This is a genomic window from Lactococcus muris (assembly GCF_042849115.1).
GTDB lineage: Bacteria > Bacillota > Bacilli > Lactobacillales > Streptococcaceae > Lactococcus > Lactococcus muris.
In genome coordinates this window covers 1-57,671 of the sequence record NZ_BAAFQO010000002.1, presented here as the reverse complement: position 1 = coordinate 57,671, position 57,671 = coordinate 1, and the positions used below count along the sequence as shown (strand labels likewise).

Sequence of the window (57,671 nt, the reverse complement as noted above, 5' to 3'; positions counted from 1 at the left end):
CAAAACGCGTGGGTTGGTTGTAATTGTTTCTGTCGCTGACATTGCAACATTTGCAGCATTAATCCCTGCAGCAGCCCAAGTTCCGTTTGTTAAAACAGCATTTGGTGTTGCTGTATAACGCATTGGATTTTCTGGAAGATCCAGCTCCAAAGCACTTAACACGGCTTTATAATGACGCGGTTGTTCATCTGGTTGAACAACAACAAAGCGTTGTGGATCAAGCGCTTCATGGCCATCGTCATTACGAGCAATAAGTGTTGAACCATCAATTGAGGCTTTTTTCCCAACTAAAATAGTCGTACATGAACCTTGTTTACGAGTAATCATAGAATCTCCTTAATATATATTAAAATTTTGTTTCTATCATTTTTTAATTGGTTGTTAACGACTTGTTTTTCAATCTGATGCAGCAACTTCCCTAAAATCGGACCTGGCTTGATATTAAATGTTTGAATAATATCATTACCAGTTACTGCAAGCTCTGACTTACTATGAATCTGGAGCTTTTCATCGTAGAAATAAGCCTGGTCACAATCAACTTCTTGGCCTGCAGCAACTTTAAGCTGGTCAACAAGTAGAGCTTTTTCTAAACCATAGCGATAAATGCTCTCTAAACTCCAACTTTCAAGCCTGTAAGCTTCTGTCAAATCATACACATATTTGATAAAGTCGTTAGACACTTTCCATTTTTTCAAGAAATCTTTAACATTTACGTGGTCACTGTGTACTAAAAGCGCAGCCCAAGCTTGTGCTGAATTGGCAAAGGTAAAACCTGTCTCTAAATTTTGAAGTAATGCTTGTATAGCCTTTTCTTGCAAGTCAGGCAAGAAAGTATAAGCTTCCGATGCAAGCAATATTTCTAAGCCTTTTTTCCAATCTTTAGCCAGAAGCAACTTGTCGAGTTCAATAAAAATGCGTTCAATCGAAATTTTGCTTAGAAGATGGGCTCGTGCCTGCATGGCTTTAAAGGTTTCTTCTTCAACATTAAAATTTAAAGTTGCAGCAAAACGCATTGCACGCATAATCCGAAGCGCATCTTCATTGAAGCGTTCCGTTGCAATTCCAACAGCCCGTAAGCGTGACCCAGCTAAATCGGAAAGGCCATCAAATAAATCTATAATCTCTCCTTCAGTATCCATAGCAAAGGCATTAATCGTGAAGTCTCGCCGTTTTAGATCTTCCGAAAGTTCTCGGACAAAATCTACAGAATCTGGACGGCGATAATCTGTATAAGTGCTCTCTGTACGGAAAGTAGTAATTTCATAATGTTCAGCTTCAGATTGACCAGCTAAGACCAACACGGTACCGTGATCAATTCCCACATCGATGGTATGCGGAAATATGGCTTTGGTTTCAGCTGGATAAGCACTGGTTGCAATATCCACATCATGGATTGGCCTTTGCAAAAGCGCATCACGAACGCTTCCTCCTACAAAATAAGCCTCAAAACCATGTGCCTGTATTTTTTCCAAAACCGGCAAAGCTTGTACAAATTCTGACGGCAAATTCTCTAGTTTCATACTTCTATTTTAGCACTTTTCAGATGAAAAAGAGTCGCTGAGTAGTTTTTTTAAAGATAAAAAGATTTAGTGCAGGCTAGCGATGTAAACATGGCTGTTTGAAAATTAAAAGTAATTGTTTATTCAAAGCTCTCCTTGTAAAAAAATGATTCTCTCGTGAATCATTTTTTTCTTATGGAACGCGATTACTTCACTGCACATAAACGATAGATGGCTTCAGCATATATCACCATCGTTTTACGCAAATCCGCAACGGCCCACTGTTCATTAGCTTGGTGCATGTAGTCCGGTGTGTCAGGGAACATAGCTCCGAAAGCCACACAATTTTTCATTGTCCGGGCAAAGGTAGCTCCTCCAGAAACCATCGGCTCCGTCATATCTCCTGTGATTTCACGATATGTCGCAAGGAGGGTTTGGATGAGTTCACTTTCTACTGGCACATAGAGGGGATTTAACCAATCATATTGTTTATATTCAAGTTGATATTCTGCTGCTTGAGTAGCAAGCTTTGCAGCAAGTTCATCTTTATCAATGGTTACTGGGATACGCATATCCACACCAATTTTTGTATGTTCAGGAGTGATTTCAACATCTGTGAAATTCATGGTTAATTCACCGGACTGCTCATCCATGACCTTACCCACGACATTTTCGCCTGTGGCATTCTCTTGAACAAGCTTACCTAAGAAATCAAGGGGTTTGAAGTCAAATACTTCTGACAAGGCAATAGACAAACGTAGGATTGCGTTTACTCCTTCTGGTGCAGCCATCGCGTGTACGCTTTTTCCCTTTACCGAAATCCCTTTTTCTGTTTCTTCATAAGCAAAGCCATGCGCTGTCAAGGCAGCTTTTACTTCTTCGATTTTCTTCGAAGTGTAAGCTGCACGATCAGGTACAACATTTAATGCACCGGGCGCGTGCAATTCGAAATCATTTGTACCAGGTCCAGTAAGATAAGCTTGAAGTAAGCCTTTTTCGGCATAGTTAAGTGGAAAATGAGAATCAGGAGCAAAGCCCATGGTGATTGCTTCTTCTTTCTCATTATATTTATCCAAACAACGCCAAAGTGTTTCTTCATCTGTACCAAAAATGAAGCGAATACGTCCGTCAAATGTAACCCCAGCATCCATTAATGCTTTTACCGCATAAAGAGCAGCCATACTTGGGCCTTTATCGTCCTGTGTTCCCCGACCGATTAAAAGGCCATCACGCTCGACCATTTCAAAAGGATCAGTTTCCCAACCTGCTTGATCTACTGCAGGTACAACGTCCATGTGACAAAGTAAGCCAAAGAGTTTTTCGCCTTCCCCAATCTCAGCGTAACCATAATACCCTTCCGGGTCTTGGAAAGTCTTAAAACCTAATTCTTGGCAAAGTTCTAAGACTTCTTCCAAAGCACCCAAAACTTTTTTACCAAAAGGATGTCCCGCTCCAGAATCACTCTCGTCTAATACAGATGCATGCTTGACTAAACGTCCGAGTGCTTGTACTGCTGCTGTTTGATATTCGTCTGTAATAAAAGTTTTCATTTGACCTCCAACAAAAGCTTTCCATCTGGAAAGTCATTTATTCATTTTTTATAATACTGCGGCAACACCAAGGATAATCATGATTACAACCAACTGAATCACGATCAACTTGGCCATAAACTTCCACCATGTTCCGATGTTAAAGCGGGCAATAGCAAGTGCACCCATAACAACGGCAGATGTTGGGGTAATCAGGTTCAAAATTCCTGATGCAGATTGATAAGCTGTAATGACCAAATCTTTTGAAACATTGGCGAATTCGCCCATTGGACCCATGATTCCCATCGTAGCAGCAGCAAGGCCTGATGTTGATGGAATTAAGAAACTCATTGGCAGGTAGAAGATAAACGTCAAGATAATAAATAGACTTGATGAAAGACCTTGAAGTCCTTGTTCACCCCAATGCAAGATTGTATCTGTAATCATCCCGTTGTTCATCACAACCTGAATCCCACGTGCCACAGCTACAACAATCGCAACACCTATCATGTCTGATGCACCTTCGAGGAAGGCAGAGATAAATTCAGATTCTTTCATACGGTAAACAAAAGCAACCACGACAGCCATGACGATGAAAAGCATTGTAATTTCTGGGAAGTACCATGCCCCAAAAGGCACCATGCTTTTACCAAGAACAACACCTAAACCTGGGATTGATGTTAACCAAGCTGTAAAGTCATTAAAGAAAGTAAAATGCTCATTTAACATGTCCCATGGAACAAGTGACATAATCATGATGACAAAACTTCCGAAGAAGACAACATTTACCCATTTTTGACGTTGCGTAATATTTTCCTGTTTTTCAATAGAAGCAATGTCGAAATGTTGGATATCGGCTTCACGATTTTTGTAAACCAAAGACTTTGTAGGATCTTTTTCAATCTTTGAAGCATAACGATAAACATAGAGAATTGAGATAACTGTAAGTACAACCAGCATGAAGAAACGAAGGCCCATACCTTGTCCCATGGAAATTCCTACTGCCTGAGAAGCTACACCTGTGGCAAATGGATTCACTGTAGAAGCTAAACAGCCGACTTGTGAACCCACTAAAACGATAGCAACAGCCACAACCGTATCGAACCCAACCGCAATCATGACAGGGATAATCAAAGCATAGAAAGCCAATGTTTCTTCCGCCATCCCATAGGTTGATCCACCAAGTGCAAAGAGAATCATTAAGACCGGAATCAACATCTTCTCCTTGCCCTTAAAACGCTTAACGATCGAGGCAATACCTGCTTCAAGGGCACCTGTTTTATTCACTACACCTAAAAAGCCACCCACCATTAAAATAAAGAATGAAATGGGAATCGCCGCTGGCGTAGCAGGTACGTTTCCTTTTGCTTCAATACCTAACATCCCATTAACGGGGGCCATAAGCATGTCCCAAATCCCTTGAGGGTTTGAAGCAACTTGTGTAAACGATCCAGCAATAATATTACCTGCATCATCTACCTTGTAGTGACCTGCTGGAATAAACCAAGTCAAGATCGCAATAAGTACAATGATAATGAAAAGAATCGTGTATGCCGATGGCATTTGCAATTTTTTCTTTTCTGCTTTTGTTTCCATATATACCTCCTTTGTATATTTATGCATATAACAACAACTTTAGTTTAATGCTTTTTCAAACTAAAGTCAAACAAAAGCTGAGAATTTTTGTTTCCTCCTCCAGATTCTTTTTTAATGTTTCCGGTTACATTAGCTGTACAATCCTGTTTCTTTTTTTTACAACAAAATAAAAAAACATGCTATACACTGATAACATCCTTTTTTATTTTTATACAAATCATCCTTTCTTAGGAGAAAAGCCGTAAGCAATAGCTCCCAAGCCAAGATGTGTTGCAATAACTGGACCAAACGTTACGATTTCTACATCGTCATAACCATGCTTTTTGGCAAAATCGTAAAGCTCCTTAGCGCGTTCTTCTGCATCGGCATGTAAAACATAAACTTTATGAGTTTTGGGGTCACTATTCGCAAGCATAAGTTTTTTAAGTTCTGATGTGGCTTTCTTGCTTGTTCTTACCTTGTCATATACTACAACTTTACCATCTTCTGAGAATTGTAGAATGGGTTTGATATTAAGCAATGTGCCGAGGAGTTCGCCTCCACGTGAAAGACGTCCTCCTTTAGCTAGCCAGTGCAAATCATCTACAAGCATAAATGCATTATCATGGTCTCTTTGGTACTCGAACTGTTCAACAATCTCTTCAAAAGACTTTCCAGCGTCAGCTGCATCTAAAGCTGTTTCAATCATGTAGCCAAGAGGACTGGATGTAATAAATGTTTCAGGGAATTTCACGACCATATCTTCAAATTCATCTTGTAAATAAAAGGCGTTTTGGAAAAAACCAGAGATTCCTGAGCTCAAGAAAATTCCTAAAACATGAGTATATCCCTCTTGTTTGAGTTTTTTCAGTATTTCTTCTAACTCAACAACACTCGGCTGGGAGGTTTTAGGAACTTCTGAAGTAGCAGCCATAAGTTTGTACCACTCTTGATGTGTCATTTCACTTGGTCTATACTCTTTTCCCTCAATAGAAATAGGGATTTCCAAAATGATTAAGTCGTCACGATTTTTATATTGTTCAGCAAAATCTGCTGAAGTATCTGTAATAATTGCTAATTTCATAATAAATAATCTTGAAAAAATCCTTAAAATTGAAGGTTAATGCCCGGTTGATCAAGGGCAACCTCTGTTGTTTCGTACACTAAACGTTTCAATAAATCAAAAAGTGGAGCAGCAAGTTGTGCCATTTCCTCCTGAGCTAACTCCGATTGCTCTTTTACTTGACGTCCGCGAACATAGTTAAGCTGACTGAGCATACCTGACAATACAATATTCTCTAATGGAATCATGTATGTTAAAATCGCATAAATTGCTGTATCCTCTGCCGCAACTTTTCCTTGGGGAATCTGCTCATGCGGAAGTAGCTGAAACTGTACATTAATGTTTGTTTCAGGTGTTCCATTTTCTTTTTCCCACTCATAATTACGTGCGTCATAGTGAAATTGATTTACAAATTCCTTGTCGCGTTCTAATGTTAATGTCATCTCCATTCACTCCAATTTTTTATTTTTTTATCGGCAATGTCTCCAAAGTACTCTTTCTCATCCAAGAGCACAGTTGCAATGCCTGCATTTCTTCCTGCTTCAATATCCAGCGGGCGATCTCCAACCATAACAGTTTCTTCTGGCACAAGTTTATATTTGTTGAGTAAATATTCCAAGGCTTCAGGGCTTGGTTTACGTTCAAAGTTTTGCTTGCTCGTAATTACTTCCGTGAAGTATTTTTTTAAATCACCTAGATATTCAAAAGTAGAATTATCACGGTGACTTAGGACAAAATTTTGTCCCCCATCTTCAACAATTTTTGACAAAATTTTAGGAATTTCGGCATAAGCTTGAGGATTCTTTTGACGCTCTGCTTCTATTTTGTGATACAAGTCCAAAAAATCCTGATTGGCAAATTCATGTGCAAATTTCTGAATCGAAAAACGCTTAACATAAGCCTCTAAGTCCCCAGGAAATTCTACGGAAGACTGTTTCATAGCTTCACTCAATGCTTCTAGCATAACAGGATAAGTATCAAAAAGTGTCCCATCAAAATCCCAAATGTAATTTTTCCACATCATAAAGAACTTTCACTTTCCTGTTTGAGCTGATTCAAAATTTGTTGCTCTTCCTCATTAAGCTCATATTTCTCCAATAAGTCCGGACGTCGTGCTAAAGTTTTTTTCAAGCTCTCGGTCAAACGCCATTTACGAATATTTTCATGATGACCAGACATTAACACACTTGGGACTTTTTTGCCTCGAAAATCTTCTGGTCGTGTATACTGTGGATACTCAAGTAATCCTGACGAGAAAGAATCGTCTTCATGACTCGCTGCCTTGCCTAAAGCTCCGGGAAGTAAGCGTACGACGGAATCAACAATAACTGTAGCTGCTACTTCCCCTCCTGTCAAAACAAAATCACCAAGAGAGATTTCATCAGTTACTAAGTCTTTGATACGTTCATCATAGCCTTCGTAATGCCCACATATAAAAATCAAATGCTCCTCTTTCGCCAGTTCTTCTGCCATTTTTTGGTTGTAACGTTTTCCTGCCGGATCCAGCAAAATGACACGCGCATTTTCATGAGGAATTTTATCCATTGTATCATAGATGGGCTGAGGCATAAGAAGCATCCCATGACCACCGCCATAGGGCATATCATCTACATGGCGTTGCTTGTTACTCGCATTTTCACGAAAATCATGCGTATGGAGTTCAAGCAGGCCTTTCTCCTGAGCTTTACCGACTATAGACTGGTTAAGTGAGTCAAACATGTGTGGAAAGATTGTTAAAATATCGACTTTCATCTTAATCGTCTAAACCTTCCATAATTTCTACATCAACTCTTCTAGCTTTTAAATCTACATTCAACACTACTGGTGGGATATAGGGGAGAAGCAAATCACGTTTTCCTTTACGCTTGACCACCCAAACATCATTAGCCCCTGGTTGCAAAATTTCTTTAATCTGACCAATTAATTTGTCCTGCTCATAAACGTCTAGACCAATGATTTCGTGATAGTAAAACTCGCCTTCATCCAGTTCTGTTAGCTTATCTTCGGCTATTTTTAAACTAAAATCTTTAAAGGCTTCAACTTCGTTGATATGATATAATCCTTCAAATTTAATGATATAAAAATTCTTTTGTCTACGCGCCGTTTTAACCTTCAAATCTTGGACATAATTTCCTTTTTTGTCAAAAAGAGCCAAAACTGTATTTTTTGCAAAACGTTCCTCAGCAAAATCAGTAACTGAAATTACACGTACTTCTCCTTGAAGTCCTTGTGTATTCACTATTGTGCCTACATTGTAAAATTTTGTCATACTGATATTTTAACACAATTCATGTATTATTTCCTTATACGCCGCAGATCATGTCTTCAAATTCGGCTATTTTAGACGAAATTCTACTCCCATATCACTTATTACACCCCTTGCATCTCTTATTGCTAGGGGAATACAGTAAAAAACCATTGACATTTGGTGCGCTCCAAAAAAGTTGGACTAACATTCTAACTTTTGCCTGCACTCAATTTTCTAATGGTTTTTATTCTTTATTTTTTAGGTTCCCAGTTCTTCTTAATAAAAGTTATAAAATCCGCCCATTCTCCATTTTCAAGCCAGTCTTTGCTCAAAATCAATATTTGATTCGTAGCCAAATAGATGTAGATTTCCCGATCATTATTATGGGCTACCTTGTAGACCATGTCAGGTGTTATGGTCATAGTCGAAAAAGATGTGTTCTGCTGGATTTCCTGTGCAGTAATATGGATTTGTCGAGGAAGACCATTCAGTTTCTTACCACTCCTATAGGCTTTTCTGCTCTTGATTTTGAGAGTATACCTCATCAAAAAAGAGAGCAAAAAATTAAAAGCCAGTAAAAAGAAAGCAGTGAAAATCCAGAAAAACAAAGAATCATAAGCATTGTCCCGCAAAAATACAGCTAATATCACAAGATTGAAGACAAGTAAAAATACAAGCTTTGCTTTTCGCACATTGAAGCGCTGCATCTCATAAAATGCTTTTTCGCTGATTTTTCCACTTAGTCTGTATTCCATTCGCTGCTTTCTTCCTCTCTCGCCTCAATCAAGCACATATATTTTTTCACAGACCAAGCAAGTCCTTAAGTCCCTCTACTGCTCCACCTGCCTGCTCGCCAAGATCAGGTAACTGCTCAGAAGCAGTGTCTAGTAGACCACTCGCATTTTCACGCGCCCCGTCTACTAGATTTCCTGCTTGGTCAGCTAAGTCTGCTGGCACATTTTCCGCCACATTATTGGTTACTTCTGACAAGTCGCCACCGACTGCATTAGAAAGTGTTTCGACAACATTCCCGCCTAAAAGCTCTTGCGCTTGGTCAGTCAAGCTCCCCAAATCCAAGTTTTTCGCAAAATCAAAAAGTCCCATTTTTGTATCTCCTTTGTTTTTTACTATTTTATCACTTTTCCTCAAGAAGACCACATGATTTACGGCTGAAGCAACTTACCGCTTCACTATCTTATAATAAACACGGCTGGTTGCCTTATAGATAAGATAATAAATTCCGGATAGAACAGCTAAAGTAATCAGACTGATGATGAGTGTTAAGCGACCATCCGTCACCCCAAAAAGCATAATCATCTGACTAATCATACGATAAGCACCTGCAAAATGCAGGACGGTGACCAGCAGTGGCAAGAAGAAAATCATACGAACCTGTGAACGGATAGTTTTCTGAACCTGTTCTTTGGAAAAGCCTGCTTCTTGAAGAATTTTGAAGCTCCTTTTATCTTGTGTACCTTCAGAAAGCTGCTTATAGTAGATAATCAAGGCTGCACCGAGGATAAAGCTGATTCCCAGAACAAAGCCAATAAAGACAAAGCCTCCGATCTGTGCTTTTTGATTTTGCAAGGCTTGACTGCGGAAAGTGAGGACATTATAAGCCCTTTGCGCTTCTTGATTTTCATTAAAAGCTGTTTCAAACCTTGCTTGGTCTGCTTCTGGGAGGTCAAATAGGGTTAAAGTCATAGCTGATTCGTTCATGCCTGGAGTATTCTCAGCATAATTGGACTGATTATAGGCTGATAAAGCCTGGTTGAGCGTAGCTTCATTTGCAAAGACCAGCATGAGTGAGTTTGACATGGTCATCTCTGCGGGGAAGTTTTTCAGTTCTGTCAGATGCCCAGCAACTTGATAGGTCTGTCCGTGCCAGTTGACTGTCTTGATACCGGCGGATGAGGCTTTCCCATCTGATAAGTCAACCAGCAGCACTTGATTTTCAGACAAATGTTGTACATCTTTATTTCCCAAAGATACCAAACTCTCCGCAGTCGTCATGGTCATCAAATAATGGTTTTCATCCAGCATACTGCCCAGCTCTTCTTGTGTGACAAATTGGTCCGCGCTTGAAGTTGCACGACTGGCTTCGACATCTTGCGAGACATAGATGCTGGAAAGATTTTCGATAGGCACACCGCTCTCCGCAGCAATCTGCTCCGTCAGAGCCGTCAGTTCTGCACGGGAATTGTTTTCTTGAGTCGAAATAATCTGTGCCTCTTTTGGAAACTGGTTTTCTACCATATCTGCTGTTCCAAAAAATACTCCTAAACTGACAACAACAGTCACCACCGTCATCGACAGTAAGATTGTGATATTTCCAAGACCGACAGCATTAGCCTTCATCCGATACAGCATCGAACTGATGGTAATAAAATGATGCGGTTGATAGTAAGAATCCTGTTTTTTCTTGCGTTTGAGGTACCAAATGGTAAAACTCACATAGAAAAAATAAGTCCCAAAAATCACCAAAAGAACAGCAATGAAAAATCGTAACAATGCCACGATAGGATTATCCACCGTCAAGGCGATAAAATAACCCGCAGCTAGAAAAAGCAAAGCAAGAAGTGCCGTGAAGACATTGGACTTGGGCTCCTTCTCGCCTTTTGTCTCTTCACGAAGCATATCCAAACTTGAACTTTTAAGGATAAGCACAGCCCCAATAACAAGTAAAAGCAAGAAAAAGAACAAGTAAATCCCTGCCACTAAAACAATCGCTAAGGGACTAATTATTAGATTAAAATAGTCACCACCGATAAGATTGACAAAAATCAAGTAAAGGAATTTGGCAAAAGCAATCCCCACAATCGTACCGATAAGAGTGGCTGTAAGATAGGTAAATAAAAGTTCCCAAAAAGCAACCTTGATAATACTGGCTTTACCAAAGCCTAGGATATCATACAAGCCAAACTCCCGCGAGCGCTGCAACTGGAGAAAGCGATAACTGTACACTAAAATCATCAAGGAAAAGATGATGAGCACAAGTAAGGCAAAGCCCATCAGCTGAGCGACAGAATTACCACCGGGAAGCTTTTCAATAGTTGGTGACAGCCCAATAGAAGCCGTCACAAAAAGCATGACAAACATCGTGACAGAAGCCATCAGAAAGGGCGTAAAAGCTTGAAAACCCTTTTTCATGTTTTTCTGAGCCAATTTAAAACTAAGCATCTTGAACTCCTTTCGTATCATGTACTTCTGTACTGCCAAGGAAAGCTGTCATCGAGAGCGTGATTTCCTTAGCAAAGGCTGTTGACGTTTTTTCTCCACGATAGAGCTGATGATACAGCATACCGTCCTTGATAAAGAGCACGCGCTTGGCATGACTAGCCGCCAAACTCGAGTGGGTAACCATAATGATGGTTTGACCACTCTTGTTAATTTCTTCAAAAAGGTTGAGAAGCGCCTCTGAGTTTTTATAATCCAAAGCAGCTGTTGGTTCATCAGCCAAGATAAGATCAGGTTGTGAGATAAGTGCTCGTGCTACAGCAACTCGCTGTTTCTGTCCGCCAGAGAGCTCAAAAGGCTGTTTTTCAAGCAGGTCGTCAATCTGCAGTTTCGGTGCCAGCAGCGCCAGTCTTGTTTGCATCGTTTTGATATTTTCTTTCGAGAGGACAAGCGGCAGAAAAATATTGTCACGAACATTGAGCGTATCCAGCAGGTTAAAATCTTGAAAGACAAAGCCCAAATGACGCCGACGAAAAGCAGACAAGTCCTTATCCTTGATGGCGGTGATATCTTTTCCGTGGAGTAAGACTTGTCCTGAAGTCGGTTTTTCCAGTGTGGACAGAATATTCAGCAGGGTCGTTTTCCCAGAACCTGACTCTCCCATGATGGCGATGTATTCACCCTGATCAACAGTAAAGTCAACATCACTAAGGGCTGTTGTCTCCTCCTTAGAGAAACGTGTCTTGAAAACTTTTTTAAGGTGTTTTACTTCTAAGAGCATGGTTTAATGTATGAATCTAATCTTTAAGTGACTAGATTTCTTCCTTTCTTGTCTGTTTGTCTTTACTTTTCAAGCTGTTCCAGAGCTTTTTTCGGGACTTGTGCTTTGGTGATTTCTGACCAATTGGTGATGAGCTTTCGTTTTTGATTATAAGTCACTTTCAGATAAGCGCCTTGGCGGAGTTGCTTGCTGGCCATGAGTGGAACCTCCTGAGCTTGCCCTTCTTCATCATACTGCGTTCCTGCATAATCATAAAGAACGCTCAGACCTCCACCCTCTTGCTTCCATGGTTTTTCAACGCCTGCACTGGTAATTTGGGTGTAGGTTACGTCACCACCGTGCCACACATGATTGTAGTAGAGATAAGCGCCTGTCGGTAAAGCTATAGCCAGAGCAAGTATTCCGAGCATTAGTTTTATAGTTTTTTTCATTGTCACTTTCTTTTCCTTCATTATTTACTGTTTTTACGTGTCCGAAGCAGCCCCCCTATTCTCTGAATTATTTCAATGAAATATATTTCCCGCTTCATTCAGGCACATTTTTATTATAAAGCAATATTAAAGAAATGACGCTTACACTTTTGTAATGTTTTACATAAAAACGTAAAACTAAAAAAACAGCTTCATATCAAGGGAGCTGCTCGCTATATTTATTTAAAACTTTTAGGGCACATAATAATAAAGAAAAAGCTGTATCACCGTAATAATAAACAGAAGGCCAATAATTGTTGCCACCCAAATCATATGTTTCTTTTTCTCGGTATTTAACACCGCAATAAACTCACGGATAAATGCCGGAACACGATAATACATTGCAGTTTTTCCGCCTCTGCCACCCTCTGCCTCTAAGCCAAGAGCGGCTGCAAAAAGAGCTGCTCGAAAAACATGATAATCTGATGTAAAGAAAAGAAATCTCGCCTTGATTAATTCTGATGAGAAAACTAGATTTTCATATGTTGTACGTGATTTTTCCTCCAAAAGCGTACGCTCGGATGGAAAACCAAGCTCTTCGTGGGCATATTTTTGCATAGCTGAGGCTTCCGATACTTTCTCATCTGTTCCTTGGCCACCAGAAAAAACCACAATAGTTTGGTCATCACGAACAGCTTGAACTGCTGCTTTAATACGGTTTCCAAGTAATATTCCGACACGTTCACCATCAATCAAGCCCGCACCGAGCACGACATGAAAAGCTGCTTCAAGTTTACGTGTGCGTCTGCCATACACCCAACTTGATAGAAAAAAGACTGTAAACTGCCAAGCCAAATAAAGTGACAAGAGAGGAAAAACCCAACTCAAAACGGAAAGCCATTGCCAGTGCTCTGGTAAATTGCCCATAGCAAGAAAAATACCATCAATAACTAAGAAAAAAAGAACAACTATTGGAAGGAGAAGATTAGCCACAGTCCTCGTTTCACGCCGCCACATCTTTACTGTAAGAATAACGATACCAAGAGGAATAACTAGCCCAAGAAACATTGAAAAAATCATAAAAACTACAACTTCAATACCTAATAAAAACAGCCAAATGCTGCGCCCACCATCGGTCAAAACAAGCATCGATCCAAGTAGACCATTTAATGCCACAAGCAAACAAAATAAATATAAAAAAGTCAAACGTCCTAGTGTCAAGGTTCGTAAATCGCGCAGTCGCTTTCTTTTCCACCAAAAAAAGAGTGACATAAAAGCAAAAATAGCAGTCAAAATCAAACCGACAACAAAAAAACCAAAGTCATTATTGTTCACAATATCATTTCCCATAGTTTTATTTTAGCAAATAAGAGAACTGAAACCTAATGCAATCAGAAAGACGCTTAAAAATCAGCACCCTTACTAGAAACGATAAAAAAAGCGCAACTTATGTGACGCTTTTCTTACTCTTGTGTTCACAAAGTTTTGCAAACCTCTCTGTATGTGAAGTCTCTGAGCCGCTCATGGTTTAACATAAGCAAAACCCAAATGCTGTTTTTGGACGAGTTCCACGATACCAGCTGGGACAACTGTGCAACCTTCTTGCAGCATTTCTGGTGTATAAGCGCGCGCATTTAAAGAATTTTGGCACACAGCAATTTTTACACCTGTTTTTAAAACTTTCGCAAGATTTACGGATGAGTCCTGAAGAACTTTGTCGACTGCTTCTCCATTCACTAAAATTTCAATATTTCCTGCTTCCTTGCGCTCTGCTAGCCAGATTTGAAAGTTTTCTACATTGGACAGAAGGGCTTGCCATTTTTGGTTTTCATTGATATGCAAAACGACTTGTAACATTTTCATTTCTCCTATTAGAGGTATTGGGCAGTAAGTGAAGCTGCACACTCTCGTAATCCTGCCGGTGGTCCTGCATAAATTACCTCGCCACCTGCTGAACCACCTTCTGGACCCACGTCAATAATCCAATCCGCTTGACGAATAATATCCAGCTGATGCTCAATCACAATCAAGGTATTGCCTTGCTCAACAAAATGATTCATAATCTTCATCAAACGGCTGATATCGGACAGATGCAAGCCTGTCGAAGGTTCATCAAGGATGAACAGATTGCCTTTCTGATAAAACTCATTGGCTAACTTCAAGCGTTGGCGTTCACCACCAGATAAAGTGCTGGTAGACTGTCCCAGAGTCAGATAACCAAGTCCGACTTCGTTCATGGCTTTTACTTTTTTCTTGATGGCTGGAATACTCTTGAAAAAGTCTAGGGCTTCTTCTATCGTTAGTTCCAGTACTTCCGTGATAGCTTTCCCTTGATATTTAAAGGCAAGAGCCTCTGCCTTATAACGTTTGCCTTGGCAAAGTTCACAGGTTTGTTTTACTGTTTCCATGAAGGCTAAACTAGACTCGATAGAACCACGGCCTTCACAAGCAGGGCAAGCTCCTTCTGAGTTGTAGCTGAAAAGACTGGGCTTCTCATCATTTTCTTTAGCAAAAGCTTTTCTAATCGCATCCATAATCCCAATAAAAGTCGCTGGGTTGGAACGACTATTAGCAGCCAAACTGGCTTGTGTTACCATGACAGCTTCGGGGTATGCTGCTCTAAGTGAATGCTCCACAAGCGTTGACTTTCCTGAGCCTGCTACACCTGTCAAAACGGTAAGCAGACCTTGCGGAATATCAAGCCCTTGCTTTTTAAGATTGTTGGCGCTGGAAACTTTCCCTTGATAAAAGTGAGTCGCTTGTCGAGGTGTCGCATTAATCGGTATCATCTGAGCAAGATGTTTCCCTGTCAAACAGTCGGACTGAAGCAGTTGCGCATAGCTGCCCTCAAACATAATCTCCCCACCATGAACGCCAGCCGCAGGACCAACTTCCACCACCCAGTCCGCGATCTTAATCACATCCGGATCATGCTCGATAATCAAAACCGTATTCCCTTTGTCTCTTAACTTCGTAAAGATAGCATTAATCCGCGCAACATCTCTCGGATGCAGACCGACAGAAGGTTCATCAAAAATATAGAGCATGTCTGATAAAGCATTATTCAAATGTTTCACTAACTTAACACGCTGTGACTCACCACCCGACAAGGTGGACGTTTCACGGTCAAGACTGAGATAGCCCAGTCCAAGCGCGATAAGATGATCAATCTGTTGTTTGAGGTGTTCAGTTCCTTCAAGTTGAGCCAGAACATCGCTTAAATCCGTAAGTTCCATGCTCATCAAGTCCGCAAAACCATAGCCAGACCAACGTACCGCTAGAGATTCTTGATTTAGTCGTTTGCCTTGACAGGTCGGGCAAAGGGCTTCATGCGTATAAGTTGCCAGTGTCTTTTGCGCAGCTGCGGACAAATCTCCTTCTTTCTGTAAAAAGCCACGGTTAAACTTATCAACTATGCCCTCATAGGTAAGATTGTATTCGCCCATCTTAATCTTACCGACTTCTTTGCCGTGATAAAGGCGATCTAGCTCTTCTTCTGTGAAGTCTTTCAGTAGCTTTTCGCCATCAAAAAGACCATTTTCCACATACATTTTGACAATTTTTTGATAGGGCTTAAAGAGGACTGCTCCATCGTTGAGGGAGCGTTCCATATCGACAAAAAGTTCCATTTTAAGTTCTAGTTTTTTACCAATACCTTGACAGTCTGGACACATCCCTGCAGGCAGATTAAAGGAAAAATGATCCACACCAAGTTGAGGCTGTCCCCCACTTGAAAAAAGATGCCGGATAACAGGTGCGATATCCGTGATGGTCGCGAGAGTCGACCGAGCATTGCCTCCCAGAGTTTTTTGGTCAATCACGATAGAGGCTGGAAGATTTTCAATCCGCTCAACATTGGGACGTTCATATTTAGGTAAGAACTGCCGAACAAAGGCCGGAAAAGTTTCATTTAAAAGACGTTGGGACTCATCGGCCAGCGTATCAAAAACAAGGCTTGATTTTCCTGAGCCAGAGACACCAGTAAAGACGGTAATCTTCTTCTTGGGAATCTCAAGCGATACATTTTTTAAATTATTGACATTATCTGCAATCACACGAATCGTCTCAGACATAGTTTTCTCCCTATTTTTCATTTTTATTCGTTGCTCATCCAGTATAGCAATTCTCATGGTATCTGCAAAATAATATCAGAAAATCAGAATTAGACCTCTGGACTAAAAGTCAGCTCTGCCACAAATAAATCACCTGTAACTTGAACTTTAAACTGTCCTTTCATGAGTTCAACTAGATTTTTCGAAATATAAAGCCCTAACCCGTGTCCCTCCTGTGTACGTGCACGATCTCCACGGATAAACTGCTCGGTCAGCTCTGAACTCTCTAGTTCTATCGGGTTCTTAGAGGTATTCTTGAGCTGAATCTCGACTTGACCTTCTTTTTCTCTTAATTCTAGAAAAACACGTGTTTTTTCCAGACTGTACTTCAAACTATTACTCAAAAGATTTTCAAGCACACGGTAAAAATGCTGGCTGTCAATGTTGAGAAAACAAGGATGCTCTGGTAAACGAAGAACAAGGGTTAATTCTTTCTTGAGAAAGTCGTCCTCAAACTCGCCTGTGATTTGTCCCAGCATTTCGGTCACATCAATGGCTTCAAAATTCAGCTGAACATTACCTGTACCTATCTTTGAGGCTTCAAGTAAATCAACAATCAAGTGTTTGAGACGAAGGGATTTCCGTTCTAAAACTTCGGTATATTCCTTAAATTTAGGCTGGTCAATAGGTAGTTTTTTCAGTAAATCCACGTAGTTAATCAAACTGGTCAAGGGTGTTTTCATATCGTGCGACATATTTGTAATCAACTCTGCTTTAAAGCGTTCGGCACGCAGTTTTTCTTGGTTAGTCTTTTCATAGTTTTGATCTTCTTTCAAGATAAAATCCATTAAAAAAGTCATAGCAGCAAACAAAAGAGCCAAAAAAGAGGAGAGCAGTAAATGATTAAAAATCGTGTGATTGTTAGGCATGCGCACAATCAATCCACTGTTGGTCCGCATCACAGGGATAACAAACCAGGTCAAAACAGAGACTAAAAAATAAAGGAAAATCCCTGCCAAAGGAAGCCCCATCGCGAATAAAAGAGCTTTTTTCTCAGCCATTCTTCTAATAAACGTTGGCCACAGAAAGTGTAGATTTCTCTCTTTTATGCGCAGAAAAACTTCCCAGAAAACTAGACCCGTAAGGAACATGGTAAGCAAGGAGAGAATGAAGGTCAAGCTTCCTGACTCATAGTTCCTTAGCAAGTTATAAGTCATAAAAATGCTAAAGAAGCTAGTGAAGAGCAGTAAGGACAAGTCAAGCTGTCGTAAAGAGGGAGAAATTGGCTTTGTCCGCTTATCTCTGACGATTGAAAGTACAAAAAGAAAGGCAAAAACAAGGCTCAAAAAGGCTGAAAGCTTCGCATTGAATGTAAGAAAATTACCCCAAAAGGAAGCCATATAATAATTATAAGTTGTGCTTAACCCCCGGAAAAAACTTTGAGCAAAAATAAAGGCAAGGAAAAGAAGAAAAATTTTGGTAAAATTGGCTGTCATTATCTTTTTCATTTTATCGTTACCATTTTATAGCCCAGACCATAGATAACTTTGATGTACTGTGGCTCTTTCGGATTAATCTCAATTTTTTCACGCAGATGGCGAATATGCACAGATACTGTTTTACTAGCTTGAAAGGCTGATTCCTTCCAAACCTTCTCATAGATTTGTTCTGAGCTGAATACCTGGTCTAAGTGCGTTATTAGAAGCTGTAAAATCTTGTACTCTATCGCCGTCAGAGTCAACTCTCGCCCGTCAATCCTCGCTTGCTTCTGAACAGTATCCAGCACTAATCCGCCGTTTTGATACTGACTTTCTGATTTTTCCTCAGAAAGCGCTTGCCCTTCTAAACCGCCTAAACGTGCATAGCGCCGCAAGGTTGCATCCACACGCGCCAGTAATTCAATTGGGTTAAAGGGCTTATTGACATAATCATCAGCTCCCATCTTCAGACCTAGAACACGGTCTGTATCCTCTGCTTTAGCTGATAGAAAGATGATAGGAATATTTGAAGTTTCCCGAATCTTCACGGCTGTCGAGATTCCATCTAAAACAGGCATCATCACGTCAAGTAAAATCAAATGGACTTCATGTTGAGCGATAATTTCTATGGCTTCTTTGCCATGACTGGCTTGCAAGACCTGATAATCTTCTTGCTCCAGATATATTTTGAGGGCATTGCGGATATCTTGGTCGTCATCACATACTAAAACTGTATACACCATGTGCCTTCCTTTCGGACTTTTCTTAATTTCTATTTTATCATGTTTCCTTTGATGCTCAGTCTAATTTCTGAACTTCCTATTTCCAACTCGTGATAATGTAACCTCCTGTATTATCGCTTGAAATTTCATATTGCGCATCATTTGGTAACTGTAACTGGTTATCATGTGGGGTTTCGTAACGAACTGTGTAGTTCTTTCCCCCTTTATTCAAACGATAACTTCCTACCTTTTTTAGTCTTTCGATATATTCTTCAAGGACAAGCTCGTGCTCTGTCATGTATTGGGCGTGCACTTCTCCCACATAACGGAAGTGCCAAGGTTCGTTTGCAATGCCTGTTATTGCTGTCTTATCTCCAGGATAACGCAGAATAAAACCGTACTTCCAAGCATTTTTGATAAGGTACTGTGATTGAGGTGAGTTTTCAACATCAGCGACATTTTGAATCGCGATATCCGCAGCAAGACCTGTCTCATGTTCACTATGTCCAGCTTCTTGTACATAGGCTTTATCTGCTGTATTAAAATAAAGTTGCTCTTGTTCTTCAGCCGTTCGGTAGCCGCTATTAAGGATGAGCTGTCCCCCTACCGCATTACGCGTATCATTGAGAAGGCTAGAAACAGCAGTTAGAACATCTGTTCTTAAAAAAAGACCGTTATTACTACTGACCAAATCTGGTACAGATCCATTAGAAGCAAAAGCATATTCACTATTCACAAGTTGTAAATTTTTTGTATCAACTATGTCTGACAGAGATATCGTAATCATAGTCGCCTCTTCTTGTACCTCAGCTTCTTGTTGCTCACCTGCTAGAACAGGTAGAAAAGTAGTTTGTACTTGACTAAAATATGACCGCAGACCAAAGACAACAGCAATAGCTGATACTAGAACTAAAAGAATTACGTGGTCTTTTCTTTTTCGACTTTTATTTTTACGCATCATAAAACTCCTTTATATTTAACGCTAACCTTAATTTATCAAAGAAGCTTTAAGTTTTTTCAAGTGAAATCTTAAGATTTATCAAAGAATAGGAAAGCCTATCAAAATTTTTTAACAAAAAGAGCTTGGGATGATGGTACAAAAATAATGAAAAACGCTCAACCACGGCACATAAAAATTCCATGGTCAAGCATTTTTTCTTTTATGGGTTTGAGTAAAATCAGTCTCTCTCGGCTTTTGTTTCACCCCCCTTCTATGCCAATATTCTTATATCATTTCATAGCTTTCCTTTTTTTAGCAAAATCCTTAATCATCACTTTACGAACTTCTCGAGGCAAAAATTTACGGATATCTTCTTCATGGTAACCCACCTGAAGATGATTATTATCAATGATTAAGGGTTGACGGAGTAACATCGGGTTATCAACAATGGCTTGTATGAGTTCTTTAATGGTCAGTGAGTAAAAGTCCTCCTTTAGACTCTGTATTGCTTTGCCTCTACGCGTAATCACATCATCTGAGCCCTCCTCCGTTAAAGAAAAAATAGCAAGCACTTCTTCTTTTGTCAGTTCATCTTTTGTTAAATCTATTTCCTTATACTCAAGTTGATGCTCTTTAAGCCATCTTCTTACCTTTTGTGATGATGAGTTAGCTGCTGCCGTATATAGCTTAATCATGGATTTCCTCCTCTTTTCATTATTATTAATTATTAGGAGCTTTCTAGTAAAAATTTTAAAGCAGTACTTTTAATTTACTATTTTTTTCTTATTTCTGAGTTAACCATTCCTTAAACTAAATTTAAACCTCTCAACTGTCTTCCTTAAGAATCTACTGTATCCACTCTAGGAAAAATGGCTACACAATCAGACTATCACTGCACTTCAAGGACTCTTTTTCAAAAAATATCTCACTTATGCTTCACTAAACATCACACATCTATTTAAGAGTGCTGGGTAATAACTTTTCATTTTAAGCCAAAATTGGCATGTTTTTAACCATTTATTCAGTGCTTCTTCTAAGACAACAAAACAGCTCCGAATTTCGGGGCTGCTTGTCTACAATAATATAAAATACGTTTACAAGAATATTTTATTGGTCAACCAAAAGACGAACTTTCTTCCCTTCAACGGGTACAAAGTAAACTACTGTACGGATGGCTTGAATGATACGACCTTGACGGCCAATAATACGGCCAATGTCTCCTTCAGCCACTTCTAAGTGGTACTCCATAAATTCTTCGCCCTCGACAACTTCCAGCGAAACCGCATCTGGATCTGTAACCAAAGGTTTCACAATAGTCATCACAAGTTCTTTCACATCTTTTTGCATTTCTTACCTCTACTCTGACTAAAATAGTCCAAATTATTGTGAAATTGACAAAAAACGGCCTCTGCCGCTTTTATAATTATTTGCTGTATTTTTGTTCGTGGAACTTTTTCATAATACCAGCTTTTGAAAGAATATTACGAACTGTATCAGATGGTTGTGCACCATTGTTAAGCCATTCCATAACGCGTTCTTCTTTCAAAGTCACTTGGTTTTCAGCTACAAGTGGGTTGTAAGTTCCAACTGTTTCGATGAAACGACCATCACGTGGTGAACGTGAATCAGCAACGTTGATACGGTAGTAAGGTTTTTTCTTTGAACCCATGCGAGTTAAACGAATTTTTACAGACATGTTATATTTCCTATTTCTATTTTTTATTACCTAACTATTATAGCATAAAATTTTGTCCTGTCAAGAAAAAAACTTGACAGCATTTTTATTTATTATTTTGACGGATTTTCAGCAAAAGTTTTTCGGCTATCGCTTGATTCATTACCTTTTCTTGGCGGAGTTTTTCACTCAAAATAGTGATTTCTTCGTCTTTAGCGCCCACTGTCATTGCTAAGGCACGGACTTGTAAACTCATATGTCCTTGCTGTATTCCTTCAGAAACTAAGGCACGTAGGGCCGCCAAGTTTTGCGCTAAGCCCACTGCAGCAATGACCTGTGCTAAGTCTTTTGCCTCTGTAATTTCTAAGAGTTCTAAAGCTGCTTGAGCTTTGGGTAAAACTTTTACTGCGCCACCAACTGTGGCCACTGGCAAGGGGAGCTCAAGGCTTCCAAATAGTATGCCGTCCTTTGCATGCCACTCCGCCAGACCTTGGTAACTCCCCTCCTTGCTTGCATAAGCATGAATTCCTGAGGCTACGGCGCGTGTGTCATTTCCTGTGGCGAGAACAACTGCATTGATGCCATTCATAATGCCTTTATTATGTGTGGCTGCACGGTAAGGGTCGATTTTAGAAAAACGTGAAGCCGCCTGAATTTTTTCAGCAACTTCTTGTCCATTATTTCCTTTATTCAGTCGCTCAACGGGAATTTCACAACTGACTTTAACCAAGGACTCTGTAGCATAATTGCTCAAGATACTGAACAAGATTTTTTGCTCTGGAAACCATGTGCGAAAAAGATTAGCAACGCCTTCCAATATGGCATTCACAATATTCGCTCCCATCGCATCTTTCACATCCACTTTAAAATCAACGGATACAAACCCTTCTGCTTCGAAAGCCCTGCTGCTCACATGTCGTAAACCACCGCCACGTTTAACAATGGAGGGATAAGCTTCTTTTGCAGCACGAAAAATTCCGGCTTGATTTTCTTCAATAGTCTGCATTAATTGTTCCGCCTGCTCGACATCATAAAAAACAATCTGCCCCCGCATTAACCGCTCTGCAAGTACTGTTTGAAATTCTCCAGCTATCTTTGCCCCATTACTTGCGGCTGCAATCACAGAAGGTTCTTCGGTGACCATTGGGACGAGGTATTTTTTGCCATTAATGACAAAGTTTTGCGCCAAACCCATGGGTAACTCAAATTCACTGACTTGGTTTTCGATAAGATTGTCTGCTAAAGCCGCATCAAGTACTGTTTCTTCTAAAATTTGTCTTGTTTCTGACTTTAAGTCAAGAAAATCCAGACGCTCTGCTGGACTCATTTGGTAAAATTTTTTCTTCATATTCATTGATTAAACTAAATTAGGGTTTTCCAAGAGGACAGCCAAGCCAAGACCACCACCGATACAAAGGCTAGCAATACCATAACGCTTATTTTCACGTTGAAGCGCATAAGCTAAAGTTGTCAAAATACGGGCTCCTGATGAACCGATAGCATGGCCTAAAGCAATAGCACCACCATAAATATTCACTTTTTCTTCTGGAATATTAAGCTCTTGATTTACAGCTACACTGGAAGCAGCAAAAGCTTCATTGATTTCGAACAGGTCAATATCTTCAATATCCAAATCTGTACGTTCAAGCAACTGACGAATGGCCTTAATTGGTGAAACACCCATAATCTCAGGATCGATTCCAACTTCTTCACTGGCTAATAATTTTGCCAAAACCGGAAGCTCTTTAGCTTCGGCATAATCATTGCTTGCCAAAATTAAAGCAGACGCCCCATCGTTTACTGGCGATGAATTACCTGCAGTTATACTGCCGCTCTCGCTGAAAGCAGTACGCAGTGAAGAAAGTTTTTCTAGTGATGAGTTCGCACGAATCGTCTCATCTTCTGCTAAGTCTGAAAATGGCACGATTTCTTTTTCAAATGCGCCTGCTGTGCGTGCAGCTAGGGCTTTTTCTTGTGAACGTTGAGCAAAGCGATCTTGTTCTTCACGACTAACCTCAAATTGCTCGGCGATTGTTTCACCAATCAAGCCCATAGATTCACCGTTAAAGGCATCAACCAACCCTTCAGACATCATCGTAAGAACTTCTTCACCAGATTTACGGTGGCGAATGATTGGAGATTGAGACATTGATTCTGTCCCCCCAGCGATCACGACATCGGCTTCCTCAAGTTGTAAAAGTTGTTTGGCAAGAATCACTGCCTTCATACCAGAACCACAGACTTCATTCACAGTTGAAGCTGGAACATGGTGAGAAAGACCACTGTTAATTGAAATTTGACGAGCAATATTTTGACCTGTACCAGCCTGTAGTACATTGCCAAAAATCACTTGTTTGACGTCATCTTTAATATCTTCATGACGTTCAAGTAAGTTTTTAACGACATGAACACCGAGTTCTGCAGCTGTCTTATCTGACAGCGCACCATCATATTTTCCGACAGGCGTACGAAGCGCATCGATAATTACTATTTCTTTCATAAGCCCAGTATAGCACATTTCCCTCCCAAATAGTCAAAAGTTTTTTCCATTTTTTAATCTTTTATGGTAAAATTGGAGCTTAAGCATACAAATTTATCAAGCTTATAAACTGGAGGATGTATATGAATATTGGTATTGACAAGCTTGCCTTTTTTGTTCCTGAAACTTATGTAGATATGACTGATTTAGCACACGCGCGTGAGGTTGATCCTGCTAAATTTCATATCGGTATCGGGCAAGACCAAATGGCCGTCAATCCGATCAGCCAAGATCTCATCACCTTTGCGACCAACGCAGCTGCTGAAATTCTGACTGAAGAAGACAAACAAGCGATTGACATGGTCATTGTTGGTACCGAGTCTTCAGTTGATGAGTCAAAAGCTTCTGCTGTTGTGGTTCATGGTTTGCTTGACATTCAACCTTTTGCACGTTCCATTGAGCTCAAAGAAGCCTGTTATGCCACAACAGCTGGCTTACAAATGGCTAAAGACCATGTTTATCGTCATCCAGAGCGCAAAGTTCTTGTTATCGCGACAGATATTGCCAAATATGGCCTAAATACAGGTGGCGAACCAACACAAGGCGCCGGTGCTGTAGCCATGTTAATTGCAGCTAACCCTAATATCTTAGCGCTCAATGATGACTCTGTCAGCTTGACGCAAGATATTTATGACTTCTGGCGTCCTTTTGGTGACACTTATCCAACTGTTGATGGACAGTTTTCAAATGCCACTTACATTGAAGCCTTTGCTAAGGTTTGGCAAGAGTATGCACGTCGTACTGGACTAGGTTTCTCTGATTTTGCTGCTTTAGCTTTCCATACGCCTTATACTAAGATGGGGAAAAAAGCGCTGCTTCCACAACTTGAAGGTGAAAGTTCTGAAGTTCAAGAACATCTTCTGGCGCAATATGAAAAAGGAATCACCTACAATCGCCGCGTCGGGAATCTTTATACCGGTTCGCTTTACCTCAGTCTGATTTCTCTACTGGAAAATGCTGAAAACTTAAAAGCAGACGATAAGATTGGTCTCTTTAGCTACGGCTCTGGAACAGTTGCCGAATTTTTCTCTGGTCAATTAGTTGAAGGCTTTGAGCAGCATCTCCGCAAGTCAGAGCATCAAGCCCTTTTAGACAATCGCAGAAAACTTTCAATTCCAGAATATGAGGAAATGTTCTCAGAAAGTCTGGATGCACATGTTGATCAAACATTCTCTGATCCTACGCCTTACAGCCTTGCTGAGTTAAAAAATTCGACACGACGCTATCGTAAATAAAAAAATAAATCATTGGTCTTGATGGCCAATGATTTTTTGTTTATCTAAAAAATTGTCGGAACAAGTCCGCCGTCCATTCGAAGTGCTTCGCCAGAAAAGGCACCTGCAAGAGGACTTGCCACATAAGCGATAAAATTGCCAATTTCTTCGGGATGAATCAAACGTTGGATTGTTGATGTTGGACGATTGTTCACCATGAAGGCGCGACTTCTTTCCTCAACAGAATCCAACTCTGGATAAAGCGATGCCAGTAAACTCTCGACACCCTCTGTTAATGTTGAACCTGGCATCACCGTATTAATCGTTACTGTCGTACCTACTGTTTCACGACTTAAAGATTTCGCCAAAGACAGATTCATCGTTTTGGTCATAGAGTAATGTGGCATTTCTGGACTTGGCATAATCGCTGCTTCTGATGCAATGAAGATGATGCGACCATTTGAATTTTTAGCAAGCATTTTAGGAAGATAAAATTTTGCCAAGGCAATCCCAGAGATAGAGTTGACCTCAAAATAACGGCGCCATTCATCTAAGTCTATTTCTTCAAATTTTGCGTCGTTAAATATCGCCATATTATTGACTAAGATATCAACTTCTGGAAAAGCTTGGAAAAGAGCTTGCCGTTCTTTTTCTACTGATAAATCATAAGCTGCCGGATAAAATGCGCTTTGCGGGTATTTTTTACTTAAATCCTCAATTACTTTTTCAACAACATCCAGTGATCTGCCATTGATAATAACATTAGTGCCTTCAGCTGCTAGACTCTCTGCAATCGCACGACCAATCCCTTTGGTTGAACCAGTCACTAAAGCCAACTTATTTGATAATTTTAAATCCATAAATTCCTCTCCTTCTCATTCAATATAATCTTTATTATAGAACACGGAAATATTTTTGTACAGTACCTACTTTAAAGTTCCCTAAGCACTAAAAGGTATCCAACATTAGAACGAATTGATTGATGCATTCTTTTTAATTGTTAAGGCATCCGTTTCAAAGTTCAAAGTCTCTCTAGCTCACACATCCTTATACAATCATCGCTCTCTATAGATTAGCTTTAGATTCTAAAAACAAAAACAAGCATTTCATGACGAATGCTTGTTTCTTGACTGATTTTAAACGGTTACTTCTTTCTTCATCGCCTTTTTAGCTGTTGCCATCATCAAACGAATCCGATTCAACTGGTTGACCGCAGAAACACCGGGGTCATAGTCAATCGGGCTAATATTTGCTCCCGGATATTGGCGACGTAACTCTTTCAGCATACCTTTACCCACGATATGGTTGGGAAGACAGCCAAATGGTTGGAGACAGACGATATTTTGAACACCATTTTGTAAGAGTTCAATCATTTCTCCTGTCAAGAACCAGCCTTCGCCTGTGTGATTTCCCACTGAAAGGATACCTTCTGTATTGGCCGCAATTTCATAAATAGACTCAATGCCCTCAAAGCGTTCCGACGCTCGCAAAGCCTTGTCCATCGGTTTTTCCAGCATATTAATAATAGAGAGTAGAGCTTTTGCCATCAATTTATTTTTCTTTGCAAAGCCAAGCTCATCGGTTTTCCAGATTTGATTGTATAAAGAATAGTTCATAAAGCCAATCAAATCTAGAACAACTGCTTCGCCGCCTTCTTCTTCGATAATACTCACAATATCGTTGTTGGCTGTTTTGCTGTATTTAACCAGAATTTCACCGACAACGCCCACTCGTGGTTTTTGAATATCAAGGAGTTCGATATTGTCGAAGTCCTTGATTATCTGTTTCATGTTCTTGTTGAACTCAAAAATAGAGGCAGATTTAACATTATGTTGCGCTTTTGCTAACCATTTCGCATGAAGCGCATTAACTGAACCTTTTTCAGCTTCATAAGGTCGCGTCCGATAAACCACGCGCTCAAACAAGTCACCATAAAGCACAGCAATCATAAAACGAGTCAAAAGTGGCACAGTAAACTTGAAGCCTTTCTCTGTCCCTTGATTGCCCATGGATAAGCTCACCACTGGAACTTGAGGAAAACCAGCATCGACAAGCGCCTTACGGAGTAAAGGAATATAGTTTGTTGCGCGACATCCGCCACCTGTTTGGGTCATCATAACAGATGTATTATCCACGTCATATTCGCCAGATTGGAGAGCTTCGATGAGTTGACCAATCGTTATGATTGCAGGGTAGCAAGAATCGTTATTCACAAATTTTAGTCCCTTGTTCACCGAGCTTTGGGTTTCCGGCAACACAACCACATTATATCCTGAAGCTTCAAAAGCATTCTCAAGCAAGCCTTCTTGGTGAATCGGCGACAACATGGGCATGAGGAGCGTGTGTTTTTTAGCCATTTCTTTTGTAAAGACCGGATGTGTTTCAACAATTTCTTTGATCTGGATATTTTCTTCAACAGCGTGTCGACTGCGTTCGGCTACTGCCGCCTTAAGTGAACGTAGACGAATACGCACTGCTCCCATATTTGACCCTTCATCAATCTTAAGGACTGTATAAAGCTTATTATGGTTGCGCATAATTTCTTCCACTTGGTCCGTTGTCACTGCATCCAAACCACAACCAAATGAATTCAATTGCACTAATTCCAAATTTTTATTTTTACACACTACCTGCGCTGCGGCATATAGGCGTGAGTGGTAAACCCATTGATTGACAACGCGCAGCCCAGCAACTTCTTCGAGATGCGCAATGCTGTCCTCTGTTAAAACATGAAAGCCTTCTTGCGTAATAATGTCGGCAATGCCGTGATTAATTTCAGGGTCCAAATGATAAGGACGCCCTGAGAGAACAATAGCTTTTTCCTTGTTAAGGTTAATCTGCATAAGCAACTCTTCTGCCTTGTCCCGAATGTCTTGCTTGAAGTTCTCCATTTCTTCAAAACCGTGGAAAACCGCAGCTTTCACTTCAGGCAAGTCCACAGTAAAACCTTGAGCAAGCAAAGCTTTATAGACATTTTCTGCTACACCTTCTCGGTCAGCTAGATTAATAAATGGCTGAAGGTATTTAACCTTCCCTTCTCGAATTTCATCAATATTGTTACGAATCACTTCGGGATAAGACTGAACAATCGGACAGTTATAATTATTTTCTGCTTGGGCCTGTTCTTTTTGTTCATAAAGCACTGAAGGATAAAAGATAGCCGGAACATCCTTTTGAATCAAGGACATAATATGCCCGTGTGAAAGCTTGGCAGGATAACAAACTGTATCAGAAGGAATTGTTTCAATTCCTTTTTCAAAAAGTTCTTTATCAGACTTAGGGGATAATACTACTCGGAAACCTAGATCCGTTAACATGGTATGCCAGAGCGGATAATTTTCATACATGTTTAGGACACGAGGAATACCTATTTCTCCCCTTGTCTGTTTTTTCTTGGTTAAACTCCGGTATTTGAAAAGCTTCTTGTATTTATAGTCGACAAGATTGACCTTTTTCTCACGTTTATCAACTTTTACTTGTGTTGCTTTTTCTGCGCCTCGCTCACAGCGGTTTCCTGTAACAAACTTACTGCCGTCATTAAAGACCGTCAACGTCATTTTACACTGATTTTCGCAAAGGCCACAAACCATAAATTCTTTTTGTGTGCTGAAAGCTTCCAAATCGTGCAAGTTCAGAATTCTTGATTTTTGCCCAAACTCTTCCTGTTCTAGAGAAATCAAAGCACAGCCATAAGCGCCCATAAGTCCTGCTATAGAAGGACGAACAACTTCACGTTCGGAGATTTTTTCAAAAGCACGAAGTACAGCTTCATTATAGAAAGTCCCACCTTGAACAACAATCTTTGTTCCTAATTCTTCAGGACGTTTGACTTTGATGACTTTATAGAGGGCATTTTTGATGACAGAATAACTTAAACCAGCAGAGATATCACCTACAGTCGCCCCTTCTTTTTGCACTTGTTTCACTTTTGAATTCATAAAGACTGTACAACGTGAACCAAGGTTTACCGGGTGTTTTGCTAATAAAGCAATTTCGGCAAAATCACGCACATCATATTTCAAAGAATGAGCGAAGGTCTCAATGAAAGAACCACATCCGGAAGAACACGCTTCGTTTAAAGATATTGAGCTTAAAGCCCCGTCAGTGATACGCATGGCTTTCATGTCTTGGCCACCAATATCTAAAATAAAGTCGACACCAGGATTAAAATAATCCGCTGCCTTATAGTGCGCCATCGTCTCAACTTCCCCGTAATCGACTCGGAGTGCAGCTTTAATCAGATGTTCACCATAGCCGGTCACTGTAGATTTGGCAATATAAACATCTTCCGGCAGTAAACGATAGACTTCTTTCAAGACAGCAATGACCGACTCCAAAGGTTCGCCATTATTTGAACCATAGTGCTCAAAAAGAATATGTCCTTCGCCATCAATGAGCACAATTTTTGTGGTAGTTGATCCTGCATCAATTCCTAAAAAGGCTGCGCCTTGATGTTCAGAAAGCTTTTTATAGCTTGCTTTTGCCTTAGCATGACGTACTCGAAAATCTGCTAACTCTTGTTCATTTTCAAAAAGACAATCCAAAGTATCCTGCGGAATCAAGCTGTCACTATTGTCATTTTCTAGATTGTCTATTAAAGTGCGAATCGTACTTGTTCTTGTTTCCTCAGCTAACGCAGCTCCCATTGCCACAAAAAGTTGAGGATTTTCGGGAAAAATAACATCCTCTTCTGCGATATCCAAAGTTTCAATAAATCGCTTGCGCAATTCGCTCATGAAATAGAGCGGTCCTCCGAGAAAAGCGATTTTCCCTGTAATCTTACGACCCGATGCTAACCCAGCAATCGTTTGATTCACCACGGCTTGGAATATTGAGGCGGCTATATCTTCTTTGCGTACTCCTTCATTGAGAAGAGGCTGAACATCTGTTTTGGCAAAAACACCACAGCGGCTCGCGATGGGATAAATTTTTTCATAGTCTTTGGCTAATGTATTGACACCCGCAGCATCTACTTTAAGTAAAGCTGCCATCTGGTCAATAAAAGCTCCCGTCCCACCAGCACAAGTGCCATTCATACGAAGCTCTTGGGTCCCTGCATCAAAGAATGTCATCTTGGCATCTTCTCCACCAAGTTCAATCATGACATCTGTTTCAGGGATAAATTTCTCGATAGTAATCGAGCTTGCGATAACTTCTTGAATAAAAGGCACATCAATCACATCTGCAAGCCCCATCCCGCCTGAACCTGTGATTGCTAGGTCAAGTGAACACTCGCCTCGTTCTTCCAATAATTCTTTTAATACTTTTATCGTTGCGGTTTTTACATCTGAAAAATGGCGCTCATATCGGCTAAAAATGAGTTGATAATCCTCATCAAAAACAACGAGTTTTACTGTTGTAGAACCGACATCAATCCCAGCCTTATAATTTTTCATAGTATTTTTTCCTTCTCTATTTGACAGGCTGTTGCTTATCTTATTCATTGTCTATTTTATCATTAATTACTCATTTTTCAATCATCAAGTTACAAGTTAATGTCATTTAAACAACATTATAAAGTAAACCGTTGCTTATGACAAAGATGTTTGACATCCTCCAAAATCCTATACGAGATGGAGTGTTTTCTTTATACAAAGTCTGCTAAAAAAGGAGGGGAGAATTATGGCTGTATGTTATATGAAAAAGTCGAGAAAAATAAATTTCTCGACTACGATTACTTTGATTCTTAAAGCGCTTGAAAAACTTGTGTCTTAAACTCTTTCTTTCCATAATCCTCCGCCACTTTTCAGGTCTTTCAGAAAGATAATCTTCTTTTTAAAGTCCAGGTCCATCATTAATGGAGTATCTAAAGATTCCTGCATGCGTTTGGCCTAAGCGAAGACTATTCCGTGTTTGGAGCTGTACTCCCTTATCTTTAGCAAAGTTGATTTTGTAAAATGTCCCAGAACCTGTCGCCTCAACAAAACTAGGCAGATTATTATCTGTGATCGAAATCACTGGGTGTGCAGTATTTAACTCAAGCGGCTTGCTTCGCTCCCCCTCAAAATCAACCCAACTAAACTTAATGGCATCAGGAAATCTATTTTCTATCATGGTTACCGTAACATGAAAATTCGGTTTTTGTCCACGGTCATCCCCAAGTACAAGATGATTCGTTTCATTTTTTTCTAACCAGTTGCTAAAGCCTCCCCCAAAAGGCAAGCTTGCTAGGTCAATGCTAAAGGTTGAATTCATACTAGATAGGTCCGGGTGCATAAAGGCTCCCAGAGGCTTAAAGAAAGAAATATAGCCTGCGGTCCGTAGAGCGTTCCTCTGCACATCAGTAAACCTATTAGGCTCTAGGTTAACTTGCTGTACACCAGCCCCTGTTGCTACACTGGTCATATTGATAATAGTCCCATGATTTGCCCTTACAAAGGTATCGTTTCCTGTTTGAGCTAGGTTTCTCCTATTGATATCAGCAGTATCAAAACTTCCATCCCACACATTAGCAAAAGGCTCATGATATGTCGATAAGTGTGTCCTCAAACCATTTCCGACACCAACAAGCTCTGACGTAGAGGGATTGTTATCATGATCATAGCTGTCCCCCTCTTTCAAAATACGAATTGGAAAATTTCGAACATTCGCATGAATAACAGGTTGAGCTGTATTGGTATTCCGTGAGTTTATCGTAAATGAACGGACATTATTCAGAACGATTTCTGAGCCTGCGCCTGGTGTTCCAGCTATGGTGGCGTTGTTAGCTGTTTGTGTAGTTGCTGGACTATTGATAATAAATTCACTATCTGGTCCAAAATTCCACCGGACAGCACCATTAAATCCACCCCAGCCACCTGAGCTTCCCGCAGGTAAGCCTCCCGTATTACTCCGACCAATATTCATAACAAGTGAACTGTTGTGTGAGATAAAGCGAGCACCTTCTGCCATATTAAAATCCCAAGTTCTATAGTCGCCATGCTGAAACCATGTATTAAGTCCTGTAATCCCAGTCCGTGCAGTAGACGTGACTAAAAACTCAGAATTTTTTTGAAAATCCCATGTGAAATTATGAATTGAATGACTCTGAGACCGACTCCAGTACATAGCATAAGAAGTATCTAAGTTCATCGTTAGTTTAGCATCTTCATGCAATCTCAAAAGATAACGATCGATCACTTCCATAAAGAAAGGCTGATCATTCCCCCAATTGTAGTCTAGAGCAGTGTGACCATCCAAGACTTCCACATGTGCACCGCCTTCTATAAATTCCCCCTGATTATCACTTCCTGTCAAGTTCCCAGTTCCAGACTGCCAAACTCGGAAATAGTTTGTTCCTGAGAAATTTATATGTGCATAGTGAGCATAGATTGGTGTGGCACTGGTAGTACCTGCACCATTAATGTATCTTACATCTTTATATGTAAAAGTAGGCTTGACATTACGACCCCGGGCTTGAAAAACTCCTCCTGTGATGCTATTGATTACTGTTGCATTAGCGAGTGTCAAGCGTGTTTCAGGTGTAATAGTGACTGTATCATTTGACTGTGCTGGTACTCCAACAGAACCTGATATTGGGTTACTTGTCCGTCCTTGAACACCTGCAAACCAGCCTCGACGCGGACCTCCTCCAGTCCCCTGTGCGTTCGAATCCCCACGACCTCCACTACCATTTGTTGGTGTCGTATCATTGTCAAAATACAATGTATTGCTGTTACCATCAATATATAAGGACCGCCCTTCTCGAATGGTATCTTGGTTGACCGAACCTCCTGCAGCTTGATTTCCCATAATCTGCGACCAAACATTATTTCCAAAAACAGTTCCTGTTACTTCAAAGCGAATTGTTCCATGATTACCTGCAGTAAAGTTAGCCCTTATCGTTGGGGAACTCCCCTCATTTATTGGTGCCAAATTTAACTGTGGACTTAGGTAAGTATCCATCATATCCCGCCAGTTGTCGGTCTGAAAAGTGACTTGCGGACGGCCGAACTCATCTTCTCCCAGTACACCACCAGTTAAAACTGCAGCTGTAGTCGGTTTCGCCATGAATAAGAGCCCGAAAGCCAAAGCAGATAAGACTATGAGTTTTTTTACGGACAATATAGACAATTCCATACACATCCATGAGCTTTTTCTGTGTTTTTTCATTGGTTAAAATCCCCCACACATATTGAATATGTTGACGTGTTCTCAAAGTCCTGAAACGATCGTTGTGGTGATCGTCGCTTCATATTCTTCTTCTGGTACAATCTCGCCCAGACGTTTCCCATCAATAATCATTTCTGCCCGAAGAGTACCTGAAGTTAGAAAGCCGTTGGCATCAGGTAATCCAGTCAAAACCCGGGCCTCGATGGGGCCATATTCTGGTTCAGGTTGTTCAGGATTAAGGAGTCCATACGCAATAGAGTTTGTCGCATTTATCATCGTAGTTGGTCCGCCTGTAACACTGAGTTCAATCGCGCGAACAGGTAAGACATATGGAGCAGAGCCGTTTTCCAAACTTGCAGTAAAATGAGAATATTTTTGATTAACATGAAAACCCGCACCACTTCCTGTGATATTGAGGATTTCAAAGGCGTTAGAAACAGAGGCTTCAAAGAGTAAATCGGCCACTAACTCATCATGGAAAGTCACTCGTCCAAAGTCAATATCTGGTGTTTTAAGTAGGCGCAAACGCTCATTCTCAGGAACAGATGCAGAAACGTCCACACTGGCTCTGCCGTCTAACTGTGTTTCAGGATCAAATTCCGCAGCAATAGCCCGCTCTCCTGGCCCACTTGCCAGCAAAGCAGCTAATCCTACATAATATAATTTTTTTAACATTAGCACCTTTCTATCTCCTATTCTCAAATCCTCTATCGAGAAAAAGATTAAGTATGTTCGTCAAAACTTGGAAGAACAACTCCCTTAAGACAAGGTTTAACTCTTAATCTCTTTCCCAATAGCATCAAAAATCAGTGTTTACTGATTTTTGATTCAATCCATATTACGTTAAGGTTGCGGCGGAACATTTTGCAAGCTCCATGTGATTGTGGATGTGTAAAGTGCTTGTCGCGCTGCACCGCCAGGAACCATTAATCTTATCGAGGTACTCGCGTGTTCTGGATCCTCCTTGTCAGTTCCCAAATCGGTTGTACCAAAACGCAAAAGGCTTGTCCCTGTTCCATGATCTTTTTCGGCCCAGAGAACATTCTGTGATGCACCCGGAGCAAACGAAAGTGTATGCTCCTCAGTATGACCGTTTGCAGGTTTAGGAGAAGATGACATTATTGTTCCATTGTACCAACTTAGTTCAGCCCCTGCCAAAACTGCATTCGCATGTTGAGGAGCATTAGAAGCTACCGTAAACTCTGTCGCCGATACTTGTAGTGTCCACCCTTCAAGCGAGCCTCTGTTGTCCGTTACTTGAACATAATTTGGTCGATTACCGCTACTCGTAGGTTGAAGGCGTGCATACAGAGTTCGGTCAGTGGCTGAAATAGGATTTGTCGTGCCAAAGTGGAAGTTAGAGGCAAAGTCAATCGATAGTGGGCCTGGAGTAGCAGGTCCTGTCGGAGGTCCAGGTTCTTCCGGTTCTTCTGGATCAATTGGTTGCTCTGGGTCTTCCGGATCCACTGGATCAGTTATATCACTTCCCTCAGTAAAACCAACCGCTCCCCAACCCGGATAAGTTGCTACTTCAGCTGCTTCTGCCACTTCTCCAACTGACGGTGCTAATATGCCTACAGCAATAAGCGCCAAAACTGATGATGACATAAGTTTGACTTGTTTCTTCATAGTGTTTCCCTTCTATTTTTAAAGTGAATCATTATTATATATATTTAATTTCCCGGTATCTCTGAGAGTATCCAGGTAAGTGTTGCTTGATAAGTATGGTTTTGGCGATTTGTTCTGATTGGGACAAGGAGTTGAACATCACGATTAAGAAGGGCGGTGTTTACTTCTCCCTTCTTACTGTATAAGTCCATTTCGACAAGATGATTCCCCCAACGAATAGTAGTTGTCCCCGTTCCACTGCCTTGTTCAGCCTGAGCAATGACTACAGAATCTTCCCCTTGACCTAAGAGCGAGGGTGCTCTTGGCTGATTAGAAGGTTGATAACCAACCACTACGGGATTGTACAATAAAATATCTGTAGCTTGAAGTGCCTGCTTGTTTCCATCATAAAATCGTATCGTTTTTTGTAACTTTAAAGTCCAGCCTTCAGCTGTACCACGTTGGTCTGTGACCTGAATAAAATTAGGCGTAATGGTGGACTGACCGTGTTCATCCCTAAGATACTGGGGCTGAGCATAATAAAATACTTTTTCTCCATCCTCCCTGTACATTTTAAACACAAACTCTGAGACATAGTCGATGCTTAGACTACTTCCTGTACCCTGTGAAGATGTTCTGTTTGGCTTCTGTATTTCCTCTGGAAGAGGGCTCATAGGCTGTCTAGCTAAATCACCAGGTCCAGGATGTAAAGGCTGTATAAGACCTGTACCACGCTGAAAACCAACACCTCCTCCTGTCTCATATGGCTCCATTGCCTCTACTGAAGAAGATAGGAAAGGTTGTACTACAACGAGTGAAACAAAGCTCGTTTTCAATGTTTTCTTTAATCTCATTCTCTTTCCTCTCAGTTTTTAATGTTTTCTTTTAAGCCCTGTAAGTCTTAAGGATTTCCAGGGGTAAGGGAAAGCTGCCACTCCAGGTACGTCATATAGGATGCCGAACGCTGTACTGTTGAACCAGGAATCATGAGAGATATAGGACCAAAACGCGGGCGATTCCCAGACTCACCTCCTCCACCAATCCCCATCCGAAAGATATCGTAATACCCTTTTTCAAATAAATCGGGAAGATGATTTTCAAGTTTGTCATCGGGAATATCCGTCACAGTCTCATAGATGGTATTTCCATCGTCATCAAGTATGGGGGCACCGTTTTCATCTAAGGAAGGACGAGCAAACTCTTCTGTATATTCTGCTAAATCACTTACCGTTCCTACAGAGTAATGCCAAGTCATCAAACCTTCGCCTGGATGAGCAACGATGACAGGTTGAAAGCGATTATTAAGTGTGATACTAGGGATTACTTCGCTTGGCTCGACCCATAGGTCTGGTGCATCAGCACTAGTATGGCCACTGGTAAATTTCAACTCTGCACCAATCAGAAAATCACCAGCCTGAGCAGTCGTTTCCTCTGGTGGATTGCCAAGAAGAGCAGTCCACATAAACTGATGAGCTTGCCTCACAGAAAGTGTCCAGCCACCTTGTTCAACCTCTCCTCGCCGATCAGTCACTTGTGCAAAGTTTGGAAAAAGTTCAAAGGCTTCTCCTATATTATTTCCTTCCTCATCAAGACGATGTGCTGGAAAGGGCCGAGCATAGTAAACTCTTTTTTTTGTAGAAACATCACCTTGGCCAAAAACAATACCTGAAACAAAATCAATTGATAATGCTCCAGGAGTACCTGGTTGTGGAGCAGGCATTCCTGGCGGAATAACAGGTTCTATTGGTGAAGTGGGTAAGTCTGGATCAACTGGTCCTACTTGACCACTCCCTGGCGCGAACTGAATGGCTCCCCACGAACGATAATTGGGCAATGCAGAGTTCTCTGCCAAAACTGTCACGGAATGCACTGCCACCATTATTACTGTTAATGCTAGTACAGTATATTTGAGAATCTTTTTATTCATAGTTCTTCCTTCTCTTATCATTTTCACTGCTACTTCTTAGTTTCTAGGTACGTCAGAAAGTGTCCATGTGAATAAACTCTGGTAGCCGGCAGAACGTTGTGCTGTTATACGTGGCACATGGAGAGTAATTGGCCCAAAACGAGGGGCTTGCCCCTTGTCCATCCTATAGTTGTCATAATAGCCTGCTTCAATAAACTTACTGAAGTCGCCTCCCCCTTCCTCTATTTCATCTAACATGTCCTCTGTAATCTCTGGTGGAAGGGGATTTCCCACAGCATAATGCCACGTCCCTTTACCTTGACCCGTATTCGCAGAAAGCACTGGAGCAGAAAGAACTCCCGGAACTAGGATGGTTGACACCCCGCCTGCATAATTCGGAACAGTCTCATCCGGTCTATTGTGTCCAGTTGTTGTACGTCCATGTGAAAAAGTGAGTCTTGCACCAGCTAAGAAGTCTCCTGGTCTTCCCTCTGCTTCACCAGTAACATCAGGTGAAGCCCCTACCCAGCGAAACTGCACATCTTGTCTGACACTCAACATCCATCCTTCCACATCAGGGCGTCTATCTGTTATCTGCACAAAGTTTGGAAAAAACTCTTGTTGCGCCTTTTTCCCATTCTTCTTGGAAATTGTAGCAAGCATAGGACGGGCATAGTAGGTACGATCTATGCGATCAATAGAACCTTGTCCAAAGTAAAGATTTGATACAAAGTCAATCGAAAGTAGCCCACCTGTCGGTTGTCCAGGCTGTTCTGGGATAATCGGTTGATAAGGATTGTCTGGATCAACAGGTCCAACGATTAAATCATCTTTCTCAAAGATAATCTTTGCAGTATTGGTTGTACTTCCTGCTCCTGGCAAAGTCGTAGCAACTGCTGGAGGAACTGTCGTATTTATTGATAAAGTTAGCAATACCAAAATCGTTGATTTCAATAATGTAACTAACATTACAAAAACCTCCTTTTTATTCCGCAGATGTAAAATTATTTTTACATACAATTAACTATATCTTAACATTTCTTAATAGTTTGGCAAAATAATAAGCCTCGAATATTCTCTAGTGACAGATAGAAATCCCCTGCTGTAGAGGATGCGAGACTATTAATTTTTTATTGTATACAATATTATTCTTTTGGAATTTTAGGAAGCTCTTGATTTTCTAGCTGTGCTCTAAGTGCTGCAATTTCAGCCTCTTTCTTAGCTTTTTCCTCTTCTTCTTTCTTCTTACGACGTTTCCAAAGTATGAACCAGATAAGCAATAATATCAAGAGAAGAAGTAAGCCTATAATTAACCATTTCAACCATGAACGATTCTCCGGCTCAATCGTCACATCACGTTCGTTGAAGTCATCGGCTTGTGCTCCAGTAATGGTAAATTCGCGCTCAAACCTCCACTCATGACGATAGGTAACCTCCTCTCCTTCTCTGTTTGTAGCTGTGTAATCCCCCTGATCATCTTTGGTACCATTTACAGTCATAGTCATCAGGTACCGCCCAGGTCGCAAGCGATCTCCCTCTAGTGAAATCGGAAAATCAAAGTTGGTATTGGGAGCCATTTGCATACGGTCTTGATTGACAGAATATACAATGTCGGGATTGTCAATACCTTGTACTTTGGCGTTCACATGCATTCGATTAAGAAAAGTCATTTTAGGATTTTGTAAGTTGACATTAATGACATTGCGATAATTGACTTGTCCAGGAGCTACATTATGCAACTTTAAATCTGGCTCAACTGTATTTTTATTTTGACGCATCAAGAGTGCTATCACGAAGGCAAAACGATTTGTCACAGCAAGCCCTTCCTGATCTGAAGGGACTACTTCCTCCTCTTTGATTTTCTCACGATAAGTAAGACCCCCGACAAGTTGACCATCAAATTTCTCATTAGGCATTTCTAGTTCAATATTAACCGTCTTTTCAGAATGCGCTGGTAAGGTAATTTCACGCTCAGCATTAATCAAATCGTCATAATTGAACCTCAGTGACTCGTCTGGTTCAATGTCGTTAGGCGAATATTCAACAACACCATTAATATTGGTTGTAGCAGAGGTAACATCTTGCTCTATCGTCATCTCACGATTAGTATCATTTTTCAGTGTCACTGTAACGGTTTGCTTCTCCCCAGGCTCTAAAATAAGGTCAAAAAAAGAATGCTCACTTGCGCGATTATCTAGGTCTTTAACATTCGCCGTGGCTGAAAATCCAAGCTGACTTGCTTTCACACTGTCTCTCGGTAATATTATCCCTAAAGTCATCAACAGCGATATGCTAACTATAAAAAATTTTTTCACATCTATCTCCATATTCGTCATTTTATAAAAGTGCAGTCTCATAACAGACCAGTACTTCTACATTGAGTTATCAGTTTGTTTTTTTCTCCCTTTAAACACAGCAAAGGAAAACAAACTGATAATGAAAAAAATACTTGCTGCAATCACAAAGATTTTCGTAATTTGGGGCTGGTCATGAACTGGTTCTGCTGTTATATTATCTTCATTATCGACTATTAAAGTGTATTCAATTCTTTGCTTCTTCTCCTCTTCTGGGATTTTCACACGCATACTTAACTTATACTCCTCTCCTCGTTCAAGCCGTTTTTCATTATTCAAAGGAAGGGTAATTTTTGCTTGTGGTACAATAACACCTTGTCTGGTCTTAAGTTCGGAAACTTTTTCGCCTGAATCAGCAGTAATCACCGCATCCACACTAATACCAGAAAGAATTCGGTGATTAGGATTAATCAACTGTAATGTTTGTGCAGCGACTTCTAACTTACCCAAAGAAAGTTTTAAAGAGGAAGCTTGTACTTCTCCAGTATCTAGCACTAATGCAAAAGCTCTATTATAAACATTGAGAATCCCCCCTGTACGTTCTGCTTCCTTAGTATGACGACTTACATTAATACCACCTATAGCTTGACCTGATAGCTCTTGAGAAAGAGAAATTGTGATAGGGATACGCCTTCTTTCATACGGTGCGAGAGTAACTTTTATTTTCTCTCTTGTTCCCTCTTCTCCGATTTTCACATTCTTGTAAAAATCAAAAGAAGGCGCTCTATACAAATATTCTTGACTTTCCCTGTTCTCTAAACTGTAGTCAATAACTAAATTTTCATTAGTTATTGCTTGATTTGCAGATATATCAAAAGTATTTTCAACTTTACCATTGGTGATTTCAATGTAGAGGACGAACTCTTTTTCATCGCTAATATCCAACCACCAGTAAGATAAATCTTTCCTGTTTTGCTTCTGGGCTTCGCTTGGTATAGCTTGGGCACTAAAATCCATTGCCTGATTATCAAGTCCTTCCTCAGCTTCAGCTTTTGGTGCCAGGACTAGCATTGCACATCCTAAAATTAACAGAACAATCTTTTTCATCTTGTCAATCCCGCTCGAAAATTTCTTTAATGTATCTTTTTTTAATATTTAATTTATATTATAACAAAACAATTACTCAAACCCTTCTATTATGATTAATGACAAGAATATTTGACACAGTTCACAGCAGCAAAAATTACTGTAAGAGGCTATAATATACAACAAATAGGTTATTTTTGTTGTTTAAGATACAAGTAAAGGGGAAATGTACTAACATGGCTAAAATAAATGATTTACGTGTCTTAAGAACACGAAAAATGATTACACAAGCTTTCTTTTCTTTATTAAGAAATAAAAAATTTGAAAAAATTTCTATTCAAGAAATTGCTGATGCTGCAATGATTAATCGAGCAACTTTTTATGCCCATTATGCCGACAAGCAAGATCTTTATGACAGTTTGATTGACACTTTTATACTGGACTTTATCAAAATTTTAGACGAGCAAAATCCCGTGGATGGCACTGATGTTTATGTCAACGATATCGAGGAGATGTTGGCGCGCTTCTACGATTTTGTACGTCAAAATCCAGAGGTAGCCCAGATTGTGATTGATAAATCACAGGACCAAACGATTATTAATCGCTTTATCGAGATATTAACCGAGCGTTATACCGAGCTTTTCGATAAGCTGGAAATTCGTGAACATGATGTACGAGTGCCTAGTGATTTTGTCATCAGCTATATTACTTCTATCTTGGCTGGAACACTTAAATGGTGGGTTTCTTCGTCAAGTACTATGAAATCAAGTGATTTTGCGCATCTCATTGTTAAATTGATTTCCAATGGTCATTTGACTGTTTTAGGTGTTAATATAAAGTCATAAATGTTCTGTTAGGTGAAGAAAAAGCAGATTTCACCAGTAAAATCTGCTTTTTCTTCACCTATTTCTTTATAAAAAATCGCGCAAAATATAAGGTTATTTTACGCGTCAGAGTACTCTATCTCTCATTATTTATATATTATTTGCTCAGCAAACCGACTGCCGCCTCATCAGCAATAACAACAACATCTGCATGTTTTTGCAGGATTGATGCTGGCATAGCTTCCGTGATTTTACCTTCAACCATACCTTTGATTGCTTCTGCTTTTGATTCACCGTAAGCCATCAAAACGATAGATTTAGCTGTCATGATTGAAGCAATCCCCATAGATATAGCTTTACGTGGCACATCTTCCTCATGTTTGAAGAAACGTGCATTTGCTTTGATTGTACTTTCTTGGAGGTCAACCACGTGTGTTGTTTCTTCAAATGAAGTTCCTGGTTCATTGAAACCGATGTGACCATTTTGACCAATACCAAGAATTTGGAAATCAATAGGATGCTCAGCAATGATTTGATCATAGGCTTTCGCTTCCGCTTCCAAGTCTAATGCTTTACCATTTGGTAAAAAGTTTTCTTTGAAAGGTTTTTCGTTAAAAAGATGCTTGTTCATGAAGTAATGATAAGATTGTTCATCAGAGCCATCAAGTCCAACATACTCATCCAAGTTTACTGAGGTCATATCTGAAAAATCCAGATCCGATTTAACAATTTGATTATAAAATTCAACTGGCGTTGACCCCGTAGCAAGACCTAAGGTTTTAGCACCATTGTCCATAGCTTCTTTGAGTAAGTCAAAGCCGACTTTTGCACCTTCAAGTTGATTTTTAACAGTGATAACTTTCATGAGAGAGTCTCCTTTTCCGAATTGGTATATACAAATTATAAACTTAATTCATTTCCTTGTCAACAATAAAATTATGTTTTTAAATAATTTTTCAAAAGAAAACTTTTCTAAAAGTGGTATAATATGAAACAGCTGCATATTTCATATCTCATGAAGATGAAAGGTGGAGTATGTCATCCTCTCTCCCAAATAAGAAAGGCTGTCTTGAAAGTTTTAACTTTTATAAATGACAAGGAAAATATATTTTGAATATTAATGATTTTGACTTTAATTTACCAGAAGAACTCATCGCACAAACACCACTTGAAAAACGTTCTGAATCACGTCTCCTAGTACTTGATAAGGAAAGTCATTCTATGGAAGACAAGCACTTCTACGATATTGTGGATGAGCTTAATCCCGGAGATGCACTCGTACTTAATAATACACGCGTTCTCCCTGCACGTCTCCATGGTATCAAGCCTGAAACTCATGGGCACGTTGAACTTCTCCTGCTCAAAAATACAGAAGGAGATCGCTGGGAAACTTTAGCTAAGCCTGCAAAACGTATGCGTATTGGGCAAGAGCTTTCTTTCGGTGATGGCCGCTTAAAAGCAACCGTTGTTGAAGAATTGGAACATGGCGGACGTATCGTTGAATTTAGTTACGCTGGTATCTTCCTTGAAGTGCTAGAGAGCTTAGGTGAAATGCCACTTCCACCTTATATCCATGAAAAATTAGAAGATAAAGAACGTTATCAAACCGTCTTTGCAAAAGAAAATGGATCTGCTGCTGCACCAACTGCTGGTTTGCACTACACACCTGAGTTATTAGATAAAATTCGTGCCAAAGGTGTTCATGTTGTGGAACTTACCTTACATGTAGGCTTGGGAACTTTCCGACCAGTGAGCGTTGATAATATTGAAGAACACCATATGCATAGTGAATTCTACCAACTGTCTGAAGAAGCTGCTGAAACACTTCGTGCTGTCAAAGCTTCTGGGCATCGTGTGATTGCTTGTGGCACAACCTCTATCCGTACTTTAGAAACGATTGGGACAAAATTTAATGGAGACATCCAAGCAGATTCTGGCTGGACAGATATCTTTATCAAACCCGGTTATCAATGGAAAGTAGTTGATGCTTTTAACACAAACTTCCACTTGCCAAAATCTACGCTCGTTATGCTAGTCTCTGCTTTTGCAGGTCAAGAATTTATCCTAGAAGCTTATCAGCATGCAATTGATGAGCATTATCGCTTCTTCAGTTTCGGGGATGCCATGTTCGTGAAATAAATGAGTTTTCTTAATTTAGCACTCACTAAGGATTTTATTTCTATTCTTTCAGATGGACAGATTACAGAAAATGGACAAGCTATCCGCACACATTTCAAAAAATTTTATGTAAGTCCAAATGGCTTTTTAGTAGGAATTACCGGTTTCCATAAGATAACCGAAGAAATCCTTGTACAAATCCATTATCAACCGCACCTAACACCCCTAGAAGCTCAGGAGTTCCTCCTCAGCGCACTGCTTCGCTATAAGGATAAACGATCAGCTTTAACTAAAAAAGTCGCTTACAATGCTGTTATCGCCTTCTTTAATAATGGCCTGCCCCAGGCAAAAACTTATCATATAGAAGACGGGAGTCTCACGACTAAAGACTATCTCGGTTCAAGTTTAATTTCCTTTCCTCCTGATGATATTGACTTTGACCCTAATAAGCTAATCAGTACTTGTCTTAAAGATGGACAGTATCCTCTGCCTAAAATACAGTTATTGCAGCGCAATGCTCTTTATCGGGTTGCTGAAAGTTCCCAAACTGTTAACAAAACTATTTTTCAAGAAATAATAAAAAGTCGAGAAAAATGAATTTCTCGACTTTTTAAGTAGCCTCAATCAGTAGTAGAAAACTTTTTATTGAGAGTGTTAAGATAAGTAAAATTGTAAATTTTTACACATTGCCTACAATTCAACAATATTTAAAGATCTGTGATTTTATCACTTCTTTTTCTGTTATAATAAAATTGAAAGCGCTTTTAATTATTGTAGGGTTGTTCAACCAGAAAAAATTTTATTTCTGAAAAGAGGGGAAACACATGCACAAAATTTTAAAGAAAACTATTATTCATTGCCTAGCTTCAGCTGCTTTTCTGTCAGCGATAGCTCCAGCAACAGTAAAAGCTGTTCAAACTGATGAAGTAGATACTTCCACCAATGCAGTAGCTTTACAAAAATTAACCAAACAGCAACAAGAAATTATGGATGGCATGCGGCAAAAAGAACAAGAATATGGCGATGCAGCTTCCGTTGTAGCTGATGAAAAAGCTACCGCTCGTTCAGCATATGGGGCTTGGAGTTGGCGTGATGGGGTAATAGCTGTAACAGATGCAGGTTCTAGTCTATTAATAACAAATTCGTGGCATGCAGGGATTGTTGCACCACAAAAAAAATATGTGGTTGCCGAAGCAGAAGGTGTTGGTAAAAAAGTTAGGCTGGCAAGTGGAGATTGGGGAACGAAATTTAGAAATAACAGAGTATGGCAGATGGGAGTCAAAAAAACAAGTATCACACAAGATTATAATGCAGGAAAGTGGGCTGGTCAACAGGTTGGAAAGCCTTATAATTTAAACTTTTGGAATATTAAACAAAAAAATAGTTTTTACTGCTCTCAATTAGTTTGGGCTGCATATTATTACACTGCAAGAGTAAATTTAGATAAGACTGATAATAATATCGGTTCTGCTTGGGCAGTGCACCCAGGCGAATTTGTCTCAAATCCACTTACAGTTTTAATCTACAGGAATAAATAAATGAAGAAAAAAATATTTAATTCTTTACTTCTTTTATCATGTTTAGCCGCAGTGGTTCTGGGAATCAAAATCTTATTTTTCAATAACAAAGAAGCTAACTTTAAAATTGCAAGCAATGCTGATTTCTACATCGTATCCAATAACAATATCAAATCATATAAAGTTGAAAATAATACACCAAAATTACTTCATACTGACAAATTAGCTATTGCAGAAGATGTAAATGGTTGGTTTTCAAAAGGAGAAATTCAAAATAGATATCTGATTTTTTCAGAAGGACATTCTAAAAGTGCTAAAAAGAATGAAAATATCTTATCAATAGACTTTGAAAAGGGAGAAGTAGTTAAACGTAGCTCAAATAAGTATGCTTATACAGGTGCAGGTTCCACTACTGATTATTACTATACTTTCCAAGCAACAGGAGATGATGGTTTTCTCTACTCTTTTGACAAAAATGGAAAAGAAATTGATTCGTATAAGTTTACTTCATCAGCGTTACCCTCTACACAATTTACTGGTAGCAAGGGAAAATTGTACATGATAATCACACAAGAAAATCAAAAAAGCAAAATATTTGAAAGTTCTTTATATACTTTCAATGATGGAAACAATCTAAAAGTACTTGAAAAACAGAATATAGATGACAATAGTGAATATCTCTATGATTTTACTTCTTTAGAAAAAATTGAAGAAAATTTATATTCGCCTGTTACCTCTCGTCGTAACAGGAAAACTTTCGAAGTTACACCTGATAATAGAATCATGAAATTTGATTTGAAGAACAATGAAAAAAGCTTTATCACATTAAAAGAAAATTATCCCAATCTTATTTATAAAAGTAAATCTGAAAACTACTTGATAACTGTACACGAACCTAATATGCTACAAAAATCAGGTTTTTCAGTTATAAATACCAAAAATAACGAAAACTATTTTGTTGATGTTAGTGATATATTAAATTCTAAAATTTATGAGGAGAGTAATATTTGGACTTTAAATACTACAAAAGACAATAAACTAATTATTTTAGCAGGAAATTCAGTACTCCTTTATGATTTAGATAATAAAACATTATTATCTGAAACAAAAATTTTTAATGATAATACAGAAACTCCCTTACATGTTTGGACAAAATGATGCCACAATCAGACTATAATATCTGGATTATTTTTGCTCTCTCCTCTTGAACTCTGTCGCTTGGCTAGTGCATTTCTTAATCTTCTCTAGTAAGTTTTTGCCCCAAGTAGTAATTCTCGCTAGCAGGCAGTCTCGTAACAAAGATTATATAGAGGCTCTCATTCGTCGCGCGCAGTATTTCTAAAATCGCTTAAGACACAAAATATGAAACCCTAAGTATAAAAAAGCAGCTGAACTCTTTTCATTCAGCTGCTTATAATTTTATTTCAAATTGTATAGTTTTTTATAAGTTCCTTCCGTTAGGACTAAGCTACTCAAAAATCAAGAACACTTGGTAAATACTAAACAACTTCCCAAGAATTGGAAAACTTTTATCTATTATTATTTCGAAAAATAAGGGTTCGTTTTGAAAAGGATATCGAGGAGCGCAACACCAACTGCTGCCACAATAATCGCCTTAATAATAGCTCCAAGAATAAAAGGTGCAAAGCCCATGCCAAAGGCTGTTCCCCAAGATGCGCCGATAAAGAATTTCAGCCACACAGTACCGAGAACAAGGATCAAAAACTGAGCAAGAAGGTTTGTCAGTAAAATGGAGAAAAATTTTCGTTCAGTCTTTTGTAAAAAATACGAAAGGAGAGGTGCAACTATTACAAAGGAGAATAAAAATCCACCTGTTGGTCCAAATAAAGCACCAATCCCTGAAGCTCCCCCTGCATAAACAGGTAAACCTACCGCTCCTAACACGAGATAGATAAGCAATGCAAAAAAACTCTCACGTGGCTGCAGCAAAGTTGCAACGAGCCCAACGGCTAATGTTTGAAGCGTAATAGGTACAATCCCTGCAGGAATAGCCAGAGGAGAAAGCACTGCAATAATTGCTGCTCCTAAGGCAATAAGAGTAATAGAATAAGTTTTAGAAATCTTCATAAAAAGTCCTTTTTGTTTTATGAGTAAAATTATATCAGCTTTTACACCTGGTTTCAAGAAACGATATGTTTTTAGTCTCACAATTTCCAATCTGGCTAAAATAAGCCTCTGCTTGGATGCTCAAAAAGCTGGTATAGTCATTATTGAATAGTTGAAATTTTCTTCAATTAGTAATGGGACCAGAAGTTACGATAGAACCTTTGCCATCTAATTCGATGACATAATCACTAATTTTTCGTATAAAAGGATCGTGAGTCACTATTATCACTGTTTTCCCTTTTGTTACTTCATCACTTAGTAATTTTAACATTATATTTCGATTTTCTATATCCAAAGAACCTGTAGGTTCATCTGCTAAGATTAGCTCGCTCTTTTTTAGCAAGGCTCTAGCTAAGGCAACTCTTTGCTTTTCACCGCCAGATAAACGAAATACTTTTGTTTTTAAGGGTTGGTCTATGTTGACCTGATTTAAAACTTCTCTTATTTTTTCTCTTTTCTTTTTAGAAGACAGCTGAGTATAAAATAAAGCTGCCTTCAAATTTTGCTCGATATTCTCATCTTCAATCAATGCAAAGTTTTGAAATAAATAAGAAATTTTATTCCGACGATACAGCAATGACTTTTTACTGTTTACGATTGGAGCGAATTTTCCAAACAAATAATAACTTCCTTTGTCATAGTCATCAATCATGCCGATAATATTCAAAAGTGTGGACTTGCCTGACCCACTGGGACCATAAACTACAACTAATTGTTTTTCTGGAATTTGTACATTAATTTTATCAAAAAGTATTTTTGCACCATAGCTCTTTTCCATATCTTTTATTTCTATCAGCATGTGTTTACTCTCCTTTGAGGATATTCAATAAATCTTTTTTCTCTGTTCTTTTCAATATTCCTGTGACTATAGCGAGCTCCATAATAATATAGATCATGAGCAGCTCTATGAGCGTTTGATCTGCTCCATTCATTTTAGCATTTACAAAACCAATAATATATTGAAGAACAATTAAGGCGACGAGTGGGAGATAAGTTCTTATCCAAGAACATCCCAGTGAACGATATACGCCTATTTTTTTCTGTATGTTATGACATAAAAAACTACTGTAGAAATTATCATGCAGGCAAATAATATTACCGAAAATAAATTGATAAAAAAGTAATTGATTGGATTACCTACCGTCAGTAATAAGGTGGTTTTCTTTATATCTTTTGCATTAATAAATGATGGATACATAGAAAGGTGAGCATCTTCTTCTAAAGCATGTCTTAACTTTTTATAAATACTTTCTTTCGGTTCTGTTAAGGGGATTAACATCGCATAGGGATTTTCTAAAGAGGGAACAAGATTTTCTCCCGTATTATTCTCTGGTGTATACACGATAACAATATCAGCTGAAACTTTTTTTATCTTATCCGCATATACAGTTACTCTCTGATCCTCCTTAATGTCATAAAATTTTATCGAAGAGGTAAAACCGGGCCGCGATTTAAATGTATTCGCTATTTTATTTTTTATATCGCTTGTTTTCATGAACTTATCTGCGATTAAAAGAACCATATTTCCTTCTTCACGAGAAATATTTATGGGTTGGTTATGCTTGTCTAGGATAGGATGTTTTTTTAAGTAGTTTATATTAACATCTGTCGTTCTAAGACTTTCTAAACCTATTTGTGAAGACAAGTTATTTTCGGAAGCATGGATTCCACCTAACTCTTCTTGTATGCGTATCAATTTATTATAATAAGTTGGTTCAGCTAGATTTTCTTTAAAGCCAATCATTGGTGCATATAAGGCGCCATAATCAGAGAGTTCTGTTTTACTTAAGTCTAGCGACTGGTGAACGAGAGTGACCAAACCCGAGAGAGTGGAGAGACTTATGGCGAAGATTATCGTTTTTACAAGGTAAAGAAAGATATGACTATATTTAAAGAATGATTTATTATTGACTTGATTAACAATAGACACTCTAGCCACAATCCATACTGCAAATAAAGTTATGACCGCACTTATCATAAAGATTAATAGACTAACTTTAGCATAATCAAAACTAAATTTTTTTAAAATAAAAATTGTTGCCACTGCGTACGTTGTGGCAAATACCCCAACCATCTTTTTTATAAAGATAAAATTAGCTATATCAATATTCTCAAAACCACTAAGTTTATAAACAGCTATTTTCTTATTATTTTCAGCCAGCCAAACAAATAAAAATATAAAATAAAAGATTAGCGAAACAGTAATAACAATGCTCAAATTGTCATTGGTTAAGATTAGGGGAGGGCTTTTAGAAAAATCAGAGGGATTTTTTTCTAAAGCCTCTGGCGTAATCTCAATGCCATATTTTTGACTTAATGTCTGAGATAAATTAGTCATAAACTTACTTTTCCCCGAATCTGCTGACTTATAAAGAAAGCTCCCTTCGTGAAATTCTTCAAAGCTCAAACTGCTAAAATTTTTATAGTTAATAAAAGAAGTTACACCATGTGCTGATAATTTCTTGTCTTCATGTGCTAATCCATAGAAGGTAATTCTAGATATATTTGACAAAAAATCTGCCTTTCCCTTGTCATCATGTACAACTCCAATATAAGATGTTCTAATACAAAAGAGAGTATCACTTTCTTTTGATACTCTCTCAATAGTATTTACTATATCTTGATAGTTTCCCTTTGAACTTGGAACAGAGCTAACATAAAACTCTTCATAGCCATTCAGATTGTATTCTTTCTTGATTTGGTTATCTACCCAATCATTTTTAATCATAAAAGCCAACGATAAACTCATCGTTACATATAAAGCCAGAATCATTCCTTTTAAAAGTTTACTCAGCATCTGTATAGTTTACCCCACAAATCTAAATTTGATTGATTACACTTTTCCTCCAGGTGCGATTGGTCCACCGTTGTAGGCGCCGTTCCATGCGCCTTTTACCCAAGTAACAGAAGTTTTTTTAGGTGCCACCCAAGAATTTCCGCCTCCATTATAAGCATTACCTACTCTAGCCCAGCCCGTATGTGAAAAAGAGTAGTTCGTATATTGGGTCGTTGCAGTTCTGTTCCCCCAGGCCGTGTTGGGATAAATGGATGAAGTTACCCAATAAACTCCAAATTTAGTATGGATAGCTGCAAATGCTAGCGTTTGAACGAGAAACAGACTAAGAATTAAAGTTGTGAATAAAGCTCTTTTTTGTCTCTTGCTCTTAGGTCTTCTCTGGTAATCATATAACGCTTTTCTTTAAATTATCTATTCATCCTCATAGTAACACATATGTAATCATAATGCAAACGCTAACAAAAAAATGAAATCGATGAAACTTTCGACTCCATTTTTTCTTTTTAACATTTATTGCTGTTTTTTAGCAGTTACTGTTCAAACCGCTTTTCCCTTCCGATATTCATCTATCATGTCCATAAAGTCATCAAATAAATAGCTGGCATCATGTGGTCCAGGCGCGGCATCAGGATGAAATTGAACCGAAAATGCTGAATGGCGCTTATGACGGATACCTTCAACCGATTTGTCATTGATTTCCACATGAGTAATCAATAAATCTTCGGGCAAATCTTCGGCTGATACAGCATAACCATGATTTTGACTGGTAAAGTCAATTCTTCCAGTCGCAATTTCTTTCACCGCATGATTGAAGCCACGGTGCCCGAACTTCATCTTATAGGTCCTTGCTCCATTGGCCAAACTGAAAAGTTGATGGCCCAAGCAAATCCCAAAAATAGGAAGTTCCCCCTGAATACGCTGAATCATCTCCACAGCCTGTGGGACATCCGTTGGATCCCCAGGACCATTACTCAGCAAGACACCATCTGGATGCATAGCCAAGATTTCTTCTGCTTCTGTGTTATAAGGAACAACTGTAATATCACAATTGCGCTTTGAGAGTTCTCGCAAGATTGAATGTTTAAGCCCAAAGTCAACAACTACCACCTTTCTTCCTGTGTTTGGCGAGGAATAAGGTGTTAAAGTGCTGCTTTTCTCCACTTGATTATTGGGTAAAACAGTTGCTTTAAGTTGACTCATCTGATGTTCAAGATCATCTTTGGTATTGACCAAGGCTGCTTTCATAGTTCCGTGCTGACGAATAATTTTTGTGAGTGCCCGTGTGTCAACTCCAGTGATTCCTGGAATATTTTTGGCTTTCAAAAATTCATCCAAGGACATCTGAAGTCTCCAGTTGGAAGGACGACGTGCTGCTTCACTGACAACAATTGCCTTACAGCTTGGATGAATGGATTCATAGTCGTCTCGGTTGATGCCATAATTCCCCACCAATGGATAGGTAAAAGTCAAAATCTGTCCATTGTAAGATTGATCAGTAATGGATTCTTGATAGCCTGTCATGCCTGTGCTAAAGACGAGTTCCCCCGTTATATCCGTGTTGGCACCAATTGATTCTCCCTCAAAGATAGTCCCATCTTCCAATATTAACAGTCGCTTCATAGATTCCTCCGATAATTCCTCGCTCAGTTACGCAATACAGCCTCCAAAATGGCCATACGTGTATAAACGCCATTTGTCATTTGTTGAACAATGCGACTCTTCGCGCACTCAACTAGACTATCAGCTATCTCAACATCACGATTAACCGGTGCTGGGTGCATGATAATTGCTGTATCACGAAGCTGTTTCGCACGTTCTACTGTCAAGCCATAACGTTCATGGTAATCTTCTTTTGAAATGATATCTCCAGCAGTGTGACGTTCGTACTGTACACGAAGTAACATGTGCACATCCAGCTCCGGCAAGATATCATCAAGATTGGCATAGGTGCCGTAGGCACCAAATTCTTCTTCGTTGTACCACTTTTCAGGACCCGTGAAATAAAGTTGTGCCCCTAGCCTATTGAGCATCATCATATTTGACTTAGCAACGCGAGAGTGCGTCAAATCACCAGAGATGGCAATCTTTAGTCCTTCAAATTTACCAAATTCTTCATAAATCGTCATCAAATCAAGCAAACATTGGCTAGGATGCTGACCACTGCCGTCTCCGCCGTTCACAATCGCACAGCTAATACTGTCGGATTGAATCAACTGTTCATAGTATTGTTCTTCAGATGAGCGAATGACACAGACTTCCACGCCAAGTGCATCTAGTGTTAAAATAGTGTCATACAACGTTTCCCCTTTACTAAGTGCACTTGTGCCTACATCAAACTCCAGCACGTCTAATCCAAGTTTACGCTCTGCGATATGGAAAGAGTTGTGCGTCCGCGTGCTGTTTTCAAAAAAAAGATTGGAAGTGAAAATTTGACGCTCGTTTTCAAATTTCGCTGTCCCTTTTTTAAACTCAGAAGCACGTTTGATTAAGCCCATTACTTCTTCTGTTGATAAAACTTCCATGCTTGTCAAATGCGACAAGCTCACTAAACCATTTGTTACTGACATTACAGGTCTCCTTTACCCTCATCGCACTCTCTCTGTAGTGCGATTTTTTTAAATGTTGACGAACGACGATAAGTTGCTCTGAGTGTTATTGTTTCCCGGAGCAAAACTTTATATTAAGCTTCCTCTGGTAAAACCAGGTTCAGCACAATACCAATGATTGTTGCAATAGCTACAGATGAAATCTGTAAGTTTTGCGTAATTTCAAGAACCATACCACCAATACCGATGACCAAAACGACACTTGAGATTAATAGATTACGTTTGATATCAAAGTTAATCTTATTTTCTACAATGATTTTCAACCCACTTGCAGCGATTACCCCGAAAAGAGCGATTGAAGCACCACCAATAACCGGGCTTGGAATGGAGGTCAACAAGGCTGTAATTTTTCCTACAAAGCTGACCACAATAGCCAAGACTGCCGCACCTGCAATCACATAAATTGAGTGAATTTTTGTAATGGCCATAACACCAATGTTTTCACCATACGAAGTAACTGGCGGCGCCCCAAGGGCTGAGGCAATAACTTGTGCCACACCATCACCAGCTAAAGTACGGTCAAGTCCTGGATCTTTGAAATAGTCTTTGCCTGTCAAAGAATTCAAAACCATGATATGACCAAAATGTTCTGTCATTGTGACAAAGGCGATTGGCCCCATTGTCAAGATAGCAGACGGATAAAAAGCCCATTTATAGTTTAAAAAGGGAATTTCCATCGCTGGAAGTGCCAGCCAGTTTGCATGTGATACATTATTAAAATCTACAATAGTTTGCCCTGTTATTTTACCAATAATGATAGCCGCAATATAGCCCGTGACAATCCCGAGCAAAATAGGAACTACTGATAGAAACCCCTTCCCGTAGATGCTGAAAACAACGATAGCCATGACGGTAATCATCGAGATAATCAAGAAAGGTAAGCTATAGCCTGTCATCGCTCCAGGATTTGTGTACATGGAGTCATTGATGGCTACAGGTGCAAGTGAAAGTCCAATAACCATAACGATAGGTCCTACAACGATTGGTGGAAGCACCCGATCAATCCAGCCCTGTCCAGCAAAGCGGACGATGAGGGCAACGAGTAAATACACTAGACCGCCTGTTAAAGCACCCTGAGCAATGGCTGGCATCCCCCCTTGTTTCATTAAAAGCTGCATTGCTCCGATATAGGCAAAGCTAGAACCCATATAGGCCGGAACCTTAAACCGTGTTACTGACATATGAGCCAAGGTTCCTAAACCTGAACTGAGTAAAGCAATGGCTGGATCAATCCCTACAAGGATTGGAACCAAAACCGTTGAACCAAACATGGCAAATAAATGCTGGAAAGATAAGCCAAACCATTGACCGCCTTTTGGCTTTTCATCAACTTTTAAAAGAATATCTGTATTACTTGCCACACTTATGCCTCGTCTTTCTTAATCAAGATACTATCTACACCATCTATTTCTGCCATATTCACAATTATTTCCTCATCTTGAGCTGTTGGAATATTTTTTCCAACATAATCCGCACGAATTGGCAATTCACGATGCCCACGATCGACAAGCACCGCAAGCTGCACACGTGCAGGACGTCCACGTTCTACTAAGCCATCGATTGCTGCACGAATTGTACGTCCTGTATAAAGCACATCGTCCACCAGCACAATATCTTTCCCAGTAATATCAACGTTGATTTCTGTTGTATCTTCTGTCGCTTTCTTATCATCACGGAACGGACGTGTATCCAACTCACCTAAAGGCATATCAATATTTTCCAATTGTGTTAAGCGCTCTTGGATACGTTGTGCCAAGTATACACCACGCGTTTTAATTCCGATAAGGACTAATTTGTCTAATTCCTTGTTTCGTTCAATAATTTCATAGGTAATACGTGTAATCGCACGTTTCATCGTGATTTCATCGATGATTTCTTTTTTTGCCATAAAACACTCCAATATAGAAAAATTCCCTAGTCCAAGGGCTAGGGAAGGCATCAGAAAATACTCTATAATATACTTTAATTAAGTTCATTCAAGATTCTGACCTTGCCTGCCTCTCTGGACACACTTAAAGGTTATAGAGATTATAGCAAATCCTTGATTTTTTTGCAAGAATTTATGATTTGAAGTTTGGAAAAACTACCTAGGCATTGAAAATTATCATTTTTCTAAATTACGCCATCAACAATATATTAAAAAGTCGAGAAAGTCATTTTTCGGCTTTTTTGCAGAATACAGGACACGCTCTCTTCTACATGTCATAGTATTCGAGAAAAATTATGCTATATTGTTCAATAGTTCCATAAAAACTGCACCTGTATTGATTCTAAATATCACTCAAAGCTTCACCACAAAAGCTTCATAAGGTCTGAGTGTACTTCCTTTCAAGTTTATTTGACCATCAGAATAGTTATGAATAAGAATTTCTTTAACTGTTCCCTCTGTTGAAAATGAGTTGTTCTTCGCACTAAAATTAGCAACAATTAGCCACTTTTCTCCCATGTAAGAACGTACATAAGCAAAAACTTCTTCTTCTGTTTCTGTTAAAAGTTCAAATTCCCCCCAAATAATTAAAGGGTTCTCTTTACGTAGGGCAATCAATTTTTGATAGGTATAGAAAATAGAATTTTTATCTTTTAGAGCAGCTTCAACATTTATTTGCTTATAATTCGGATTCACAGCTAACCAAGGCTTGCCTGTTGTAAAGCCTGCATTATCTTGTGCATTCCACTGCATCGGTGTACGTGCATTGTCACGTCCTTTGGCATTGATTGAAGTCAAAATCTCCTCTTTACTGTAGCCTTCCTCCAATCTTTCATAGTACATATTCCGACTTTCGATATCATCAATTTGTTGGATATCAGTTACGGGGCTATTGGTCATCCCAATCTCTTCCCCCTGATAGATATAGGGTGTTCCTTTCATCATGTGCAACAAAATTGCTAGCATTTTAGCAGATTCTACTCGATATTCTTTATCGTTGCCCCAGCGTGAGACAATCCGCGGCAAATCATGATTATTCCAGAAAAGAGAATTCCAGCCTTCATCTCCAAGTTCTGTTTGCCATTTACTAAAGACTTCTTTTAATTTTGAAATCTCTAGCGGAATCAAATCCCACTTGCTTTTTCCTTCTGCTTCGTCTAAGCCGATATGTTCAAATTGAAAGACCATCGAGAGTTCTTTGTTGGCGGAGTTAGAATATTGTTTCGCGATTTCAGGTGTTGCGCCCCAAGTCTCTCCCACCGTTAGGAGATTTTTTCCGCCAAAAGTTGCTTGGTGCATTTCTTTTAAATAATCATGCAGCTTTGGTCCATTGCCTGTTATGCCCTTATCTGGCTGTTTTCCTATAAGATCAATAACATCCATACGGAAACCACCGATGCCTTTGTCTATCCAGAAATTCATCATGTCATAAACTGCCTGACGTAGTGCTTCATTTTCCCAGTTCAAGTCGGGTTGCTTTTTGCTAAATAAGTGTAAGTAATATTGGCCTGCTGTCTCATCCCACTGCCAAGCTGATCCCCCAAATAGCGATTTCAAATCGTTAGGCAGACTGCCATCCTCAGCTGCATCTCGCCAAATATAATAGTCCCGATATTTACTTTTTTCAGATTTTCTCGCTTCGATAAACCATGGATGCTCATCACTGGTATGGTTAACAACCAGATCCATAATAATCTTAATCCCGCGCTTCTCTGCTTCAGAAATCAATGTTTCCATATCTGCCATCGTTCCGAACTCATCCATGATTGATTCATAATCTGAGATATCATACCCATTATCATCATTAGGTGATTTATAAACTGGGCTAAGCCAAATGCCAGTGATGCCTAATTTTTCCAGATAATCTAGACGAGAAATAATCCCTTTAATATCTCCAATCCCATCACCATTACTGTCTTGAAAACTACGAGGGTAGATTTGATATATTACTGCTTCTTGCCACCAATTTTGTTTATCCATGATTCACCTCTCTTTTAATGCAAACGGTTGCTTAAAATTATGATAGCATTTTTAAGCAAAATGAGCAACAAAAGAGAGCATTAATTTTTTCGAAAAGGCTGCTCACTTTTTCTTCAAAGCCAGCAAGTGAGAATATTCCAAGTCATATGTTGCTAAGTCAATCCCGAAAACTTTTTCTTGCTTTTCCAAATCATAGACAAGAAGATTTTTCCAAGTCAATATCCAAACTTTGCCGTCTTTATCAAAGTCAACATTAATGAGTGTATCATCTGTAGAGTAGTTCTCCATGAGTGATTCATTAAGTGCTAAGCGACTGATTTTTTGGGTGTCTATGTCGTAGAAGCTTATTATCATTGATGTATCAAAACTGTCATTCGTATGACTTATAGCTAAAGTTTTTTCGTCATTGGAGACTGCTATTTTATGAGGTTCAGCTTGCCCCAAGCTAACTTCCTTACGTGCCAAGCTATCTTTATCAAGAATGACTAATTTATCTTGTGAAGTGGGTTCATAGGGGTTGCTTTTCAAGCGGTCCCCTGTATTTGTCAGGTAAAATTTATTCCCTATTAATTTCATATCCAGAAAACCTTCTGAGTTTGCTACAGCAGCACTTGCATTGGCGATTAATCTTTCATCTACCTTCTTTAAATTATTTTTATCAAAAGTCACAAGATTATTGTGTGTGTATTTATCTCCTTCATTCATCACATTATTCAAAACATAAAGATATTTCTCATCCGTTGCTGCAGCATGCATCACATTACCAGCTGTATCTGGGAATTTAAATTGCTTTTTTAGTGTTTTGGACTTATCATATTTGTGAACCGAACCTCCTCCAGGTTGACTGGTCATGGGATAGTAAAACTTGCCATCAAATCCTGCACCTGTGATAGGCCCTTCGGGATATTCTGCTTTCGATAAGCTGCCTTTTTCAATATCTAAGCTAACGACTGTTTGTGGTTCTCTGGGCAAAGGGCCAGGTGTGAAATCTTCAAAAACAAAGAAATGATTATTTTTAGAAGCGGGTTGGAGACTATGGGTTGCAGTATCTTCTCCTAGCTTTACTTTGTCTTCTGAACGTTTCTTTGCCCCCTCATCAGTCTTCTCAAAACCCACAATCTTTTTGGACGACATGATATAAAAATCAATTTTTTTACTTGTTTTAAAGCTTTGATCACCTTTAGGGGTATCTCTATAGCTTGAATTTATAATTTAAGTGCAACAGAAAAAAGACTATTCATAAATCCAGTATAATAAGTTTGTCGAGAACATTATTAAGCTGGAGGAAATATGAATAGTCCCTACACTCATCTTACAATATTTGAACGAGAAAGTATATTTTTGTGGTCATCACAAAAGGTTTCTGTGCGTGAAATCGCTAGACGCTTAAATCGGAGTGTCTCCACAATTTCAAGGGAGCTTAAAAGAAATAGTGTTAATCAGGACTACTCTCCAACGGTTGCCCAAAGCAAATACCAGAGCAGAAAAAGTCATTGTGGAAGAAAAGCAATCTTCACCAATCGTCAATATTGGGAGAAAGTGAGACACTTATTCGTTGATTTACAATGGTCTCCTGAACAAATCTCTGCACGATTAAAGCATGAAGATTCGGAAGTACAGGTCAGTTATACAACCCTCTATAGGGCAATCTATAATGGCCTATTTGAGCTTGAAAAATTAAGTCATGGTAATCGTGGGTTAATTCGTTCACTGCGTCATAAAGGGAAAACTAGGCACACGAAAGGACATCAAGAAAAGAGGGGGAAAATCCCTATCTCCCATACCATTCATGAACGTCCAGAAAGTGCCAATCAACGTCTGGAGATTGGACATTGGGAAGCCGATACTGTAGCTGGAAAGACTGGTGGTTCATGCTTGGTTACGCTCA

General features: G+C 39.4%; 53 protein-coding genes (1 of these 53 running past the window's edge). 8 read left to right on the top strand and 45 right to left on the bottom strand.

The features are described from left to right. The 25 genes from ACGHCK_RS01465 to ACGHCK_RS01345 all read right to left on the bottom strand — a co-directional run. Positions 1-327 carry the beginning of a C69 family dipeptidase gene (locus ACGHCK_RS01465; RefSeq protein ID WP_202229330.1) on the bottom strand. Its footprint begins 1,068 nt before the window's first position, so the window shows 327 of its 1,395 coding nt (coding positions 1-327); it begins with the start codon at positions 325-327; its stop codon lies beyond the left edge, outside the window. Continuing rightward, complete coding sequence (locus ACGHCK_RS01460; RefSeq protein ID WP_251420983.1) at positions 324-1,520, bottom strand: CCA tRNA nucleotidyltransferase; 1,197 nt, start codon at positions 1,518-1,520, stop codon at positions 324-326. Before ACGHCK_RS01460 ends, ACGHCK_RS01465 begins: the two co-directional genes overlap by 4 nt. A gap of 185 nt (positions 1,521-1,705) precedes the next feature. Continuing rightward, on the bottom strand, positions 1,706-3,049 hold the full coding sequence (locus ACGHCK_RS01455) for a M20 family metallopeptidase (protein ID WP_251420985.1): 1,344 nt from the start codon (positions 3,047-3,049) through the stop codon (positions 1,706-1,708). A gap of 48 nt (positions 3,050-3,097) precedes the next feature. Continuing rightward, positions 3,098-4,624 carry a YfcC family protein gene (locus tag ACGHCK_RS01450; RefSeq protein ID WP_251420986.1) on the bottom strand — a complete coding sequence of 509 codons (1,527 nt, stop codon included), beginning with the start codon at positions 4,622-4,624 and terminating at the stop codon, positions 3,098-3,100. A 217-nt stretch (positions 4,625-4,841) separates the two neighbouring features. Beyond that, the gene (locus tag ACGHCK_RS01445) at positions 4,842-5,687 is read right to left on the bottom strand and encodes a DegV family protein (RefSeq protein ID WP_202229322.1); all 846 of its coding nucleotides are present in this window, start codon (positions 5,685-5,687) and stop codon (positions 4,842-4,844) included. A 23-nt stretch (positions 5,688-5,710) separates the two neighbouring features. Beyond that, a complete protein-coding gene (locus tag ACGHCK_RS01440) occupies positions 5,711-6,109 on the bottom strand; it encodes a DUF1149 family protein (protein WP_202229320.1) in 399 nt (132 codons plus the stop codon). Further along, on the bottom strand, positions 6,106-6,690 hold the full coding sequence (locus ACGHCK_RS01435; RefSeq protein ID WP_202229318.1) for an HAD-IA family hydrolase: 585 nt from the start codon (positions 6,688-6,690) through the stop codon (positions 6,106-6,108). The genes ACGHCK_RS01440 and ACGHCK_RS01435 overlap by 4 nt, the downstream gene beginning before the upstream one ends. Then, positions 6,687-7,418 carry a tRNA (guanosine(37)-N1)-methyltransferase TrmD gene (gene trmD / locus ACGHCK_RS01430; protein WP_251420991.1) on the bottom strand — a complete coding sequence of 244 codons (732 nt, stop codon included), beginning with the start codon at positions 7,416-7,418 and terminating at the stop codon, positions 6,687-6,689. Before trmD ends, ACGHCK_RS01435 begins: the two co-directional genes overlap by 4 nt. A gap of 1 nt (position 7,419) precedes the next feature. Then, positions 7,420-7,935, bottom strand: a complete 516-nt coding sequence (gene rimM / locus ACGHCK_RS01425; protein WP_251420993.1) for a ribosome maturation factor RimM — start codon at positions 7,933-7,935, stop codon at positions 7,420-7,422. Positions 7,936-8,165: 230 nt separating this feature from the next. Beyond that, the gene (locus ACGHCK_RS01420) at positions 8,166-8,669 is read right to left on the bottom strand and encodes a hypothetical protein (protein WP_251420994.1); all 504 of its coding nucleotides are present in this window, start codon (positions 8,667-8,669) and stop codon (positions 8,166-8,168) included. A gap of 46 nt (positions 8,670-8,715) precedes the next feature. Then, entirely contained in the window at positions 8,716-9,018 is a 303-nt protein-coding gene (locus tag ACGHCK_RS01415) for a hypothetical protein (RefSeq protein WP_251420996.1), read from the bottom strand. Positions 9,019-9,093: 75 nt separating this feature from the next. Continuing rightward, positions 9,094-11,094 carry an FtsX-like permease family protein gene (locus ACGHCK_RS01410; RefSeq protein ID WP_251420998.1) on the bottom strand — a complete coding sequence of 667 codons (2,001 nt, stop codon included), beginning with the start codon at positions 11,092-11,094 and terminating at the stop codon, positions 9,094-9,096. After that, positions 11,087-11,872 carry an ABC transporter ATP-binding protein gene (locus ACGHCK_RS01405; RefSeq protein ID WP_251421000.1) on the bottom strand — a complete coding sequence of 262 codons (786 nt, stop codon included), beginning with the start codon at positions 11,870-11,872 and terminating at the stop codon, positions 11,087-11,089. Before ACGHCK_RS01405 ends, ACGHCK_RS01410 begins: the two co-directional genes overlap by 8 nt. 62 nt (positions 11,873-11,934) lie before the next feature. Further along, on the bottom strand, positions 11,935-12,303 hold the full coding sequence (locus ACGHCK_RS01400; protein ID WP_271328080.1) for a YxeA family protein: 369 nt from the start codon (positions 12,301-12,303) through the stop codon (positions 11,935-11,937). 231 nt (positions 12,304-12,534) lie between these two features. Further along, on the bottom strand, positions 12,535-13,632 hold the full coding sequence (locus tag ACGHCK_RS01395) for a YdcF family protein (RefSeq protein WP_369917867.1): 1,098 nt from the start codon (positions 13,630-13,632) through the stop codon (positions 12,535-12,537). Between the two features lie 171 nt (positions 13,633-13,803). After that, entirely contained in the window at positions 13,804-14,145 is a 342-nt protein-coding gene (locus tag ACGHCK_RS01390) for a DsrE family protein (protein WP_286927466.1), read from the bottom strand. A gap of 8 nt (positions 14,146-14,153) precedes the next feature. Then, positions 14,154-16,355: an excinuclease ABC subunit UvrA gene (locus ACGHCK_RS01385; RefSeq protein WP_271328081.1), complete on the bottom strand. Its 2,202-nt coding sequence runs from the start codon at positions 16,353-16,355 to the stop codon at positions 14,154-14,156. An 89-nt stretch (positions 16,356-16,444) separates the two neighbouring features. Then, positions 16,445-17,395, bottom strand: coding sequence for a sensor histidine kinase (locus ACGHCK_RS01380; RefSeq protein ID WP_251421010.1), 951 nt, complete (start codon positions 17,393-17,395; stop codon positions 16,445-16,447). A 443-nt stretch (positions 17,396-17,838) separates the two neighbouring features. Next, positions 17,839-18,555 carry a response regulator transcription factor gene (locus ACGHCK_RS01375; protein ID WP_202231396.1) on the bottom strand — a complete coding sequence of 239 codons (717 nt, stop codon included), beginning with the start codon at positions 18,553-18,555 and terminating at the stop codon, positions 17,839-17,841. Between the two features lie 76 nt (positions 18,556-18,631). Next, a complete protein-coding gene (locus ACGHCK_RS01370; RefSeq protein WP_251421012.1) occupies positions 18,632-19,495 on the bottom strand; it encodes a M15 family metallopeptidase in 864 nt (287 codons plus the stop codon). A gap of 269 nt (positions 19,496-19,764) precedes the next feature. Further along, positions 19,765-20,169 (bottom strand): Spx/MgsR family RNA polymerase-binding regulatory protein, encoded by a 405-nt coding sequence (locus ACGHCK_RS01365; protein WP_251421013.1) that lies wholly within the window; start codon positions 20,167-20,169, stop codon positions 19,765-19,767. 412 nt (positions 20,170-20,581) lie between these two features. Then, positions 20,582-20,821 carry a KH domain-containing protein gene (locus ACGHCK_RS01360; protein WP_202231393.1) on the bottom strand — a complete coding sequence of 80 codons (240 nt, stop codon included), beginning with the start codon at positions 20,819-20,821 and terminating at the stop codon, positions 20,582-20,584. A 76-nt stretch (positions 20,822-20,897) separates the two neighbouring features. Then, positions 20,898-21,170, bottom strand: a complete 273-nt coding sequence (rpsP, locus tag ACGHCK_RS01355) for a 30S ribosomal protein S16 (protein WP_202231392.1) — start codon at positions 21,168-21,170, stop codon at positions 20,898-20,900. A gap of 85 nt (positions 21,171-21,255) precedes the next feature. Continuing rightward, positions 21,256-22,497, bottom strand: a complete 1,242-nt coding sequence (locus tag ACGHCK_RS01350; RefSeq protein WP_251421015.1) for a hydroxymethylglutaryl-CoA reductase, degradative — start codon at positions 22,495-22,497, stop codon at positions 21,256-21,258. Positions 22,498-22,506: 9 nt separating this feature from the next. Continuing rightward, positions 22,507-23,649, bottom strand: coding sequence for a thiolase family protein (locus ACGHCK_RS01345; protein ID WP_202231390.1), 1,143 nt, complete (start codon positions 23,647-23,649; stop codon positions 22,507-22,509). Positions 23,650-23,771: 122 nt separating this feature from the next. On the opposite strand from ACGHCK_RS01345, the gene ACGHCK_RS01340 reads away from it, so the two are divergent. Beyond that, positions 23,772-24,923, top strand: a complete 1,152-nt coding sequence (locus ACGHCK_RS01340; RefSeq protein ID WP_251421016.1) for a hydroxymethylglutaryl-CoA synthase — start codon at positions 23,772-23,774, stop codon at positions 24,921-24,923. A gap of 44 nt (positions 24,924-24,967) precedes the next feature. On the opposite strand, the gene ACGHCK_RS01335 is transcribed toward ACGHCK_RS01340, so the two are convergent. The 10 genes from ACGHCK_RS01335 to ACGHCK_RS01290 form a co-directional block, all read right to left on the bottom strand. After that, complete coding sequence (locus tag ACGHCK_RS01335; RefSeq protein WP_251421018.1) at positions 24,968-25,762, bottom strand: SDR family NAD(P)-dependent oxidoreductase; 795 nt, start codon at positions 25,760-25,762, stop codon at positions 24,968-24,970. Between the two features lie 276 nt (positions 25,763-26,038). Further along, positions 26,039-30,298, bottom strand: a complete 4,260-nt coding sequence (locus ACGHCK_RS01330) for an acyl-CoA dehydratase activase-related protein (protein ID WP_271328082.1) — start codon at positions 30,296-30,298, stop codon at positions 26,039-26,041. Between the two features lie 379 nt (positions 30,299-30,677). Next, positions 30,678-32,993, bottom strand: coding sequence for a hypothetical protein (locus tag ACGHCK_RS01325; RefSeq protein ID WP_271328083.1), 2,316 nt, complete (start codon positions 32,991-32,993; stop codon positions 30,678-30,680). Between the two features lie 42 nt (positions 32,994-33,035). Further along, entirely contained in the window at positions 33,036-33,668 is a 633-nt protein-coding gene (locus tag ACGHCK_RS01320) for a hypothetical protein (protein ID WP_251421024.1), read from the bottom strand. Positions 33,669-33,836: 168 nt separating this feature from the next. Further along, positions 33,837-34,622 carry a WxL domain-containing protein gene (locus ACGHCK_RS01315; RefSeq protein WP_271328084.1) on the bottom strand — a complete coding sequence of 262 codons (786 nt, stop codon included), beginning with the start codon at positions 34,620-34,622 and terminating at the stop codon, positions 33,837-33,839. A gap of 44 nt (positions 34,623-34,666) precedes the next feature. Then, the gene (locus ACGHCK_RS01310) at positions 34,667-35,455 is read right to left on the bottom strand and encodes a WxL domain-containing protein (protein WP_251421028.1); all 789 of its coding nucleotides are present in this window, start codon (positions 35,453-35,455) and stop codon (positions 34,667-34,669) included. A gap of 47 nt (positions 35,456-35,502) precedes the next feature. Beyond that, a complete protein-coding gene (locus ACGHCK_RS01305) occupies positions 35,503-36,528 on the bottom strand; it encodes a WxL domain-containing protein (protein ID WP_251421031.1) in 1,026 nt (341 codons plus the stop codon). Positions 36,529-36,564: 36 nt separating this feature from the next. After that, positions 36,565-37,476 carry a WxL domain-containing protein gene (locus ACGHCK_RS01300; RefSeq protein WP_251421033.1) on the bottom strand — a complete coding sequence of 304 codons (912 nt, stop codon included), beginning with the start codon at positions 37,474-37,476 and terminating at the stop codon, positions 36,565-36,567. 176 nt (positions 37,477-37,652) lie between these two features. Continuing rightward, positions 37,653-38,822: a DUF916 and DUF3324 domain-containing protein gene (locus ACGHCK_RS01295; RefSeq protein ID WP_251421035.1), complete on the bottom strand. Its 1,170-nt coding sequence runs from the start codon at positions 38,820-38,822 to the stop codon at positions 37,653-37,655. Positions 38,823-38,879: 57 nt separating this feature from the next. Further along, entirely contained in the window at positions 38,880-39,908 is a 1,029-nt protein-coding gene (locus ACGHCK_RS01290; RefSeq protein ID WP_271328085.1) for a WxL protein peptidoglycan domain-containing protein, read from the bottom strand. A 215-nt stretch (positions 39,909-40,123) separates the two neighbouring features. Here ACGHCK_RS01290 and ACGHCK_RS01285 point away from each other — a divergent pair, with 215 nt between their 5' ends. Beyond that, positions 40,124-40,732, top strand: coding sequence for a TetR/AcrR family transcriptional regulator (locus ACGHCK_RS01285; RefSeq protein WP_251421039.1), 609 nt, complete (start codon positions 40,124-40,126; stop codon positions 40,730-40,732). Positions 40,733-40,868: 136 nt separating this feature from the next. Here the strand turns inward: ACGHCK_RS01285 and nagB are convergent, their stop codons facing one another. Beyond that, complete coding sequence (gene nagB / locus ACGHCK_RS01280) at positions 40,869-41,576, bottom strand: glucosamine-6-phosphate deaminase (protein WP_251421041.1); 708 nt, start codon at positions 41,574-41,576, stop codon at positions 40,869-40,871. 245 nt (positions 41,577-41,821) lie between these two features. Between nagB and queA the strand changes: the two genes are divergently transcribed. The 4 genes from queA (at position 41,822) to ACGHCK_RS01260 (ending at position 45,504) form a co-directional block, all read left to right on the top strand. Further along, entirely contained in the window at positions 41,822-42,850 is a 1,029-nt protein-coding gene (gene queA / locus ACGHCK_RS01275) for a tRNA preQ1(34) S-adenosylmethionine ribosyltransferase-isomerase QueA (RefSeq protein WP_251421042.1), read from the top strand. Beyond that, positions 42,851-43,426, top strand: coding sequence for a hypothetical protein (locus ACGHCK_RS01270; RefSeq protein WP_251421044.1), 576 nt, complete (start codon positions 42,851-42,853; stop codon positions 43,424-43,426). Between the two features lie 227 nt (positions 43,427-43,653). After that, the gene (locus ACGHCK_RS01265) at positions 43,654-44,367 is read left to right on the top strand and encodes a YiiX/YebB-like N1pC/P60 family cysteine hydrolase (RefSeq protein WP_271328086.1); all 714 of its coding nucleotides are present in this window, start codon (positions 43,654-43,656) and stop codon (positions 44,365-44,367) included. Beyond that, on the top strand, positions 44,368-45,504 hold the full coding sequence (locus tag ACGHCK_RS01260) for a hypothetical protein (protein ID WP_251421046.1): 1,137 nt from the start codon (positions 44,368-44,370) through the stop codon (positions 45,502-45,504). It begins immediately after the preceding gene. A 381-nt stretch (positions 45,505-45,885) separates the two neighbouring features. Here ACGHCK_RS01260 and ACGHCK_RS01255 read toward each other — a convergent pair whose 3' ends face one another. Next, on the bottom strand, positions 45,886-46,434 hold the full coding sequence (locus ACGHCK_RS01255; protein ID WP_251421048.1) for a biotin transporter BioY: 549 nt from the start codon (positions 46,432-46,434) through the stop codon (positions 45,886-45,888). A 19-nt stretch (positions 46,435-46,453) separates the two neighbouring features. Here ACGHCK_RS01255 and ACGHCK_RS01250 point away from each other — a divergent pair, with 19 nt between their 5' ends. Beyond that, a complete protein-coding gene (locus tag ACGHCK_RS01250; protein ID WP_277612224.1) occupies positions 46,454-46,585 on the top strand; it encodes a hypothetical protein in 132 nt (43 codons plus the stop codon). A gap of 12 nt (positions 46,586-46,597) precedes the next feature. On the opposite strand, the gene ACGHCK_RS01245 is transcribed toward ACGHCK_RS01250, so the two are convergent. From ACGHCK_RS01245 to ACGHCK_RS01210, 8 genes are all read right to left on the bottom strand, one after another. Next, entirely contained in the window at positions 46,598-47,269 is a 672-nt protein-coding gene (locus ACGHCK_RS01245; protein ID WP_251421056.1) for a putative bacteriocin export ABC transporter, read from the bottom strand. A 234-nt stretch (positions 47,270-47,503) separates the two neighbouring features. Continuing rightward, positions 47,504-49,270 (bottom strand): hypothetical protein, encoded by a 1,767-nt coding sequence (locus ACGHCK_RS01240; protein WP_251421050.1) that lies wholly within the window; start codon positions 49,268-49,270, stop codon positions 47,504-47,506. 537 nt (positions 49,271-49,807) lie between these two features. Beyond that, a complete protein-coding gene (locus tag ACGHCK_RS01235; RefSeq protein ID WP_202230840.1) occupies positions 49,808-50,890 on the bottom strand; it encodes a carbamoyl phosphate synthase small subunit in 1,083 nt (360 codons plus the stop codon). A 23-nt stretch (positions 50,891-50,913) separates the two neighbouring features. Then, positions 50,914-51,837, bottom strand: a complete 924-nt coding sequence (locus ACGHCK_RS01230) for an aspartate carbamoyltransferase catalytic subunit (RefSeq protein ID WP_202230838.1) — start codon at positions 51,835-51,837, stop codon at positions 50,914-50,916. Between the two features lie 113 nt (positions 51,838-51,950). Continuing rightward, positions 51,951-53,237 (bottom strand): uracil-xanthine permease family protein, encoded by a 1,287-nt coding sequence (locus tag ACGHCK_RS01225; protein WP_394304442.1) that lies wholly within the window; start codon positions 53,235-53,237, stop codon positions 51,951-51,953. Between the two features lie 2 nt (positions 53,238-53,239). Continuing rightward, complete coding sequence (pyrR, locus tag ACGHCK_RS01220) at positions 53,240-53,764, bottom strand: bifunctional pyr operon transcriptional regulator/uracil phosphoribosyltransferase PyrR (RefSeq protein ID WP_202230836.1); 525 nt, start codon at positions 53,762-53,764, stop codon at positions 53,240-53,242. Between the two features lie 393 nt (positions 53,765-54,157). Next, complete coding sequence (locus ACGHCK_RS01215) at positions 54,158-55,783, bottom strand: glycoside hydrolase family 13 protein (protein ID WP_251421052.1); 1,626 nt, start codon at positions 55,781-55,783, stop codon at positions 54,158-54,160. A gap of 102 nt (positions 55,784-55,885) precedes the next feature. After that, the gene (locus tag ACGHCK_RS01210; protein ID WP_271328087.1) at positions 55,886-56,917 is read right to left on the bottom strand and encodes a YncE family protein; all 1,032 of its coding nucleotides are present in this window, start codon (positions 56,915-56,917) and stop codon (positions 55,886-55,888) included. Positions 56,918-57,073: 156 nt separating this feature from the next. Between ACGHCK_RS01210 and ACGHCK_RS01205 the strand changes: the two genes are divergently transcribed. After that, positions 57,074-57,671, top strand: a 598-nt coding sequence (locus tag ACGHCK_RS01205; RefSeq protein ID WP_394304441.1) for an IS30 family transposase, incomplete at its 3' end; no start/stop codon positions are given.

What these genes read in the sequence shown, in the direction of transcription:
- ACGHCK_RS01460 (WP_251420983.1), bottom strand. Translation starts at nt 1,520, where the DNA reads ATGAAACTAGAGAATTTGCCGTCAGAATTTGTACAAGCTTTGCCGGTT.
- ACGHCK_RS01455 (WP_251420985.1), bottom strand. Translation starts at nt 3,049, where the DNA reads ATGAAAACTTTTATTACAGACGAATATCAAACAGCAGCAGTACAAGCA.
- ACGHCK_RS01450 (WP_251420986.1), bottom strand. Translation starts at nt 4,624, where the DNA reads ATGGAAACAAAAGCAGAAAAGAAAAAATTGCAAATGCCATCGGCATAC.
- ACGHCK_RS01445 (WP_202229322.1), bottom strand. Translation starts at nt 5,687, where the DNA reads ATGAAATTAGCAATTATTACAGATACTTCAGCAGATTTTGCTGAACAA.
- ACGHCK_RS01440 (WP_202229320.1), bottom strand. Translation starts at nt 6,109, where the DNA reads ATGACATTAACATTAGAACGCGACAAGGAATTTGTAAATCAATTTCAC.
- ACGHCK_RS01435 (WP_202229318.1), bottom strand. Translation starts at nt 6,690, where the DNA reads ATGATGTGGAAAAATTACATTTGGGATTTTGATGGGACACTTTTTGAT.
- trmD (WP_251420991.1), bottom strand. Translation starts at nt 7,418, where the DNA reads ATGAAAGTCGATATTTTAACAATCTTTCCACACATGTTTGACTCACTT.
- rimM (WP_251420993.1), bottom strand. Translation starts at nt 7,935, where the DNA reads ATGACAAAATTTTACAATGTAGGCACAATAGTGAATACACAAGGACTT.
- ACGHCK_RS01420 (WP_251420994.1), bottom strand. Translation starts at nt 8,669, where the DNA reads ATGGAATACAGACTAAGTGGAAAAATCAGCGAAAAAGCATTTTATGAG.
- ACGHCK_RS01415 (WP_251420996.1), bottom strand. Translation starts at nt 9,018, where the DNA reads ATGGGACTTTTTGATTTTGCGAAAAACTTGGATTTGGGGAGCTTGACT.
- ACGHCK_RS01410 (WP_251420998.1), bottom strand. Translation starts at nt 11,094, where the DNA reads ATGCTTAGTTTTAAATTGGCTCAGAAAAACATGAAAAAGGGTTTTCAA.
- ACGHCK_RS01405 (WP_251421000.1), bottom strand. Translation starts at nt 11,872, where the DNA reads ATGCTCTTAGAAGTAAAACACCTTAAAAAAGTTTTCAAGACACGTTTC.
- ACGHCK_RS01400 (WP_271328080.1), bottom strand. Translation starts at nt 12,303, where the DNA reads ATGAAAAAAACTATAAAACTAATGCTCGGAATACTTGCTCTGGCTATA.
- ACGHCK_RS01395 (WP_369917867.1), bottom strand. Translation starts at nt 13,632, where the DNA reads ATGGGAAATGATATTGTGAACAATAATGACTTTGGTTTTTTTGTTGTC.
- ACGHCK_RS01390 (WP_286927466.1), bottom strand. Translation starts at nt 14,145, where the DNA reads ATGAAAATGTTACAAGTCGTTTTGCATATCAATGAAAACCAAAAATGG.
- ACGHCK_RS01385 (WP_271328081.1), bottom strand. Translation starts at nt 16,355, where the DNA reads ATGTCTGAGACGATTCGTGTGATTGCAGATAATGTCAATAATTTAAAA.
- ACGHCK_RS01380 (WP_251421010.1), bottom strand. Translation starts at nt 17,395, where the DNA reads ATGGCTGAGAAAAAAGCTCTTTTATTCGCGATGGGGCTTCCTTTGGCA.
- ACGHCK_RS01375 (WP_202231396.1), bottom strand. Translation starts at nt 18,555, where the DNA reads ATGGTGTATACAGTTTTAGTATGTGATGACGACCAAGATATCCGCAAT.
- ACGHCK_RS01370 (WP_251421012.1), bottom strand. Translation starts at nt 19,495, where the DNA reads ATGATGCGTAAAAATAAAAGTCGAAAAAGAAAAGACCACGTAATTCTT.
- ACGHCK_RS01365 (WP_251421013.1), bottom strand. Translation starts at nt 20,169, where the DNA reads ATGATTAAGCTATATACGGCAGCAGCTAACTCATCATCACAAAAGGTA.
- ACGHCK_RS01360 (WP_202231393.1), bottom strand. Translation starts at nt 20,821, where the DNA reads ATGCAAAAAGATGTGAAAGAACTTGTGATGACTATTGTGAAACCTTTG.
- rpsP (WP_202231392.1), bottom strand. Translation starts at nt 21,170, where the DNA reads ATGTCTGTAAAAATTCGTTTAACTCGCATGGGTTCAAAGAAAAAACCT.
- ACGHCK_RS01350 (WP_251421015.1), bottom strand. Translation starts at nt 22,497, where the DNA reads ATGAAGAAAAAATTTTACCAAATGAGTCCAGCAGAGCGTCTGGATTTT.
- ACGHCK_RS01345 (WP_202231390.1), bottom strand. Translation starts at nt 23,649, where the DNA reads ATGAAAGAAATAGTAATTATCGATGCGCTTCGTACGCCTGTCGGAAAA.
- ACGHCK_RS01340 (WP_251421016.1), top strand. Translation starts at nt 23,772, where the DNA reads ATGAATATTGGTATTGACAAGCTTGCCTTTTTTGTTCCTGAAACTTAT.
- ACGHCK_RS01335 (WP_251421018.1), bottom strand. Translation starts at nt 25,762, where the DNA reads ATGGATTTAAAATTATCAAATAAGTTGGCTTTAGTGACTGGTTCAACC.
- ACGHCK_RS01330 (WP_271328082.1), bottom strand. Translation starts at nt 30,298, where the DNA reads ATGAAAAATTATAAGGCTGGGATTGATGTCGGTTCTACAACAGTAAAA.
- ACGHCK_RS01325 (WP_271328083.1), bottom strand. Translation starts at nt 32,993, where the DNA reads ATGAAAAAACACAGAAAAAGCTCATGGATGTGTATGGAATTGTCTATA.
- ACGHCK_RS01320 (WP_251421024.1), bottom strand. Translation starts at nt 33,668, where the DNA reads ATGTTAAAAAAATTATATTATGTAGGATTAGCTGCTTTGCTGGCAAGT.
- ACGHCK_RS01315 (WP_271328084.1), bottom strand. Translation starts at nt 34,622, where the DNA reads ATGAAGAAACAAGTCAAACTTATGTCATCATCAGTTTTGGCGCTTATT.
- ACGHCK_RS01310 (WP_251421028.1), bottom strand. Translation starts at nt 35,455, where the DNA reads ATGAGATTAAAGAAAACATTGAAAACGAGCTTTGTTTCACTCGTTGTA.
- ACGHCK_RS01305 (WP_251421031.1), bottom strand. Translation starts at nt 36,528, where the DNA reads ATGAATAAAAAGATTCTCAAATATACTGTACTAGCATTAACAGTAATA.
- ACGHCK_RS01300 (WP_251421033.1), bottom strand. Translation starts at nt 37,476, where the DNA reads ATGTTAGTTACATTATTGAAATCAACGATTTTGGTATTGCTAACTTTA.
- ACGHCK_RS01290 (WP_271328085.1), bottom strand. Translation starts at nt 39,908, where the DNA reads ATGAAAAAGATTGTTCTGTTAATTTTAGGATGTGCAATGCTAGTCCTG.
- ACGHCK_RS01285 (WP_251421039.1), top strand. Translation starts at nt 40,124, where the DNA reads ATGGCTAAAATAAATGATTTACGTGTCTTAAGAACACGAAAAATGATT.
- nagB (WP_251421041.1), bottom strand. Translation starts at nt 41,576, where the DNA reads ATGAAAGTTATCACTGTTAAAAATCAACTTGAAGGTGCAAAAGTCGGC.
- ACGHCK_RS01270 (WP_251421044.1), top strand. Translation starts at nt 42,851, where the DNA reads ATGAGTTTTCTTAATTTAGCACTCACTAAGGATTTTATTTCTATTCTT.
- ACGHCK_RS01265 (WP_271328086.1), top strand. Translation starts at nt 43,654, where the DNA reads ATGCACAAAATTTTAAAGAAAACTATTATTCATTGCCTAGCTTCAGCT.
- ACGHCK_RS01260 (WP_251421046.1), top strand. Translation starts at nt 44,368, where the DNA reads ATGAAGAAAAAAATATTTAATTCTTTACTTCTTTTATCATGTTTAGCC.
- ACGHCK_RS01255 (WP_251421048.1), bottom strand. Translation starts at nt 46,434, where the DNA reads ATGAAGATTTCTAAAACTTATTCTATTACTCTTATTGCCTTAGGAGCA.
- ACGHCK_RS01250 (WP_277612224.1), top strand. Translation starts at nt 46,454, where the DNA reads ATGAGTAAAATTATATCAGCTTTTACACCTGGTTTCAAGAAACGATAT.
- ACGHCK_RS01240 (WP_251421050.1), bottom strand. Translation starts at nt 49,270, where the DNA reads ATGCTGAGTAAACTTTTAAAAGGAATGATTCTGGCTTTATATGTAACG.
- ACGHCK_RS01235 (WP_202230840.1), bottom strand. Translation starts at nt 50,890, where the DNA reads ATGAAGCGACTGTTAATATTGGAAGATGGGACTATCTTTGAGGGAGAA.
- ACGHCK_RS01230 (WP_202230838.1), bottom strand. Translation starts at nt 51,837, where the DNA reads ATGTCAGTAACAAATGGTTTAGTGAGCTTGTCGCATTTGACAAGCATG.
- pyrR (WP_202230836.1), bottom strand. Translation starts at nt 53,764, where the DNA reads ATGGCAAAAAAAGAAATCATCGATGAAATCACGATGAAACGTGCGATT.
- ACGHCK_RS01215 (WP_251421052.1), bottom strand. Translation starts at nt 55,783, where the DNA reads ATGGATAAACAAAATTGGTGGCAAGAAGCAGTAATATATCAAATCTAC.
- ACGHCK_RS01210 (WP_271328087.1), bottom strand. Translation starts at nt 56,917, where the DNA reads ATGTCGTCCAAAAAGATTGTGGGTTTTGAGAAGACTGATGAGGGGGCA.